We start from the raw sequence: 43,173 nt of genomic DNA, 5'->3' as shown, positions 1-43,173 counted from the left end.
CATGACGTGCGTGGCCATGAGAACGCTCATCTCGGATTCGGCCATCAGGCGCAGGATGATCTCGGTCCAGGCTTTGCGCACCCTTGAATCCATGCCGTTGGTCACTTCATCCAAAAGCACGAGGCGCGGTCTGTGCGCCAGAGCCAGGATAAGGCCGAGCGCCTGCCTTTGCCCGCGCGACAGCGTCGCCACCATGAGCTTCGGATTCAGATCAAAAGCCTCCAGCAGTTCCCGGCCCAGGGCGGCATCCCAGGTCGATCGAAGACCGGCATGAAGCGCAATGTTATCGGCAACGCTCAGACGTTCGTAATGAACCTGGCCGTCAAAGGCGTAACCGATGTGCTCTTTCCAGTCTCCCTTGCGCGGATTCACCTCACGATCCGCGAGCGTCCATGATCCACTCTGAATCTGAAGAAGACCCATGAGACTTTGCATGAACGTGGATTTGCCGGCCCCGTTCGGTCCGACGAGGCAGGAGAAAATCCCTGCCGGCAGCTGCCAGTTCAAAGGGCCAAGACGAAATTCCCCCCTGCGACACACGAGATCATTCACGGTCAGGATAGAGTCCATTATTCCGTCTCCTTTGTTGGCTCTGCGGTCCCGCTGTCCGCGACGATATCCCTGACAATCTGTAGGATCGTTTTCAAATCAAGCCCCTCACTCAAGCTATCGCGCACAGGTTTTTCCAGCGCTTCCCTGCAGTGCAATCGTGCGAGATCCTCTTTGCTGCCCTTGGGCAGGTCAGCCACGAAAAATCCTTTGGCCCGCCGGGACACGATCAAATTCTGTCGGACCAGTTCCTCATACGCTTTCTGGACCGTGATCACGCTGATGCGTTCACGCCGAGCCAGCTCGCGGATCGACGGCAGGGGCTCACCCTCGGGCAAAGCACCCGTTATGATTTGGGCTGAAACCTGCCGGACAATCTGCAGATAGAGCGGTTCGCTTCCATGGTCGTTGATATTGAGTAGCACCGGAACCCTCCCCCGGGGACTGTGTATCCACCGTACATGGTGGGTATGTACAGTAGTATCGGATGGGGAGCAAGTTTTATCAAGGGGGCTTGGTCAAAAAAGCTGCAGAATTCTTGTAAAAGTAAATAAATACAATATGTTGAATGATTGGTCCGCGGATTCTAAAAACGTTCTCAGAAGAGGGTTGGAACAGAGCTGGGATCGTGAATTTCGGGTATACCCAATGGACGTTCTGCGATTCGGCTGTCCCGACCCTTTTTTTGGATGGTTTATGCGCCTTAAGTGTTTTTTATTGCTGAGTTTTCTGAGTATATCCTGCGGACCGCAATCCGTTTCCGACCTGAACATCATGAATGGTGCGACGGGTGACGAGCGTTTTCGGGCAACCCTGGCTCTGACTGTTTTTGGCAATAGCCTTTGCTCGGCTTCGTTAATTTCTCCCTATCATGCCGTGACCGCTCGGCACTGCGTCGCCAGCATCCGGGAAAACCTGTCCGTACATGCCGGCACGGATTCCAGGAAACCTCAGGAATCGGCCGAGGTGAAAGCGGTTTACATTCTGCCTTATCTTGATGAAGCTCCCCAGAGCAGCATCCAGTTGAATGGCGAGTCATGGCAGGCCTATGATGTGGCTCTCCTCGAACTCAAGAGCCCCATCCTTTCGGTGGAACCTTATCAGCTGATAGATCAGGCCTACGACTGGGGCGCGACCCTTCAGGATTTCTCTACGCTCGCGAAAAAATCCGTCTTCATCGCCGGCTTTGGCGCAACTTCTCAAGAGGACGCTGTCCAACGCGAAGGCAATACCTTAAGGCATCACACCGAAGTGGGCATTCATAGATTGGATGAAGGCGTGGTGCAGGTCTCGGGCGATAACACGGGCGCCTGCAGCGGCGATAGTGGAGGCTCACTGGTCTTTCCCCAAAGCGAAAGCGGGGCTTTTCTCCTGGGGGGAGTGTTGAGCACGGGGTCGCCCTGCTTTCCGGGAACGTCCGTCTTCAACACCTATGCGCTGATCTATCCCAATCTATGTTGGATTAAAAAGATCGTGAATCAGAATGCGAATACCCTCGATTTCGCTTCCCATATTCGCTGTGACGACGCGGGGATCGTCGAAACCGTGCAAGCCAGGACTGTATGCTCGGGGCTCACGAAGAGTCCCGATGGCCAAACTCTTCTGGACGCTGTCGCTGGAGCCCTGCATCAGAGCGATTGCAGTCAAATTAAAGAGGCATTGAGTCAGAATCGTGATCTCAATCTCGCTGGTCTGCAGGTTCGCGATCTTAGCCTCCTGCAGGGAGGGCGCTTCCGTAAACTCGATCTGAGTTTCAACAGGATTGATGATCTCAGCGCATGGGAAGGAGCCTCCATCACGGAGGAGATCAATCTTGCCCAGAACAGGGTGAAAGACCTCAGCTGGATAGCCCAGTCCAACTCCCTGCGGAAACTTATCGTGGATAATAATCAGCTGCAGGAAATTCCTGCGAATAATTGGAAAAGCCTGACGACGCTCAGGTTTTGGAATAATCAGGTCAGGCAGATCCCTGATCTGAGTGCGATGAATCAGCTCACCGTTCTTAAAGCGGGACGCAATCGAATCGCAACTGTAGGCGCTCTGCCTTCAGGATTGCAGGAATTACGCCTGGAGCAGAATGAACTGACGAATGCTTCATTCACGCAGGAACTGCCCCAACTCTTAACGCTCTTTCTTTACCAGAACCGCTTGACGAGCTTTGCGCTGTCGGACAAAGCCAATCTCGGCTGGCTTGCCTTGGAAAAGAATCAGCTGACGAGTCTGGTCCTGGACAAGCTGCCCAGGCTCTATAAATTGGACTTCAGTGACAATCCCCTGGAGACGATCAAGCTCGGCGAGATGCCGGCGCTGGAAATCTTGAATGCGGACAATGTCAACTTCAGTTCGGTGCCTGATCTGAGTCATCTCACGTCCCTGCGCAGTCTCTGGCTCAGAAACAACCGCATTGAAACCTTGGATGTCGAAAAGCTTCCAAAGTCCTTGACTCAACTGGAATTGGGTTGGAATCAGATCCGGGATATTTCGACCATCACGGCGCTCCAGAATCTTGAAATCGTCAGTTTGCATGGCAGCCCCCTTGAGAGTCTGGATCCCCTGCTTAAGCTACCCAAGCTTCAGTACGTGGCCGTGGACGATCTCGACAATCGCTTCACCAAGGTGCGTGAGGAACTCAAACGGCGGGGCGTTCTGGTGGACGCAACGGGGTCTTATGGTTACCCTGAGATCGACTTCTTTTACCTGCACCGGGATCTTAAGGCGCAGTTTCCCGAACTCCTGACCCAGGAACTCAGCGATGAGGAGGTCGTCTTCCTGCTGGGTACGACGGCATTTGGGCAAATAACCAGGAATCGAAACTGGGATCTTCCTGACAGTTTCGTCACAGCGCTTTTGAATGAAGTTTTCGAGCCAGTCGGCAATGGGCGATATCATCTGCGAGCTGAAGTAGGGCAGCGCGTGTTTCGCTATGCAAAAGACTTCAATAACTATTTTTAAAGGGTGACCTATGAAACCTGGTCTCAAAATCAGTATACTCTGCGTGCTGGCACTTTCCATTCCAGCGTGTGAGAAGAAAAGTGCGAGGAAAGAAGCCACGACCGAGCTGCCGGGACCAGTCACGCCTCCCGGCGTTCAGCCTGGAACAAATCCCAAGTGCCCACTCTCGGTGGCCTATCATCCGAAAAAGGGCTATCTGACGAACCTTTTCCGGGCCACTTCGTACGATCACCCTGAAATCAAGCGCCTTGGACTGAAGGAACGACTGACCTTGCTCGATCAGTGCAAAGAAGAGCGCAAGCTGATCAAGCAGAATAGTGCCAGCTAGTTATTCTTCGGTTTTTACTCTTCCAAGATTGACAGCGCCCTCAAAGCCATGAATTCTCGGAACAGGAGAGCTTCATGGGAGGGCAAAGTGTCACAGCCAAACCGTCGATTGGGTATTCAGCAGGTCATCGCATCCGGACTTTGTTTTGGCTGTCTGGGGCTTTTTGGAAAACTGCTTTATGAGCACGGAGCCACAGCTGGGGAACTGCTCGCCCTGCGCTTTACTTTTGCGGCGCTTATGCTTTTTGGATGGCATGCCCTGCGGGATCCCCGGCGTTTGATTCTACCCTGGCGCCAGCTTTTATCATGTGCGCTCCTCGGCGTTTTCGGTTATGCGCTCTTTGCCTGGTGCTTTTTTTCGGCCTTGGGTGGGCTGTCGGCGTCTTTGTCGGTGCTTCTTCTCTATACCTATCCTGTAATGGTAACCATCGGCGCGCGATTTCTGTTTCAGGAAAAAATTCCGCGGCAGAAACTTTGGGCCTTGCCGCTGGTTCTGGTCGGGACGGTGGCCTTGGTGTGGGGGGAGATTGCAGTGGAAAAGGCCAGCGCCCTGGTTTTCGCTCTTTGTGCGGCGCTCTTTTATTCCCTCTATATTCTTCTATCGAGTCGGCTTTTGCGGAAGGTGCCTGCGGATATTTCCGTGCCGTACATTCAAACCTTTGCGGCCTTGATTCTCTCCCTCCTCTTCGTGCATGACCTGGAACGCGTGCAGATGCTGTGGACCAACGCCTGGTGGATTATTCTGTCGATTGCCTTCATTGGAACCGTCCTGGCCATGAGTTTATTTCTGGCCGGTCTGCAAAAACTGCAGAACTGGGAGGTCGCGCTCCTCAGCACCACCGAACCCCTTTCGGGCGTTCTGCTCGCTTCGCTTTTTCTAGGAGAACGCTTAACCCCCAGCCAGGTGCTGGGGGGTATTGGTATCCTTCTTGGGCTTTTGCTGATCGCAAGGCCTGTGCCGCGGCCGGCGCTTAGCTGAAGTAACCGGCTTCCAGGTCCCAGTTGACTTCGGGCGTGTGCACGGCCTCGTGATTCAGAGTGTGTTGAAACGCACCCTGAAGATCCTCGATCAGATCCTGCACATGCTCCAGACCGATCGACAGGCGGATCAAGCCATCATCAATGCCGGCCTTCACGCGATCAGCCTTGTCGTAACTTGCATGCGACATGGATGCCGGCTGTTCGATCAAGGATTCGACGGCACCGACGCTCACCGCTCGTTGGAAGAGTCGGGTGGCGCTGATGAAACGTTTGGTGGCCAGGAAGTCGGCTTTGAGTTCGAAGCTTACGACCGCTCCATAAAGTCCGCGCAATTGTTTCTGAGCAATGTCGTATTGAGGATGCGAGGGAAGGCCGGGGTAAAAGACTTTTTTCACGGCGGGATGGTTTTCCAGGAACTGGGCAATCCAAAGTGCGCTTTTACATTGTTCGCGGAAACGCACTTCGAGCGTTTTAATCCCGCGCGCACAGAGGTAACAGTCCAGCGGAGCCATCACGCCCCCGGTGGCATTCTGAATGAAATAAAGTTCTTTCAAAAGTGCCTTGTCCCGAACGACCAGGGCCCCACCCAAAAGATCGGAATGTCCGCCTAAGAACTTGGTCGCGGAATGCATGACGATGTCCGCTCCGAGTTTCAAAGGCTGGGTGGCGACGGGTGTGGCGAAGGTATTATCCACGGCGAGCAAGGCATCATGTCGATGGGCGATTTCGGCCAAGGCTTCAATATCGACCAGGGAAAGAAGGGGATTGCCCGGATTTTCCGCCCAGATCATGCGCGTGGTCGGACGGATCGCGGCTTCCACCGCTTCCAGATCATCGAAGGGCACAAGCGAGGTTTCAATGCCCACGCGGCTCAGGATCTTGTGCAGGATGCGATAGGTCCCGCCGTAAATATCAGTGCCGGCAATCACATGATCGCCGCTTTTCAAAAGCATCAAAGCCCCGTGAATGGCCGCCATGCCCGAGGCATAGGCCAGCGCCCCGACGCCTTCTTCCAGCGCGGCGAGCGTGGTTTCAAGGCCGGCCCGGGTGGGATTGCCGCTTCTGCTGTAATCAAATGCGGCTTCACTGAATTCACCGGGAGGCGCGAAGGTCGCGGCCAGGTATAGCGGTGGAATCACCGCGCCGGTCAGAGGATCTTTTTCATTGCCAATGTGAATCGAACGCGTGGATAAATGCATCGTGCTGTCCCCCTTAGATGCGGCTCAAAGCCTGGTCCAGATCAGTCAAAAGATCCTGGGTATCCTCGATGCCAAGCGAGAGACGCACAAGAGCACTATCGATACCCCAACGCAGGCGATCGGCTTCCGATGCCTTATAGAAACTCATGATCGCCGGTTGCTCGATCAAGGATTCCACTCCGCCGAGGCTGGGACCGATCCGCGGGATGCGGCAGGCATCTATGAAGCGCGCGCAGCCTTCCCGATCGGTTTTGAGTTCGAAGCTGATGAGGCCCCCACAACCCGAGAGGTATTTTTGCGCCTGCTCAAAGCTCGGATGGGTGGGGAGTCCGGGGTAATACACTTTCTTCACGGCTTTGTGCTGATTCAAAAATGCCGCCACGGCAAGGCCGGTTTTATTCTGCTGCTGAACGCGAAGGGGCAGGGTTTTCAAACCTCTTTGCAAAAGCCAGGCGGTATGCGGCGCAGCGATAGCGCCGATGATGCCCTGCAGTTTGCGGAGGGGTTCCAAACGGGCCTTGCTTCCGGCGATCGTGCCCGCGAGAAGATCGTTGTGCCCACCGAGATATTTGGTGGCGGAATGCACGATGTAATCCACACCCCAGCGCGCGGGAAGGTGATTCACAGGGCTGGCCAGGGTTGCATCGATGCAGGTCGCGGCATCATAGGCCTTGGCAATCTGCACGAAGCGTTCAAGGTCGATGACGGTCAGATGCGGGTTGGTCGGCAGCTCGGTGAACAGAAGACGCGTGCGGCCATCCATGGCCTGCTCCAGTGCCTGAAAATCCCCAGTGGGAATCTGCACGCAGTCCACACCGTAGGCCTTCAGATATTCAAAGCAGAACTGCCTTGTGCGGTGATAGCACTGATCGAAGAAGACAAGCTTGTCGCCGGGCTTCAGATCGGCCAGGAAGAGAAGGGCCAGAGCCGACATGCCGGTGGTGCAAAGGATCGCGTCCTCGGTGCCTTCAAGTTCCGCCAGCTTTTTCTCGACGGTGCGGGAGTTGGGGCTGCTGTAGCGGGCGTATTCATCGCGTTCCTCGCTTTCACCTTCAAGCATGGCGATGAGCGAGGCGGTGTTTTCAAATGTATATGTTGATGAACAATGGATCGGATCCACGAGTCCGTAGTCGCTTTTGACTCGAGCCTCCCCTCCATGAACGGAAAGAGTGGAAAGACCTGGTTCACGTTGCAGAGTCATAGCATAAGCTCCCGGAATCAAAGAGTGAATGAGAACCAGGATTTGCTTTGCGCGAAAAAAAAACGCCACGCAAGGGCGTGGCGAGTTTTCTCGAACTCATTTGGCGCTTTAGCAGAGAAAGCTGCAATCGGCCACAAATCCTTTAGACTCACCATAGGAGGTCGCGAGGAAAGGGGCAAGATTTTTTACGGACCCTTCCATAAAAAACCTACAGCGTGGTGGAAATCCATGCAAAGGCCCTGGAACCATTACGCATCTTCATAGAGCCAGGTGGAAAGATAGCGTTCGCCTGTGCTCGGAATCACAGCGACGATCTGTTTCCCTTTGTTTTCGGGCCGACTCGCGAGTTTCAAAGCTGCGGCCAGCGCTGCGCCCGAGGAAATACCGGCGAAGATGCCCTCTTCTTTCGCAAGGCGTCGCGCCCACTCACCGGCCTCATCATTGGTGACCTGAATCACTTCATCAATCAAAGAGGTGTCCACGATGGCTGGAATGAAACCGGCGCCGAGACCCTGAATTTTATGAGGGCCGGGTTGTCCGCCTGACAGAACCGGGGAGTCCTTGGGTTCCACCGCGATGGCTTTGAAAGTGGGTTTCAGTTTTTTGATCACGCTGGCTGTTCCGGTCAGAGTTCCGCCAGTGCCGATGCCCGAGACGAGATAGTCGACCTTGCCGTCGGTATCTTCCCAGATTTCAAGGGCCGTGGTCTTTTTGTGAATCTCGACGTTGGCCGGGTTGTTGAACTGCTGCGGCATGTAGTAGCCAGGATTCTCCGCGATAATTTCCTCGGCTTTGGCGATCGCGCCCTTCATGCCTTTTTCACCCGGGGTGAGCACCAATTGAGCACCGAGGGCTTTGAGGAGTTTGCGCCGCTCGACGCTCATCGTTTCGGGCATCGTCAGAATCAGTTTGTAACCCTTCTGCGCGGCGACGAAGGCCAGAGCGATCCCGGTGTTGCCGCTGGTGGGCTCGACGATGGTGGCGCCGGGCTTCAGCTTGCCGCTTTGTTCCGCGGCTTCGATCATGGCCGCACCGATACGGTCCTTTACGCTCGACAGGGGATTGAAGAATTCCAACTTCAGCAGGATGTCCCCCGGCAGGTCCTTGCCGATCTTGGTCAGGCGGACGAGGGGCGTGTTGCCGATGGTTTCAAGGATGCCGTTGGCGATCTTGGGACGGTGACGACGTTCGGACATGATGAATACTCCTCTAAGTGCATGAATAGTGTTGCGGGAACTAAATGCCATCTCCATCGGTAAAATACGAAGAGAGATAACGTTGCTGGGTCACGCGGCTCTTCGGTGGCACGCTTTCCGTCAGCCAGACATTGCCGCCAATGCTGGACCCGTCGCCGATGGTGATCCGTCCCAGGATCGTGGCACCAGCATAGATGGTCACGCCATCACCGATCACAGGGTGACGGGCGTTGCCCTTGACAACAATTCCTTTGTCATCACGATAGAAACGTTTGGCTCCGAGCGTGACGCCCTGATAGAGCGTTACGTTCTTGCCGATGATGGCCGTTTCTCCGATCACGACGCCGGTGCCGTGATCAATGAAGAAGTTCGCGCCGATCTGGGCCCCGGGATGGATGTCGATGCCCGTCTCCTGATGGGCGAGTTCAGAAATCAAACGCGGCAGAAGAGGAATGCTGTGCCGATAGAAAATATGGGCGAGGCGATGATAACGCGTGGCCTTGAAACCGGGATAGCAGATGATGACCTCAAGGGCATCATCGGTCGCGGGATCATTATTCAAGGCGGCCTCGATATCCGAACGCACCAGATGCTCGATCGCTTGCATTTCCCAAACCAGGGCGGTGGGCGAAAGGTTCGCCACCCGCGGATGCTCGGCTCCATAGGTGTGGCGCAGATAGGCCAGGAGCTTTTCCATGACCGGCGCCACGGATTCTGTGAAAAAGCGTTCTTTCTCTTTTTCGAACAGAAGACCCGCTGTCACAAGCCGCACCAGCTGATGAATATCATCCTGGAACGCACAGAGCACTTTATGCTCCAGCCTGTGCTCACTCAGTCGCTCGTTCAAAGTCCTGGTACTCGCCATCCTCTCACTCCTGCAAAGGGACATCCGCTCTTGGTGTTCCTTTATACCGCTTCTCTGAAAACAGTTCCATCCCCTTTCGTCTGCAAAGTTTCCCCTAGATGCCGAGTCCATCCTCATAAACGCCGATGCCGCGTGTCGCGAGGCGTTTGCGCAGGAACTGCCCTTCACGACCATCCTCGACCACAACGTGCCAGCCGAGTTCAAGCAGAGCCTCCACCGACTGCTGTTGGATTTCCAGGGTGTTTTTCTGCAAAAAGACTTTCGGTAGAAAGAGCCAGCCGGGCTTGCCGCGATTTTCCTGCCAGATCGCATCGTCGGCATGGGCGAGGTGCAGCTGATCCGGACGCAGACCATCCCCGCTCAAAGGCGTATCGATCATCCCGGCCGCGACCGTGCGATAGCTTTTGGGATCGATCAGAATAAAGGCACCCAGCGCCTGTGATGTTTGGTAAGGCGCTGCGTAAAGCGGCCGGGAACTTTCGATCTCGACGGCCGCGATGTCGTTGAGGTGCAGACCCTCGGCCGGCACCGGCAAAAGCTGGGTTAGATCAAAACGATGATGAATCCGGGTGATCTGGGCCCGCGCTGTTTGCGTGCCGAGGCGAATGATATAACGTTCGTCCGGGCGCAGGGCTTCCTCATCGAACCAGACGAGCTGCGACTGGAAATGACGGGTGGGGGAGGGCGCGCTCGCATCGGTGACGAAGATGCTGCCGCGATCGAGGTCGCGTTCATCTTCCAAGGCCACGGCGATGGCTTCCCCGGCCTGGGCTTCCTCGGTTTTTTGACCCGAGCGATAGATTCCCGCCACGCGACTCGTTTGATTGGACGGCAGGATGCGGACGGGATCACCGACCCTGAGCTGACCTTCCGCCAGCGTTCCGGCCGCCAGCCTCGTTCCATTCGGATCCCGCAGGATCAACTGAACGGGAAGGCGCAGATCCTTGACCGCGTCTTCGCGCGAAGGCAGCTCATCCAGGACTTCCAGCAGCGCAGGACCCTTGTACCAGTGCGTGCGATCGCTTCGGCTGCTGATGTTATCGCCGCGCAGAGCGCTGACGGGAATCACGTGCAGCGACTGCTCGGGCCTGATCCATTCCAGTTCGCGGAATTCTTTTTCAATGGCCTGAATGCGCTCCGCATCGTAGTCGATCAGATCGATCTTATTGATCGCCAAAAGAAGGTGCTTGATGCCGAGCAGATGCGAGAGATAAGCATGACGCCGGGTCTGCTCCAGGATTCCATGCCGCGCATCCACCAGGAGCACGGCAACGTCGGCCAGTGACGCCGCGGTCACCATGTTGCGCGTATACTGCACATGACCCGGGGCGTCGGCGAGTATGTATTTCCTGCGACTGCTGGAAAAATACTTATAGGCGACGTCGATCGTGATGCCCTGCTCCCGCTCGGATTTGAGCCCATCCGTTAAAAGCGAGAGATCGAGTTCGCCCTGAATGCGCCTCGCGTTCTCAATCGCGGCCAGCTGATCATCGAAGACGGCCCGGGCTTCATAGAGCAGGCGGCCGATCAGGGTGGATTTGCCATCGTCCACACTGCCTGCTGTGGTAATGCGCAGTAGGGAACGTGTCGCTGCCTGTGTCATCAGAAGTACCCCTCTCTTTTCTTCATTTCCATGGATGCGTCCTGATCATGATCTATGACGCGGGTCGCACGCTCGGAACTTTTCGTTTCGAAGAGTTCGGCGATGATATCATCCAGAGTCGTGGCGTTCGAACGGATGGCTCCGGTGCAGGGGCTGCAGCCCAGGCTGCGGAAACGAACCTGCACGTTTTTCGCGTCGCTGCTGTTCCAGCGTGGATCATCCTCATCCAGCGGAATGAGGCTATTGCCTTTATCGAGGACGCGGCGTTCATGCGCGAAATAAATCGGAACGATGTCGAGATCCTCGCGTTTGATGTAATGCCAGACGTCGTATTCGGTCCAGTTGGAGAGGGGGAAGACCCGCATGTTTTCCCCTTCATGAACCCGAGTATTATAAAGGTTCCACAGTTCGGGGCGCTGATTCTTGGGATCCCATTGCCCATGCCGATCGCGGAAGGAGAAAATCCTTTCCTTGGCGCGCGAGCGTTCTTCATCCCGACGCGCTCCGCCCAGGGCCGCGTCCACGTTATATTTCTTGAGGACCTGCAGGAGCGCTTCGGTTTTTAACAGCGCGCAGCAGGCACGGGTTCCGAGTTTGAATGGATTCGTCCCATCGGCGATCGCCGGCTCGTTGCGATGAACGATGAGTTCCGCACCAATCCTTTTCGCCATCGCATCACGGAAGGCATACATTTCCTTGAACTTGAAACCTGTGTCCACATGGATGAGCGGGAAGGGGATTTTCCCGGGTGCAAAGGCCTTGAGCGCGAGCTGCAGGAGCACCGACGAATCCTTGCCGACGGAATAGAGCATCGCCGGTCTTTCATAGTTCGCGGCGACCTCGCGGATCACCTCGATGGCTTCCGCTTCCAGATCGTTCAGATAGCTATTATCAAAGGGATGCCGTGGCATGCTGATCCTCTCTTTTTGCTGGGGAATGCAGTCCGCATTCCTTGTGACTCTGGTCCTCCCACCACCAGCGGCCCGCGCGCTCCTCTTCATGCGGCTCGATCGCACGCGAGCAGGGCGCGCAGCCGATGCTGGCATAACCCTTGTCATGCAGGGGGCTATAGGGAAGATTATGGGCCTTGACATAGTCCCACACGTCCTGCCTTGACCATGCGATCAAAGGGCTTATTTTCAAGCGATTTCCTTCATCCAGGGCAAAGAGGTCCACGCCCGATCGGGCCGCGGATTGTTCACGCCTGATGCCCGTGAGCCAGGCTTTCTTGCCCTGCAAGGCTCTTTGCAGGGGCTGCACTTTCCTGATATGGCAGCACTGCTTTCGGCGTTCGGCGCTTTCATAGAAAGCGTTCGGCCCGTGTTCCGCAACGAAGGGTTCGAGGGCAGAAGGATCAGGATAATAAAAGCGGAAACTCAGATCGTAGCGAATGCGCCAGCGTTCGATCAAATCATAGGTTTCCGGTGGCAGGCGGCCGGTGTCGAGCACGAAGATCTCGGGCCTTGGATTCAATTGCAGCGCGATGTGCATGAGCACGAGATCCTCGGGACCAAAACTGCTGGCGAGCGTCAGCTGGGGAGAAAACCAGCGCGTGGCGAGCTGCACGATATCGAGAGCCGGCAGCGTCGCATAGCGTTGATTCCATTCCTTGACCTGCTCGTCCGTGATCGCACCCAAAGGGCTCATAGAACCGCTCCCAAACGTTCGGCACCGACTCTTTGGACGAAGTCGCCGAGAAATTCTTCACGGCCGCCTTCGGCTTTCCAATAGCCGATGAGTTTATCGAAGACCACGGGCAGATCATTGGTCTTGACCTTGTCTTTGACTTTGAAGGCCAGACGCTGACCTTCCGGCTCACCGCCGACAAAGATCGCGTAAAGTCCTGGCATCTGGCCGACGATTCCGATCTCGGCCGAATAAGGACGCGCGCAACCATTGGGACAGCCCGTGATGCGGACGATCGGGGCCTTGTCATTCAGCTGATAGCGGTCGAGGATTTCCTGGATCTGACCGAAGACATGGGGACCGACGCGCTCGCTTTCGGCCAGGGCCTTCATGCAGGTGGGAAGAGCCACGCAGGTCAGGGCGCGGTCATAGAGTTTTCTGGGGCTCAAGGGATTAAGACCCTGCGTGTCGAGATAGGTTTCGATCTCGCGCTTATGCTCGGGTTTGATGCCATGAAGGATCAAATCCTGCTCGGCGGTGAGCTGCACAGCGAGCTGATAGGTTTCAATCACATGCCGAAGGGCGGATTTCAAAGGACGCTCGGCATCGATCAGACGGCCCGAGAGAGTATGAAATCCAAGGGCGAGGGTGCCGTCACGCGTTTCAATCCAGCCGAGGTGCTGCGGGGTTTTCCACGCGGGCAAAGGCCGATCTTCGAATTTAAGCTGCGCGCGTTCTTCCACCTGGTTTTTGAACCAGTCGAGGCCGCGGGTATCCAGGAGATACTTGAGGCGTGCAAAGGTGCGGTTTTCCCGGTTGCCGTAATCGCGCTGGGTGAAGACCACGCCTTCGGCCACAGCTACCAGGGCCTCCTTAGGAATCCAGCCCAAAAGATCGGCCAGACGCGGGTGCGTTTCGGTATCATTGTGCGACATGCCCATGCCGCCGCCGACGAAGACGAAGTAGCCGTCGAGCTTGTCATGATGATCGAAGGTCGCAGCCAGGCCGAGGTCCTGGGTATAGATATCTATTGAGTTGTTGCCGGCCGCAGTCAGACCGATTTTGAATTTACGCGGCAGATAGGTCTTGCCGTAGATGCGGTCCTCTTTTTCCTCGACCACGGGTTCGCCATCGAGGAAGATTTCAAAGTAGGCGTTCGAGCCCACTTCAAAGTGCTTGGAAAGACGGGTGGCGGGCTCATCGAGTTGAGCGAGGCGCGGATCACCCCAGGGGTTCACCGACTGGGTCACGTTCCGCACGACATCCCCGCAGGCGCCGGTCGTGCTCATCAGAGCTTCATGAACTTCCTTCAGAACGGGTTTCACGTCGCCTTTCAAAACGCCGTGAAGCTGAAGCGATTGCCTTGTGGTGATGCGCAGGCCCGCCGTCGCATAGCGCGAGGCGATATCATCCCAGGCCACCCACTGCTGCCAGGTGAGGCGGCCACCGGGGATGCGGCCCCGCACCATCATCGTAAAGGGTTTCGGACCTGCCGACTCGTCGCCTGGCTTTTTCTTGTCACGATCCTTGTATTGATACATGCCGTGAAATTTCAAAAGGTTCTCGGCGCTGCCGGTGAATCGGGTGGCGTCGCTGTTGATTTCCTCGGGGAGCGTGCCGCGCAGTCCTCGGGATTCCTCTTTCAAAACTTCCATTTTGCTTTTTTCCTGACTCATCGCGTGACCTCTCCTGCTTGTGCATAATGCGTGTGTTCATTCCGCCAACTGTTTTGCCAGATCTGCAGCTGCTCCTTGAGCTTTCGCATGCGCTGCGTGGGATCGGGAATCAGTTGACGAACATTTTTTCGAAGGACAGCAAGCTGCCCGAGTTCATCCGTAAGATCGTGCGGCAGGGCCTCTTCGAGCCAGAGTCGAAAGGCGCGCGCCACACCCGGGAAAAGGCCCTGGGTGGAAATGGCGATCTGAAGAGGGCCGCGCTCCACCTGCGCTCCAAAGAAGAAATCCGCCGAGGCCGGTTCATCGACCGCGTTCACGAGGATGCCGCGGGCCCTGGAGGCGGCGGCGACGCGGGCGTGGGTGGCGGGATCGTTCACCGCTGAAATCACCAGGACGTGGCCTGCGACGTCGTTGGCAAAGAAGGGACGGATTTCGTAAGCGAGCTGATGTTTATCCAGCAGCTCCCGCGTTTCCTCGGCGATATGCCGGGCAATGACGCGAACCTTGGCTTCGGCCTGGATCAGTTTTTCGAGTTTTTCCCGAGCGACAGCACCGCCACCAACCAGGAGCACGGGCTTGTCCTTGAGATCAATGAAAATGGGCAGCAAGGACATGAGGCGCCTCCTGAAAAAGATTGTGGAAGGTTTGGGCTTTCGTATCCATAAAGCGAACATTGTCACCCAGGTAAACAATCACCGGTCCGTGGCCGACGCGCTGGTAGCCCAGAGTTAAAATCGTTTGAATGGTCGTGGCATGAGCATGGCTCGAGCCATCATCGGAGCTTTCAATCAGAGCCAGCGGCGTGGCCGGATCGCGGCCGTGAGCGAGAAGTTTTTCCAAAGTGCTCGCCAGTTTTTCAAGGCCCATGAAGATTGCTACAGTACCTTTATAACGAGCGAGGTCCTGCCACCACTGGGAATCTTCAGGAAGATGATGCCCTTGGATCGCGCGGAATTCATTCCCACCCGTGCGTAGGGTGAGCGGCAGCGTGAAGCTTGCAGCGATGCCGTTCAACGCGCTCACACCAGGGATTACGCGGTAGTCGATGCCGGCTTCGCGCAGAGCTTCGACTTCCTCGGCGCCGCGACCGAAGATGAAGGGATCCCCACCTTTCAGTCGAACGACGAACTTGCCTTTTTGTGCATGGGAAACAATGAGGGCATTGATCTGCTGCTGCGCGAGCGCGTGACGGCCGCAGCGTTTTCCCACATAAATGGCTTTTGAGCGTTTGGGAAAGAGTCCCCGAAATTCCGCGGACAATAGCGCATCATAGAGAACGACATCGGCTTTCTGCAGAGCTTTCAAACCGGCAAGAGTCAGATAATCGACGTGACCGGGCCCAGCCCCAACGAGGGCGACAAAACCTGAACGCATACTTGCACTCCCAAGTGTTGGTCAAAACCAAAGCCGCAAGGATTCAAGGCTTTGGATCAAAGACCAGCGCGTTTTATTGAATTTTTAAGAATGGATTTAAAAAAAACGGCGCTGTTCTTTAACAACAGCAACAGAGGCAACAAAGACAGGATGCAAGGCGGGAGGAAGCGAGGTTGGTATGAGCAAGCATGGAGCTTGTCGGCCTTGTTCGTAAGTCTTGTGTTATGGTGCGCATAATATACCTCTGTGGGAAACAGATGTCAGGATGTGAAGATGCCTGAGGTCAATTTTGAAGTCAATCATGAATGCCGCACAATTGAGAAGGGTGTTCTCCATAAAACTACGTTTTCGGTGGGAACCTGTGGTTGAGCTTAAGGATACCCGTCGACGCTGTGATCCCGGGCTCTTTGTGTTGGAAATCATTTCAATGTCTTAAGAGGGGGACGGCTCGACCTTGGCGCCAGGACCACGAAACGGAAGGAACGGCCGGACGGCCTCCCGCCGCGTCCCGGGATGGGAGGCCGGTGGTGCCTGTCCAGGTTTGCGACAGGAGTCGCGCCGGCTGCGCTCGCCTGCAGTTTATCGTGATTTATCTTCGATACTTACAATTGGGTGCGCTTTTGCAAAAGGTGGCCGCGGTCCCTGTGGGTGCTGTTCTTCCCGTAGAAGGTCTTTCGGAGTTATAGGCTTATGTGGCGTTTCCTGGCTGTTCTTTTCGGTTTGAGTCTGAGTTCTCTTTCCATGGCGGATGAACGTTCAAAGCCTGTGATTGAAAATTTTTTTCACGACCCGGTCCCGCTTCTGGGTGTCGGTGAGGATTCCGTTTCCGTCCGCTTCCATTGGCGGGCGAACGTCAAAAGCTGTCAGCTGGTGATGCAGGAGCAGCTGATTGATGTGAGCAGCGTGACCACGGCGACGGTCAATATTCCGGAAAGCATGGAGGTCCGCCTTCGCTGTGGAACGGCCGAAGCCCTCACGCATATTCCACTGCGGAAAAAAGTGTCGATCATGTCTCTGACTGTGGAGGCGTCGGGCACCGAAAAAATCATCCGCTGGGACGCTTTTGGTGCTGTGAGCTGCCGCATTCAGGACCAGGCGAAGCAGCTTGATGTCAGTGATCAGCCCGCTCAGGGGCAGTACCTTCTGAAAGACGCCGTACCTTCGATTTCCATTCAGCTGAGCTGTGAAGACGCGCAGGGTCGTTGGGCTTCGGCACGTGCAAGCGGGTTCAGTCAGGTGAATCGCGGGCAGAACCTATGGGCCAAAGCCTCCCAGCCTAAAAAGAAATAAATCCAATCGTTTGAGGATGGGCTGCGCTTAAAGCCACAAAAGCGAAGCCCGTAAAGCCTGCGGCCCCTGCCAGCTACGCTAAGAGCGACGGGCCTCCATCGAACACGATTCTTCATCATTCCTAACAACCCCTTAATTTTAAAGAGCGGCACCTACAGGTTCACACCTATCGACAAGTTGGTGGGCCAGTGCTAGATCAAACCCAGGGTATAAAACCCCATATCCCATGAAGGACAGTTTCATGCGCAACCTATTTCTTGTGAGTTGGATCTTCGTCTTCGCCTCGGCCCCTTCCTACGCCGAGACCACGCGGCCCGCGGGTTTCGTCCATGCGGAAGGTGCCGCGTTGCAGGTGGACGGCGAGCCTTATGTTTTTTCAGCCGCCAATAGCTATAACATGCTCGATTCGAAGGCTGCCGCCGATCAGCAGTTTGCGTCGCTGCAAAAACTGCAGGTGAATGCGCTGCGCATCTTCGCCTTTTCGAACTGCGAGAAGCCGGCTGATCCCAAACGATGCCTTGTGTATAACCGCAGTCCGGGACGCGTGCCGGCGCAGCTGGAATTTCCCGAGGAAGCCTGGCAGCAGCTCGACTATGTCCTGATGCGGGCGCGGGAGCTGCAGATTCGTCTGATCATGCCGCTCGCCAACTATTGGGATGAGTACGGCGGCATCAATAAACTCGGAGAATGGGCCGGCCTTCCCGTGGAAGTGAAGCCCTATTATGATCGCGAGGATTTTTATAGATCGGAAGCCGCGCGGGCGGTTTACGAAGCGATCGTGAAGCACATGGTCGAGCGTGTGAATCACAGAACCGGCGTCGCCTATAAGGATGATCCCACGATCCTGATGTGGGAACCCATCAACGAAGCCCGCGGCCGCTCCGATATCAGTGGCCTGACCGTGAGCCAGTGGATCAACTGGGCCGCAGGCATCATTAAAAAATACGATGCCCATCATCTCGTGGGAAGCGGTAGCGAAGGCTTTTTGCAGGATTATGTGCCGTCCGCCGCAAGCGTCCCCGGTTTCAATTACAACCAGTATCCCTTCCAGGCCTCGCGCTTTCATAGCGGGCGGCGGACCAATCCCGTCACCCAGGTCGTCGAAAATGAAACGCTCGTGCCCGAAGGGAGCTACTTTTTGGGGGACTGCAGCCAGCCCCTGGTCGACGTGTGCTCCTTCCACGCCTGGCCTTACAACTGGTTCGCCGTTGACCAGCAGGACGGTGGCACGTTTATTGAAGCTTGGGTCCGAGCGCATACGGAACTCATGCGCAAGGCCGGACTCAATAAACCCCTTTATTTAGGGGAATTTGGTCGGCAGATCGTCCGGGGTTCACCTGAAGGCTGGGATGCCCGCAACAGCTTCTACACCGCCACTTACGCGGTGGCGCAGCGGGAAAATTTGGCTGGCCTGGGCTTTTGGAATCTTTCGACGGCCTCGCCTGCCTCCCTGGATGGTCAGCTGAGTTTCGATGTGATCTGTTCGGATGATCAAGGTTGGGATTCGACCTGTCCTTTGATCCGCGACTTCAGCAGCGCCTTCAGCGAACGGAAGGCCTTTTAAAAAGGAACCGGGATGCAGATCGAAAGCTTCTTTCAAAATGCCAAGGCCGATACGATTGCGACGCTCGTTCCGCAGTTCTACCGCGAGGATTTCCAGTTTCGGGATCCCCTGGTGGCGCTGCAGGGACGCGACGAGCTGATCGCCTATTATCAAAAGCTCTTTGAAGGAGCCGACGACGTGCGCTTTGTCTTTGGAGAGCATCTGCAAGACGGTGATTCCCACATGCTGGCCTGGACCATGACGGTCGAGGCTCCGCATCTCAACCAGGGGAAACCTTTTCCCGTCGATGGCGTTTCTCATGTGAAATATGCGGATGGAATGGTCTATTACCATCGCGACTATTTCGATCTGAGCGCCATGTTCTATGAAAAAATTCCGGTGGTCGGCGGGCTGGTGGGTTGGCTCAAACGAAGGGCAGGTGAAGCCCTTCACGCCTGAATCCGGCGAGTCTGACGAACAGGAATGAATTTTTTGCTCTTTTGGGTTAAGCCACGCACAATTTTTCTGGCCTCGCGTGCAGTCTCCATGCGAGCGCGCTGTCTTAGGGCGCCGCCAGGCGGCGATAGATGGAAACAGGCTGCGGCGGAGACGGTGCGGGAGCGTTCTTGCTGGTGTTCTCGCTGACCGTCAGGAGATCAAGGCCTTTGGCATCGAAGGTGACCGCTTCCCCGTTGAATTCCGTTCCCAGCGTCAAAGTCACTGCGATGGTCCCCAGGGCCTCTTCCACTTTTTGTCCTGGGCTTCGGCGAAAGAGCCAGGCTGTTGTTTCATTTCTCAGAACGATTTCATCACCGCTCGGACTCATATTGCCCGATGAAGGTTCGATAGCCCAGGCTCCGCTGCTGCGGACGAGGCTCAAGGGCACAGAGCCCCCGTTAGGCGCCGCATCAAGCAGGGCCTTCGGGGCCTTGTAGACGTTATATCCAGCTTTTTGAACGAGGAAGAGGTCGCCATCGACCGGATCGATGAAGAGCGTTTCGAAATCCTGCAGTTTTCCACCATAAGTTAAAGTCACAGCCACCACATCCTGGGCTGTCAGATTATTGCCTTTCTGCGCGGGATCGAGCGTCGGCTCCGGCATGCGCAGCACGCGGACTGATCCAGGGGTATTGGCGCTATCGCCGATATCACCAAGATAAAGATAGGAAACGCCAGCCTTCGGGCCCGGCCCGAGGGTGATGTCCTCGCTATCGAGAAACGTGATTCCGGGCAGCGTGAGTCGGCTTACGATCTCGCCGCGCAGGTTGATCGCATAAAGGATGCCGGGACCTTCATCATTGTGAACCCAGAAGAGATTTCCAGGCTGAGGACTGGCGACGATGCCGGACATTTCAATCAGACTCGCATCCACCACATAGCAGGCGTTGGTTGCGGGATTTTTCTCGCAGGTCTGCGGACCGAAGGTGAGGGTTTTGGGTTTGCTCGGTGCTGGACTGGGTGTGGGTGAGGGAGCAGGCGTTGGTTCCGCTTCCATCGCCGTGCCTTCGGAGGATTTTGGAGACTGCGCATCCTGCGTGCTGCCGCTTTCCTGGACGACTCCCAGGCGATGCCGGGCGGGAGGTGTACATGCGTAAAGGCAGACGACGATCAATGCCATGCGATGCATCATGGATGGTGGGACCTCGCGCTGTGAATGCTTATGTTTAAAAATACTTCGGAAATGCGAAGGGGTCAATCAAGGGAGGAGTGGGGGAGAGAAACCCCCTCGTGAACGAGGGGGTTATTCAGGATCATTGGCGATTGAAGTTGCCATCCGCGCGGGACAGTCGGCTGCTACAGGCCGTCACCGTCTGGAATTCCCGGTTGCCGCTCGACGTGCGCAGAGCGGATTCCCAGATCACGGTGTTGCCGTTCTTTTTAATGTACTTGTACTGCACAGCTGCACGAGCCGGCAGATCCACAGTACCGATCCACGAAGCCTGCGCGCTGGCGGCTTGAATTTTCAGCGGTACAGCGCGTGCAGGATTCCAGGCGCCGAGTTCAGGAAGGTTACCGACCACATAGACGTTTTCACCCCAACTGGTATTGGCGCGAGCGATCTGGAAGGTCACCTTGTTTTTACAAGCGCCCGGTGCAGGCGTTGGGGTCGGAGCAGGGGTCGGAGCAGGGGTCGGGTTCGGCTGAGGCGCAGGCGCGGGTTCGGCCTTCGCTCCCTGAGTCCACACCGCATATTCGTTGCCGTAGCTGGCAAGATTCCAGCCTGCACCGGGGCTCCAATCATTCGGTCCCATTTTCATGGCCACGCGGCCGTTGCTGCCTTCGATGATGGCTGCGTAAAGACCATTCTCGGCTCTTTGAATCGAAACGCGCGAGGTGGACGTGATGCCCACCGAACGACGGGCGTTCACAAGGTTTTTCAGATCCTTCTGCAGGTTCCATTCAAAAACGTGGGTTGAATAGATCGTGGGAATACCGGGATGGGTCAGGTTATAGGCATAGGCGGTGAGCACCTTGTCACAGGGCGTGGGCCAATAGTTTTGACCGCTGCCGCAGGACCCGGACGGGCCCGTATCATGGTTATCGACGAAGGTCACCATCTTCTGCGGCCACCAGCCGATCGCACCCGCAGGACGACCCGAGGCATCGCGCAGACGACCGTAATCGCCGTCACGCAGAACCTTGTTCAATAGGCCTTTGGTGGTAAAGTCAAAGGCTGCGCAGATGCCGCCGGTGTTATTCACGTAGTCCACCATCTGCTGACGGTGATCATCGACGCGATCGTAATTCAGATCGGGCCAGATTTCACCGACGCAGAAGTTGGGACGGCTCGCTTCCACATACATCTTCGTATATCCGGGCGAGTAACCCTTGGCAAAATCGAAGCGCCAGCCGGTGAAACCCACACCGCGCAGACGCTCGTTCATCCAGGCTTTGATATCGTTCTGCACATAGGCCTTGGAATGGTCGATGTCACGGGCAGCCGTATAGTTATCACCCGAATCGTTCCCACCGCATTTGCCATTCCACTCGTCATTGTTGGTCACCGCATCGCAGCCCCAGCTCGGATTCGAGAAGTCAGCATAATCGCGCGTCCCGACCCGGTGGTTGATGACGATATCGGCAATGGATTCGATTCCGACCCGGCGCAGGCTGCGGATAGCCTCGGTCAACTGCGATTCTGTTCCATAGGCCGAATTCAAATTATTCAGCTGACGCGGCAGATACCCTTCCTTGGCCGCGGAATCGGACGGAGGAGGAAACCACACATGGGTCACGCCCAGATCTTTGATGGTGGCAGCCCGGTTCTGCAAGGTCTCGTAGTAGCGACCGTTGGCAGAATTCCAATCAAAGCCCTGGAACAGGATGGCGCTGGAACTTCGATTCTGCTCCACCACCTCGGCAAAACTGTTGCCAGACAGAAACAGCGACAGGACCAAAAGAGAACGATTCAGCTGGGAAGGCGGAGTCCACCCGGAGCGCGGTGTTTTCAGTGTGTGATTCATGTTCCGTCCTTTAGTGTGAAAATTTACCAAACGTGCCGACAGTTTTCTCATTAACAGAATGCGCTTACCGAACCCATCAAAATTCGCAGCCTCATTGAAATATTTAACCGCCCTGAAAAATGATTTCTGCAAATCCGTATGTACGCGATGCCGCTTGCCTCAAGGGGTGTAGCGATTAGGTTGCACATCCACGCTCGCCTGCACTCTCCAGACTGCATACCAAAGCAGCATCCGATGCCGAGTTTATAAGGGTTTACGATTTTTCGCTGAATTGATCGGGCGCCTTCCTGGTAAAATGTTGGCATCAATCGACACAAAACCGCATCAACCCTCGGGGAGGCACCATGGGGCTTAACGGCCGTTATGGTTTTTTAAGCGATTTTTCCAGCATGAGCGAAACGGAAGCACGGCGGCGCATTCAGCGGCTTTACGAAAACTTCGGTATACAGGACTTTCAGTTCTATGACTGGGCCTACAGCTATTCCGAAGCCACGCAAGGCGATCATTGGACGGATGCGTTTCTGCGAAGCCGCCCGATCAGCCGCGCCACGATCCTGGCCTACATCGACGAGATTCACCGATGCGGTGGTCGCGCCTGGGCCTATGTGCAGGCCGTCGGCGCGGAAGAACACGACCTTGATTATCTGAAGCCCCATGCCTTTCGCCTCGTCGATCGCAACGGTCGACCTTATGTCCACGCCGCTCGCTTCCCTTGCTATTTCGCCAATGCTGCCTGGGCTCGATTTATGGTGAATAGATGGGCGCCGGACATTATGGAACTCGGTTTCGATGGCATTCATTGGGATACGCTCGGAGCCATCGCCGGAAACTATGATGCGGAGAAAAGTGGTGTTCTGGAATTCATACAGCAGAGCGCGGAGCTTCTGCCCATCTTCGGACTGCAGCAGACGATGAACTTCGTAAGCCTTGCCTGGTGGGATCCTGCGGTGGTCGAAAGATTTTTAAGCTTCCCTTATGTCGAAGTCTGGAGCGCCGAGGAGGAACAAAGATACTACGAGCAATTCCATGGTGGTCCGCTCGCGGGTCGCCGGGCCGTGATCGCCTATTACCCGTCTCAGGACATCCCGGACGGATGGGATGAATCCCAGACCATGCTGGTCCGCTGGAGAGCCGCCGAGAATCGCGGATTAAGTTACCTTTTGGTGGGTGATGACTTGCGGCGTCTCCATAACGAATATTTCCCGAACAACCGCGACCTCCAAAGCCAGGAAATACGCGCCCTTCAGCGCTCTGTCTAAGTTTACGTGTAGGAAAATTACTCCATCCCAACCCGGACGCAGTCCTTGGAATTCGGGTTGGCCCGCCTCTTTATGATATCTTCAAACTGCCTCGCAGCAAGCAACACAGCCTCATGTGAAAGCGTCTTCTTTTGGGAACAGCTCACCTTTGTGTTTTGTAATTTGTAGTTTTATTTCATCTCGTCATTGACGGCTTAGAGATTTTTCAGATAGAAACTTCGCTAGTGGGGAACCTGAACTCGCTCCATTTCGAAACTGATTCATGGCCGCGCATTCCTTGTCCATCAAGAACGCCATCACACTTCGATGATGGTGGGTTGCTCTATATTGGTCTAAACCCGAGGTGCTTTATGAATGCAGTATCAAAAAAACTTGTGAGTGTTTTTCTGATCGGCCAGCTGCTCGCCAGTTGTTCGGACAAGAAAGACGACGGCGATTCCCCCGAGCCCCAGCCTCCGTCCGAGGAGCCCGGACAACCGGGCCAGCCTGAGCCTCAGCCGGAGCCGGCGAAACCGGACACATCCTGTGCTGCGGATAATAGCTGCATCGACGTCAGCAAGGCCTTCATGCTGGGCGAAACCGTGCCGGTCAGCCGGGCGAAACGCACCAGCATCGGCCGCAAGGATGATATCAGTCCATCCGGAGAAATCGTCGCCCGGGGCGTGGACGAGATCAAAACAATCTACGGCGCCGATCGCGTCCTCGGTTGGGATGCGCTTGACTTCGTGAACAAGCAGTCCACAACGCTGAAAGTTGATCGTCCGGACATCATTCTCCAGGCCTTTAACATGACCTACGGGTACATCGAAAAGCAGCTGCCGCAGCTGGAAAGCGCCGGTTACAAGATCATTCAGATTTCGCCGCCGCAAAAGACCCTGGAGCGTTACGGCATCTGGTGGGAAAGCTATCAGCCGACCGATAACCGGGTCTTCCAGAACAAGCTCGGAAGCGAAGCCGAGCTGCGGTCGATGATCAAGGCTGCCCATGCCCGCGGTATCAAAATCGTAGCCGACACGGTCCTGAACCACATGGCCGATCCCCTGCGTTATAATCCTGATGAGCCCCTCCGCTATTCGGATCTTTATAAACCGTCTGACTTCGCCAACTACGATCTTTATCTGGATCTGATGAGCTATAAGCTTCAGGTTCTGAACGGGACCGTGAATGAACTGGCCTATTTCTATGCTCCGGAACGCTCGCTTTATAAGCGTTTCCAAAGCTTCCTCCAGGAACGCGGCAAGACCATCAGCGAGGTCCTGCGCACCAATACCGAGCGCACCCGTTATGAAATCTCTTTCATCAAAGAGCAGATGCCCTGGATGTATTCCGACCTGAAGCGCCTGTCGGGTGATGCGGGCGTGACCATCAGCTGGAATGGTGATGAGGCGAACTGCTCGCAGTTCGGCCGCACGACGTCCTGCCTGCAGAGTGATGGCTTCATGAAGCACTGGCGCGCGATCTTTGGTAACGGCGCCCTTATTGTGCGCGGCTATTACTTTGAATTGACGGCTGACAAGTATCCTATCTATGAAAATGAGTGGGATAACCTTGAGAAAGTAGCCGTGAAGTGGTACCCAGGCCTGCCGTCTTTGGACAAGAAGAGCGCTTATGTGAAGAAAACTCACGTCGATCTTCTGGAAAAAATGGTGCGCCTCGGCATCGACGGGTTCCGTCTGGATGCTGTGAAGCACATACCGAAGGATTACTTTGCTGACCTGATGGTGGACCTCAAGCAACGCCTGGCCGACAACACCGAGGAGGTGGACGGCGAGCTGCTGCAGGATAAATCGCTCTATGTTTACGGTGAAATGGCGACCAGCAAGGTGGACATTGCCAACCACTATCGCGACGGCATGGATGTCACCGACTTCTTCCTGCTCGATACCTATATGTATTCCACGGTGTTCAAGGAATCCTTCGATCTTTATGGCCGCGGGGAAGAGAACTGGCAGAAGCTCCGTCGCAAGAATCTGGTCGCGTCCCTGGAGGCGGGCAACAATCGCGACTGGCAGATGATGCTCTATCCGATCCCACGCGCCACGGAAAAGTCCTGGTTCTCGCTCAAGGACTTCAATAAAGACGAGTATATGAAGGCCCTCAAGGCTCCGATCTACTTCGCCCGTATTCACGATTCGGTCGTCGGCGATATGTTCATCCTGAAGAACTATCAGCAGGCGATGCTCGGTCACGCTTATATGCTGACCGCGACCGATGGCCGTGCCCTGGTTTATGGTTCGGATGAAGACGTGGCTATCAATGCCGGTGCGGACTATAAGGAGAAAGTGGTCCTCGGTGGTCTGAAGTTCCGCCAATTGGCAGGCAACCTGCCTTACACCGACCGTTTCGAAAACAAGGAATACTGCCGCGAGTGTGAAAGAAAAGATCTGATGTTCGTCGATCGCGGTGATGCCGCTGTTGCGATCCTCTACTCGGGTGTGCAAGAACTGAAAATCGAGAGCATGAAGTTCCCTGGTCTGAAACAGGGCTGCTACGTGGAGCTTATGAGTGGTCGCCGTATGACGGTGGATGCAGGTCACGTGGCTTCCCGGAGTGGAACTACGGCGGTTGCTCTTCCTCCCCGTTCCGCGGCTTACATCGTCGCCACCCAGTGTGATGTGAAAGAAGTGAACGCTGACGTCAGCGTAGATCAAGCCGGCGAAGAGCCCGCGCCTCCGGCCTCGGTTGACTTCGCGATCTATCTGCGCGGTTCCGTGAACAGCTGGAATGCCGATGCTTCCTATGCTTTGACTCCAGCCGGCGAAGGCTGCTTCGCGGTCACCACCAAACTGCCCCAGGGCGTCACCGAATTCAAATTCGCGGACGAAACCTGGGCCCAGCTTGATATCGGTGGCGGTTCGCAGGCGGACCTCACCCTGGATCAGACCGTGAAACTGGTCAACCGCTTCGGTGAAGCCAGCACGGAACCCAAAAACCTGACTCTTAAACTCAGTCGTGCCGAGACGGTTCAATTCCGGCTCTGCAAGCCTGATCAGAGCTTTCCGACTCTGAGCGTGAAAAAAATCTGAACCCCTATCGAGGGACGTCCGACTTCGGTCGGAGGTCCCTTATTGCGTGAGCGAAAAAACGCCCTGCTGACGGGGAAAATGATACTCCGCAAAGGCATGAAATCCGCCCTGCGTTTCCAGCCGAAAACTTTCCAGATGCAGTCCCGTGGCGGATCCTTCGAGCACATGAAAATGATTCCGTGAGGCCTCGTCCCCGCGTCCGCGACTCGACGTCGTCGTTCCACAGCTGACAAGGACCAAAGGCGACGAGCAGGGCGTGGGTTTCACCGGAACAACAGCCGCCTGATGCACATGGCCGGTCAGAATCAGATCGAGACGCACACCACCACAGACATCCTGCCAATCCGCTTCCAGAGAGGGATGATGAAAGCCTTGATCCATCATTCCAATCGGATGATGCAGGGCGAGAATGTGAAAGTCCGCGGGGTCGGCCTTGGCAAACGCATCGCGGCACATTTCAAGCTGGGAGCGGCTCAGACGGCCCTGCACGAGTCGTGAGTAGGGCTTTACGCTGTTGAGCGCCACCACGGTGGCCCCAGGCAGTTGCGCGACTGTATCGAGCTGCTTCTGAATATGTTCCTTGTAGCGGGCAAAGGGCATCAGCAGCCGTTCCCAGAAGCGATACAAGGGAACATCATGATTGCCAGGACAGACCACAACGTGCGCGGTCAGCGTGCGGGCCTTTTCCAGAAACTCAGCAGCCGCCACAAATTCGCTGTGCTTGGCTCTCTGTGTCAAATCGCCTGTAATAATCACTCCATCTGGCCTGAGGCTTGCAATGGCATCCAGAAGTTGCCCCCCAATGGAATCTGAATAATGGGGCCCAAAATGGAGATCAGAAACATGAATCAGCCGCATGAAGTCTCCTACGATCCGTTCGCTCAACCGTCAGCCGCTCAGAAGCTGCAGACTCAGGAGGCGGAATGCAACTCCCGGTCCGAACTGGTGGAGGAAGGTTTGCCCTTTCGGCATTATTTCTTTGTGATCAACCCGGCTTCCGGGAGCGCCAACGTTGAAAAACTTCAAAGTTATGCGGAAGAAAAGGCGCAAAAACTAGGGAAAAAAGTCGGCTTTCACTTCCTCAAGCCAAAGGATGATCTGCCGCGGATCATGCAGGACGCTGCCCGCAATGGGGCTGAAGTCTTCGTCGCCGCAGGCGGAGATGGAACGCTGGCCTCGGTCGCGACCGAAGCCTATCGCCTGGGTCGGGCCTTTGGTGTGATCCCCTCGGGCACCGCGAATGTCTTCGCAGCCGAGCATCTGATTCCCAAAAGCATCGAGGACGCGGTTGACATTGTGTTTGACGAAGGTTCGGTGGAACCCGTGGACCTTGTGCTGGTCGATGGGAAAGCCTTTCTTTGCCACATCAGTGTGGGCACCTACTCCTGGATCACGACCGCGACGCCGCAGGCCGCCAAGAAAAGATTCGGCCGGATCGCTTATATCTGGAACGCCGCGAAGCTTTTATTCAAGGAAAGGATCTGGACGTTTGAACTGGACGTGGATGGCAGGCGCATGATGCGCAGAGCGTCCACCATCATGGTGACCAACGCCGGGTCCATGGGCGCCACAGGGCTGCGCTGGGGCGAGAATATCAGCACGCATGATGGCGTTATGGAGATTTGCATCATTCGCGCGCGGAATTTCCGGCATTATCTCTCGCTTTTCTGGTCGTTTCTGACCAAGAAACCGCATCATCCTTTGCGGGAGTATGTTTACGTCAAACGCCAGGCTTCCATCAAAGGCCCGCGGCATCTGCCCATCCGCGCCGACGGCGAGGAGATCGGCAAGGGCATGTTTGCCCTGACGGTCGAGAAACATGGGCTGGGTGTGCTGATGCCACCCAACGCCCGCGAAAACCTGCATTAAAGTGCTTCATCAATCGGCAGCCAGCCGATGACCCTGACCTTCAGGCGTTGCCAAAGGCTGCTGTCCGGTTCCTCTTCGAAGATCACCTCCGCATTGCGCCGGAGTCCCTGCCAGCGGATTTTCTCGGATGGATCTTCGCAATTCGGTTTACATTCCAGGCTCACCTGCCAGCTGTTATTCGGCTGCATGCCCTGCTCGATCATGGTGACGAGCTGATCCGCGAATTCCCGGCTTTTGATGAGGATTCCGCATTCGGTGTTGAGGTCTGCGGACCTTGGATCGAGGTTATAGCTGCCGACAAAGGAAAACTCGCGATCGATCACATAGGCTTTGGTGTGAAGATTCGCGCGGCTCGCAAGCACACCTTTTTTGCCTTTGGAACGGGCCGGCTGATTATCGCTCCGCCATTCATAAAGTTCCGCGCCGGCTTCCAGCACCTGATCTCGGTATTTGGCGTAGCCGGCATGCGCGGCGAGGACATCGTTCGATCGCATGGAGTTGGTCAGCACCCTGGTTTTTACGCCTTTTTTCCGCCATTCGCGTATTTTCCGCACAAAGGCGCGTGAGGGGATGAAATAGGCCGTTTCCACCAGCAGTTCCTGCGTGGGTTCCGGCAGTTTCAAAAGCTGATCCCCGAGGGTTTCCGCCTCGTCGTCGTAGACGATGTCGGGTGAAGTCGCCAGAATACGAAAAGGCGCCCAAATCATACGGTTCAAACGACTGACAAGCCAGGGATAGGATTTTTCAGCCTCCAGAACCGGGAGATCCATCTGATTTTCAGGCGCAGCGTCAAATTGTTTGCGCAAAGCCATCCAATCCGGCGAATCGTGATCCTTCAGATTTTCTCCGGGATCATTGACCGGCACCGAGGCCTCGGCGTTCCAGTACTGATCGAATACCTTTCCAAAGCGTCGGGCAGCGGGCCCGGCGGCCAGGACATCAAGATCACGGAAGTTTTTCTGACCATTCAGATCGAAATATTCATTGCCGATATTCCGGCCACCGACAACGACCAGACTGCCATCGACCAGAAACAGCTTGTTGTGCATGCGATGAGTCATTCGATCATAGTCAAGGACCATCTCCAGGCCGCGGGTGATGGCACCCAGGCCTTGGCTGCCTGTGCTTGCGGGATTGAAGAGCCGAATCTCGACCAGAGGGTGCCGATCCAGGGCTTTGAGCAGCGAACGATCCTCGCCTTTATGAATGTCATCGATCAGGATGCGCACCCGCACACCCCGTTCAGCCGCATCCAAAAGTCGCGAGAGTATCAGCCGACCCGTGCGGTCATTCCGCCAAATATAATACTGAATATCCAAGGAACTCCGGGCCATGTCGGCGAGTGAGGTTCGAGTCCGCAGGGCTGTTTCACCGTCAATCAGGGGATAGAACCCGGATTGCTTCGGATACAGTTTCATTTTTTCCTGGATGAGTTTCACAAGCGGCGCATCATCGGGAGGCGGCAGGGCCGAGGAATGGGGAGCATGCTGCCGTGAACCCAATGCATGCGACGCGCAGCCTGACAGAATGAAAGGGGCGATCAGCATGGTAAGCAGGAGATAGACGAGCATGGTGGTGTTCCCGTTGAAAATCGGCATTCATTGCCAAACACCGACTTTGCAAAGACCGGGCCGGGAATCACCGGAGCTTACACCGCGTCGGGAACCGTCACGATAATCGGCGAACCCTTGGTAATCACCATGGTATGTTCGAATTGTGCGGTCACGAAACGAGGATCGGTCAGGAGCGTCCAGCCGTCCTTGCCATCCTCGGCGAGATGCGCGCCGTTGGACAGAAAGGGTTCGATGGTGATCACCATGTTTTCTTTCAAAAGCCTTTTGTCTTTCGGATCGTGAAAGGGCGCGATGAATTCCGGCTCTTCATGCAGGGCGCGGCCCACACCATGACTGCCGAGGTTGCGAATGATGGTGAGACGCCGACGTTTGGCGGTGGCTTCGACAGCGGCGCCGATGGCCCGAATCGGTTGACCCGCGCGGGCGACCTTCATGGCTTCCTGCAGAGCTTCGCGAGTCGCATCACACAGCTGACGCTTGGTCTTGGTTTCCGGGGGTATCATGAAACTACCGCCGGTATCCGCGAACAGCCCATCCAGCTCGGCCGATACATCAATATTCACAAGGTCGCGGGCCTCCAGGACGCGATCGCCTGGAATGCCGTGCGCGATTTCATGGTTCACCGAAATGCAGGTGCTGCCCGGGAATTTATAGAGAAGCTGCGGAGCCGAACGCGCGCCATGAGCCGCGAGGAAATCGCGACCGATGCTGTCCAGTTCGCGCGTGGTCATGCCCGGCTCCATACTGCGAGCCATATGCTGCAGGCAATTGGCAACGATCTTGCCGATGCGTTTCAAACCTTCCAATTCTTCCATGGTTTCGATGGTCATGCTTTTGCCGTCCTCTTTTGCGCACAGGTTCGAATTCACGCCGCTGATCATAACTGATTTTGGGAGGGCCTGCATCTCAAAGGGTGACGGAGGGCCAAGCTTCAGGATACACTGGTATTTTTAGATGATAAAAAGGCAGGTGCATGGGTCAGGACTGGGATCTTATCATCATCGGCGGGGGCATCGGAGGGCTCAGCGCGGCCCGGTTTATGCGTAAGAGCGGACTTAAAACCCTGGTTCTGGAGCGCAGTCCCGGCCTGAATGAAGTCGGGGCCGGACTGCAATTGGCGCCGAATGCCCAGGCTGCGCTGCGGGCTCTTGATCTGTGGCATGAGCTGGCCCCGCGCGGCTGGACCCTGAATCAGGTGCAGCTGCGATCCACGCGAAGTGGTGAGCTGACGCGCATGGATGCGAAACCGGACGGACTTGTGGCCATGCATCGGGCGCAGCTGCAAAAAGGTTTGGCGCAGGGTTTCACTGAGGCGGGCATTCGTTTCGCAGTGACGATTCAGGGCATCACGCAGGACAGGGATGGGGTTCGGGTCACGCTGGCGAATGGCGAAACGCTCGACTGCAAATTATTAATCGGAGCGGATGGACTTCGTTCCCAGGTGCGCTCGCTTCTGTTTCCGCCGGTCACGCATCGTTACTCGGGGACCAGCAGCTATCGCGGTATCGTGTCCGCACCCGGTTTTTTAAAGGATCCGCACATGGGCGCGGAAATTTGGGGACCGGGGTGCCGCCTCGGCTATTCACAGATCAATAGCGAGGATATTTACTGGTACCTCACCTTCGATGCCCCGGCTCATGAAACCAAAACGCCTTCGGAACGGAGGACGCATGCGCTGGAGCTGATGAAACACTTTCCCGATGAATCGCCGATCATCGCCCGCACGCCGCCCGAGCGGATTATTCACACGGATATCGGGGATATCAAGCCGACCGATCATTGGGTCGAAGGACGCGTGGCCTTGCTGGGCGATGCCGCCCATGCCACGACTCCGAATCTGGGGCAGGGTGCGGCTCAGGCTTTGGAAGATGCTTGGGCCTTGGGTTTGGCGCTGCAAAAAGCGGGACCTGAACCGTCGGCTTTGGCAGCTTACCGGGATGTCAGGCGCAAAAAAGCTCTTTGGATCGTGCAGCAATCCTGGTCGTTTCAATCGGTGTGTCATCTGAAAAGCGCATGGCAGCAAAGCCTGCGTGATTTTGCAGTCAAACATACACCTGCAGCTATTCGGAAGTCTGGTTTGAATCGTATCTACACGCCTGCCGTAGGTTTGGAAGGGGATGCCCATGCTTAAGAAAATTGGTCTGGTCCTGGTCGCCGTGGCCTTTGCGATCCTCGCTTTTCCCAATGTTTTGCCGCATGCGGTGGAAATGGAGAGACGCATCACCATTCAGAGTCCACCCGCGGCGGTCTATGCGGTGCTCGCGGACTTTCATCAGTATCGCAGTTGGGATCCTTTCAGCGCCAATGATCCTGAGTCCACTTCACGCGTGGAAGGGCAAGGCCTCGGTTCCATTTATGCCTGGGAAGGCGAGAAGATCGGCCGCGGGAAAATGGTGATGAAGGATCTGCAGGAGAATGCGCGCGTGGATGTGCTGCTGACCTTCGAAAAACCCTTCCCCTCGCAGGCCCACAGTGCCTGGATCGTGAATGCGCTGGATAATGGGGACACGGAAGTCGTCTGGCAGCTTCAGCAGGATCTCTCTTATTTTCAGCGCTATATGGGATTGATCATGGATGGTGTGGTCGGCGGTAATTTTGAAACAGGACTGGCGCGACTGAAGGCGAAAGTGGAAGTGAAGCCCCTTTAAGGGGTTGATTGCGTGGCAGCCGCGGGCTCGGGATCAGGCGTCAAAGCCTTGGGCCTTGCAGCGGCTTTGGGTGCAGGCTGCAGCAGCTTCATCCAGTTATTATTTTGTCCCAGGAGTATCTTCGATCCTTTGTTCACCGCGAGCGTTTCACCCTTGGCCAGAAGGACTTCAAAGACCGCGAGGGAACCGCTGGTTTTCAGCATCTGCAGAAGGGCTTCCCCGCGCGTGTTCGATTCCTTGATCAGCCACCTTTTGGAGCTGTCCTTGACGAGCAGGCCCTGACCGAGTTCGCTGGTGCTTTTCAGAAGTCCCGCCAGAATCAATCCATCCCGCGCATCAATCACCACCGCATCATAACCCAGGTTACGCGACAGCCAATTCAATACGCTCGGAGCCGTCTTTCGGTCAGCGGCCGTGATAGGCCAGGTGGCAAGCGTTTTAAAAGTCCTTTTGTGGCTGCCCTGGATCGTGACCTTGCTGCCGCGATCCAAAAGGATGAGCTGAAGCAGAGCAGGGTCCAGTAAAGCCTCTGGGGGCAGATCGCTGATATCCTCGACCGGGTTGAGTCGTTTGATGAAATCTGCCGTTTCACTCGGCACGTACTGCATGAAACCCAGTTCAGAAAATTCCTGCATGGTCCGGTCCCAGCGTTTGGCTTTGGCTGCTGTACTGGAGCGGATAGTCAGATGCCGAATCAAAGTGGGCTGATCCTGCCAGGCGGAATCGCTGAGATCCTGCCACCAGGCCATGGGATCGGGAATATCATCCGCCGAGGCGGTGAGGCTGAAACAGAGGGCGAAGGAGGCGATAAGGTGTTTTACCATGAGACTGTCACACCTCCGCCGAGAAAGAGGAGATTAAAGCCGAACTGACGAATCGCAAGATCACTGTTGCTCTCGCTGATGGCTTTGGTATCCCGCTGCAGAAGAAGCCTTTCGCCAAAACCAAAGGCGAGGGCCTTCAGTTCCCAATTTTCCTCTTTCATAAGGTCCATATAAACATCAAAACCGATACGGGCACTGGTCACCGATACGCCATTGGACTTGACGAGACTGGCCTGGGCTGAACTGTAGGATCCCCAGAGTCGGGTGCGCCAGCCGAGGGATTCCTTTTCAATGCCAAGCTCCGCGTTCAGATTCAAGACCCGCCGCGCTTCGAAACTGGTCAGCTGATAGTCACCCAGATTATCCTGGACGGCCAGCTTCGATTCAAAACTGAGGATCCCGAATTTCGGCTGCAGGTCGATCCGCGAAATAAGGCCCTGCAAGGATTCGGGCGGAATGATTTCCCAGGCCCAGCCCAGCGATGTGCGGCTCATCTCGAAGTGTTCGGTCAGGCCAAAGCGTTCTTTTTCGACACGAGGCGTCAGATCATAATAGAAACGCAGACCCGAAAGCGGACCACTGCGAATTTCGAGAAGGGCGGAGATGAGGGCGGTCTCCGTGATCACCGATTCCCCCTGAACAAAAGAGCGGCCATACCGAAGGCCGGCATAGTTCGAGCTGAAGCTTTCAAACAGCATGCGGTCCAGAAGATTCAGCAGCGAAAAGCCCTGGGTTTCCCCGTTGATTCTCTTTTCGTATTCAGCCTGCCGCTGATTGCGGCCTTTGCTGTTCTGAATCCAATAGCGTTCGCCCTCGATGAGCCTGCCATAGGTCCTTTGCCATTCAAAGGTCTCGGCGCGACCCTGCTCCAGATTGCGAAAGGACTGCCTTCTGGCGAGCGAGGCTTTGATTTCAGGAACCCAGAGTTTTTTGCTGGGTTGATAGCTGAGCTGATAGATCAAAAGTTCTTCCGGGAGGAAGGGCATATCGGGATGCATGATGAGTTCGAGGGTTTTTCCGCCACTTTTATGCGTATAAATCCAGCCGGTCGGCAGGCTTTCCACGATCATGCGGGCGAGAAAGCGGAGAACCGTGGCCTTCTGCATGTCCTCCAGGAATTCACCCTGCAGATGAAAGCTGAAGGTCTGCACGGGTATCCACTTTTCCTTGCTATGGAATTCCACGGTGATGTCGATGAATTTGGGTCGAGGCACAAACGAAATGCGCCAGGGCGTGGAGTCAGCGATTTCGGGTTCCTTCACCTCGCGCTGGCATATGTATTCCGCCAGGAAACCCGGGGAGGCCGCATTCGCCAGAAGGTTCTGGCCCAGCCCCTGGCACAGCCGCAGCCATTGACCCTGGCTGACTTCGCCGCCGAGGATTTTTTCGCCATCCTGCAGGCGGATGTAAGCCTTTTGAAGTTTCGGATCAATAGGGATAAGATCCTCGGCCGCATAGCCGGGCAGCGAAAGTAGAAATGCCATGAGCCACAGTACCCTCATGCCGCCATTATCTCTTCCTGCTTGAACTCGATGATGAGAAGGGTCAGATCATCATCGAAGACCTTGGCATTTTTATTAAAGCTGATCGCATCCTGCATCAGCGATTTGCAAAGAGTGAAGGGGTCTTCCTGCGCATGCGCCTGCAGAAAGAGTTTCATGGGCCTTGCGCCCCACTGTTTGCCTTCGGCATTCTCCAGTTCGGTAAGGCCGTCGGTATGAAGAATGATCTTGTCACCAGGGACCAGGTTGACTGTTTCGTTATAGAAGACCGAGTCCTTTTCCAGGCCTAGAATACAGGAGGATTTTCGCTTCTGTAAAAGATAGCGATAGGGAACTTTGGGCTTGGGGCCAAGGCGCGGGTCGCTGGCATTGGCGGGAATCAGGACGGGATAGGGGTGCCCCGCATTGGAAAAGGTCAGCGTGCGTTTTTCGCTATCGATCAGAAGAGCCAGAAAACTCATGCAGAGTTTGCCGCGCAGCGTTTGATAGAGCAGGGTATTGAGCGAGCGGAGGATCTCGGCCGGATCATTGGCCGGGAAGGCTCCCGCCATGATCTGCTCCGCGAGAATATGAGTGGACGCATAGGCTATGGCTGTTACCAAAGCCGCGGGCACGCCGTGGCCTGTGGCGTCACCGATCACGATCAGTTCGCGATTCGATCCCAAAGGATAATGACCCCACCAGTCGCCGCCGCATTCGGAGGCCGGCTGATAGAAGCTGGTCATGAGCAGGTGTCGATTGCGGAAGGTGTTTTCCTTGAAGAAGGTGTTCTGCACGGACTGGGCAACCGAGAGTTCCTGATCGAGTCGGGCTTTTTCATGTTCGGCGGCGAGCAGGTTGACGATTTTTCGCGTCATCAGGTTAAATGCAGCCGACAGCTGACCCAGTTCGTCCTGTGAACGAACGCTCACCGTATGCTGAAAATCACCGCTGCCGAGACGCTGGGTGGCGGCATAGAGTTCGCGCAGGTTGCTCAGAAGGTTTCGCAGGATCGTCGACGCGAAGAAGATGGCGATCAGTACGAAAAGGATGGTCCAGCGGACCATGTCCCAGAGGAATTTACGGATGGCCTCGTCGATCGCGGAGCTGTCCTGATGGGTGACGAGCTGCAGCGGATAACCGGGAATGTGATGGTAAGCTACAAAATAAGTCCCCTGAGAGGTTTTCAGCTCTCCCAGGTAGCCGGCGCCCAGATCACCCTGCATCAGCTTTTGGGCTTTATTGACGAAACTTTTCACAAGCACCAGCGAACGATAGGTTTTACGCGTGATCAGATCACGGAAACTTTCATCGAGAAGGAAACTTTGCACCTTGCGATCTTCGGATGTCGCCAGGGGAAGAACGCGCAGTTCAAAGCCGAGGACCACCAGAACCATGTCCTGGGTGCCGCGGATCGCAAGACGACGGATCATGACGGCCTGCTCGGTGATTTGAGGATGCGACATGATGCGGACTTCATTGCCGCCCAGGGCCTTTTTCCAGTTCGCACCAGGTATGGGCTGATGTTCGGGGCTCACTCGTTCCACCAGAGTGGTCATCTCATTATTTTGGTTAAGACGGAAAATTTGCAGACTTTGTGCACCTTCTTCGCTGACCAGGAAGGCGTCGATCAGATCGGACCGATTTTTTTCCGGAGCGTTCTGCACGGCCTGGACCAGAAAGCTCAGTCGGTTGTCCCAGCGGGTCAGAAGGCTGAAGATTTTCTCGCCTAAAAGCTGCGTACCATCAATCAGGCTGCTTTGGTACTGCCGATCCAGGTTTTCCCGCAGGGCCTGGCTGTTTTTAAACGTGATCGAGCCCACCACCATCAGAACCAGCACGATGGTGAAGAGGAAAATTTTTGCGCCGAAGCTTTGTCGCATTCCGAAAGTCATAATAATCCTGATGTTCCTTTCAACTTCATCGGAACTGGAAAGAAAATCCTGAGTCCCTATAGGGGGAGCAATTCTTACCGATACAGGGAGGGGAGGCTTACACATGCCGCGTCGCATGCTGCTGCTCTGGTTACTCGCCATTGGCCTTTCGATTGCCTGGATCGCCTGGCCTGATCAGCTGGAGCGAAAAGAAGGGGCTTTGGCCAATATCGCCAGCATCCAGGGCAATGTTTCCATTCGACCGGCAGGCAGCTTCAGCTGGTCCTCGGCCCGGGTGGGAAGCCATTTGCTGGCGCTGGATGCGATCGCCACCGGCGCCCAGAGCCGCGCCGAACTTTTATTGGAAAATGGGGCGACCATCGTCCTGCCTGAAGATACGCAGATCAAACTGCAGGCGCAGACCATTATTCCGGGCATGACCATCTCGCTGATCAAAGGGGGACTCGAAGTTCAGGCGGACGGTATCATCGCGGAAGAAGTCTCGGCATCCGACAAAAAAGGCAAACGTCCCAAAGCCGCGCCCACGGTGGCAGCGGCCAAGCCCATCACGATTCAAACCAAACGCTACAGCGTGGATCTCTCGCGCCTTGAGGGGCAGTTCCGCCTGCAGGCCAATGCCGGTGCCGAAGCTTCGAAACCGGAAACGATCCGCGTGCAAAATTCCAAGGGTGCTGTGAGCCTCGCGCAGCTCGATGACAGTGCCGCGCCGAATCTGGATGAACAGCTCGACGAGTCGATTCCGGAAACGCAGGCAGCTCCAATCATGGAAGTCAAACCCCAGCTTCCACCTCCGCCGCCACCACCACCTCCGGTGGTGAAGAAGGTCGAAGCCGTGAAAGTCCCGGAGCCTACGCCGGCACCAACAACGGATGCAGAGCTGGAGCTGATGGATGAGACGCCGGCACCGGAAACCTTGCCTCTGGTCGAGGAGACACCCGAAGAGCTGGTTCTGCCGAAGCTGAAGGATTCCCAGGTCACATTCTGGAGTGTGGATGCCATCGAAGAATCCTATGAGATTCCCTTGGTGCTGCCCCTGACCGGCCCCAAGCCCGTATTCAATTCGAATCGCTGGCAGAGCATACTCAGGATCAGCCTTCGCGGTGCGGGCAAGCCCATCATTGTCAAACGCGAACCCGGCGCTTTGGGGATGTTCTTTTATTTGCGCGAACTGCAGAGCCTTCTTCCCCAAAAAAATCTTGAGGGCCTGCAGCTGATTGTCGAGAGCGGCCTGATGCGGAAGGACGACGACGAGAGCGAAGTGCGCGTGACGAATCTGAAGACTCAGGTCACATTGCGGAGCCTGAAAACACCTCAGGCTTTGACGCTGCAGATCGATGGCTGGCGTTTTGTGGAACCGACCGATCAATGGATCCGTTCCCCGCTTCTTACCCAGCCGGATGCGATGCTGCATCTTTGGGAACCTATGATGCTGCCCGAACTTGAAGGTTATCTGCGAGGAGCGAAAGCCTTCGCTGTGCTGCCGCTGCAGGCGGTTTCGAGTCTTTCAGCGGTGCAATTCGTTCGCGGCAAAAGCATCGTGGCATCGACCGATAGCACGGATGAAAAATTCATCAAGAGTCTGATCAAGCGCCTGCGTCCCGATCTTGTTTATCGAGGATCACCGCAGGCCTTCCTGGGCGGCAAAGGATCCTTCGATCTGAACAAGGAAGGGAGTCGGTCCGGGGATCTTTATTATGTGCGGCGCATGAGTCTTTTGAAAATGGACCGAAACCTCTTCAAAACGCACTCGGCGGCCCGTGCGTTCATCCGAAACTTCGATCCTTATTTTATGAGCCTTCCCGTTACCATCATTTACAATAAAGACTGATCAGGGACGTACGCAGATCACGGAGTTGGGATAACTCGGATCAAAGTTCGCTGTACCCAGTTTGGTCGTTGAGCCTGACTTCGCACCATAGGTTGAGCTTGTACCATCGGTTAGGAATACAGACCAGGCGTTGGTTGTATCCGCCGAGGCCGAGGTCGAAGCCCAGAACATCGTGTAGTCGACATCCGGCGCGAAGTCGTCGTTATTGGATGCGGTGCCAGCTGTCCCGCCCTTATACCAAAGGTCCCGAATACCATGCATAGCGGATGTTTGAAGGTCATGCTCGGTGGGCAAGCGCCAGTCTGTGAAACCACCGAAGGTCAGGTTGTTGCATTTCGCCACAGCATTCGGCCAGGTCGAAGCTGTCGCCGTGGGAGCGGCACCCGTTGTTGGGTTTGTTTCCGACCAGTAAAGCTGGGTAATGCGATCGTAGAAGACGCAGTCATCGCCGGGCGCGTTACAGGTTCCGTCGGCTGTAACGTCCGACCAGACCGTGGCCGCGTCGCAGACACTTTCCGCGCCGAAGCCGCTGATGTTACCCTGGGGCAGAGACGTGGAGTTATTGTTCCAGTTATCAACAGTATCCCACCAGTCATTGCTGGTACCAGCTGTGGAACCAGATGCTGTGACGGTACCATCAAAGTTATAGATGCTGTTTGTAATCCGGTTCTGACAGGTCGTTCGGATCTGACCAGTCAGGCCACCCGCAGACTTTCCGTAACGAAGGTCCCAGGCCGTGAGACTGGCTGTATCCACCGATTTATAGCGGCTGGTCGTCACACATCCTGTCAGGCCATCGGCGCCGCAGCTGGCAATCGTGCCTGTGGTGCCGAAGATGGTGACTGTATCGATGATGTTTCCGGCCGCAATGTCCGTGTCGCCTGCACCTGTTTGCAGGGAGCCTGTGGAATCGAACCATTCAAACGCCGCCGATGATTTGACTTTGGCGTCAAAGGTTGCGGCTGTGAGGTCCGCGGTCGCTGTATTACCCGACAGAGGGTAGGTGCTCGAAGGATAGTCTCCGGTGACACCGCCTGCGACCACGCCGGCTTTAATATTGGCTGCTGTGATGTTGGTGAAGTCCGCTGATTTATAGGTTGCGGTGGTCACGCAGCCGCTGACGTTATTCGCCGAACAATCAGCCAGAGACGGTGTGCTGCCTGTGCCGCTGATACCGAAGGTTCCGTTGCTGACGCGAACGTTGGCTGCCGTGGGGAGAGTCAAGGTCCCTGTGCTGCCTGTGCCGCTTACGCCGAACGTTGTGCCGCTCAGGACGTTGCCGACTGTGGGAAGGGTCACGTTACCTGCAGCTCCCGCTACAGTTTGGCCTGTTAAAACTTTGCTGGCGAGGCCGGTGACATTCGCGGCGCGATACGAAACGGTCGCGATACAACCCGTGGCACCATCGGCTGCACAGTTGCTGTGAGATTCTGCAGTGGCGGAACCGGGGATACCGGCCACCGTATTGCCGCTGACAATTTTAGGGGCGAGGCCGCTGGTGGCGGCTGCAGTGAAGGAGCTGGTGGCTACGCAGCCTGTTGCGCCATCGGCGGAACAATCGCTGTGCGATTCCGAAGCGGTTGAACCGGCCACGCCAGCGACTGTATTTCCGGTGACGATTTTTGCAGCGAGGCCTGTCGTCAGAGCTGCTGTGTAAGTGTTCGTAGCCACACAGCCGGTGGCTCCATCCGCGGCGCAGTTCGTATGCGATTCTGCTGTTGCAGAACCGAGGATACCAGCCACGGTATTGCCGCTGACAATTTTCGGTGCGAGGCCACTCGTTGCAGCGGCTGTATAGGACGAGGTCGCGACACAGCCGGTCGCGCCGTCGGCGGAACAGTCGCTATGGGCTTCCGCGATGGCCGAACCTGCGATACCCGCCACGGTTTGACCTGTGACGACTTTTGTAGCAAGGCCTGTGGTCACAGCCGCGGCCATCAAAGGACCAACAGCCACACAGCCTGCAGCACCATCGGCGGCACAATCGGCAAGAGAGGGTGTGATGGCATTGCCACCGATACCATAGGCACCGGCAGAGGTACGAACCTGAGCGGCGGCTGGTATGGTGAGTGTTCCTGTGCTGCCGTTGCCGCCGATGCCGTAGCTTGTGCCTGTATAAACAAGGCTTGCAGAGGGAAGTGTGATATTACCGGCAGTGCCGGCTACGGTTTGACCGGATAGGACTTTGCTCGCAAGGCCCGAGGTTGCAGCGGCTGTGTAAGACGCTGTGGCGACGCAACCTGTTGCGCCGTCGGCTCCGCAGTTGCTGTGAGATTCGGCGATCGCAGAACCGGCGATGCCTGCCACGGTTTGACCCGTGACAACCTTTGCGGCAAGGCTTGTGGTTAAGGCTGCTGTATAAGTCGCAGTCGCTACGCAGCCTGTCGAACCATCTGCAGCACAGCTGCTGTGTGACTCTGCATCCGTGGTGCCAGCGATGCCAGCGACTGTGTTGCCGGCTACGATTTTTGCCGCCAAACCTGATGTAGATGCAGCGGTGTACGAAGCGGTCGCAACACAACCTATGGCGCCGTCCGTTAAACAGTTGTTATGAGACTCGGCGCTTGTTGTTCCTGCGACGCCAGCGACCGTATTGCCAGTGACGATCTTGGGAGCAAGCCCAGTGGTCAAGGCGGCTTTGTATGTGGTGGTTGCCACGCAACCTATGGCGCCGTCGGTCGCGCAGGCGCTATGTGATTCTGCAGTCGCAGTACCGGATATGCCTGCAACTGTGTTGCCTGAAACAATTTTGGGTGCAAGTGCAGACGTGGCTGCGGCTGCATAAGTGGTCGTCGCCACGCATCCGGTGCCACCATCCGTTGTACAAGCGCTATGTGATTCTTCAATCGCGGAACCGGCTATGCCAGCGACGGTATTACCCGTCACAATCTTAGGAGCAAGGCCTGTCGTTAAAGCTGCAGCATAGGTGCTGGTTGCGACGCAAGCAGTTGCTCCGTCTGTGGTACAGGCGCTATGAGATTCTGCGGTAGCGGATCCGGGAATGCCGGCTACTGTATTTCCAGATACAACCCTTGGTGCAAGACCCGAGGTTGCCGCCGCTGCATAGGAAGCTGTTGCCACGCAGCCTATGGCGCCATCGGTCGCGCAGGCGCTATGTGATTCTGCAGTCGCAGTACCGGATATGCCTGCAACTGTGTTGCCTGAGACAATTTTAGGTGCAAGTGCAGACGTGGCTGCGGCTGCATAAGCGGGCGTCGCCACGCATCCGGTGCCACCATCCGTTGTACAAGAGCTGTGTGATTCCGCAGTCGCAGAACCAGGAACGCCTGCAACAGTATTTCCCGACACAATCTTCGCCGCAAGACCCGAAGTATCCGCCGCAGTAAACGCCGCCGTCGCCACACAGCCAGTGGTACCATCAGCAGCACAATTCAAATGCGATTCCGCCGCCGTGGTTCCTGCAACGCCAGCGACGGTGTTACCTGCTACGATTTTAACGGCAAGACCCGTGGTCAAGGCCGCCGTGTAAGTCGTCGTTGCAATACAACCCGTGGCTCCATCCGCACTACAATTGCTATGAGACTCGGCCGCTGCGGAACCGGAAATTCCCGCCACCGTTTGCCCAGTAACGACTTTCGTGGCGAGCCCCGTTGTTAAAGCTGCAGCAAAGTTAGGACCCACGGCTACACAGCCCACGCCTCCATCGGTGGAGCAGTTGGCCAGAGTTGGTGTGACGCTTGAACCATTCACACCGAAGGTCCCATTGCTGCTGCGGACATTCGCAGCGGAAGGAAGCGTCAAGGTTCCAGTCACGCTTGTTCCGTTGATTCCATAGTTACTACCCGCAAAAACAAGTCCCGCTGCGGGAAGAGTCACATTCCCGGAAACGCCTGCCACGCTCTGGCCAGCGATCACTTTATCACCCAATGCCGTCGTCAGCGCCGCGCGATAAGGGGCACTCACCACGCACGCCGTCGCGCCGTCGGCAGCACAAAGTGCATGGGCTTCAACAGGTGCGGTACCGGTAATGCCCGCAACGACAACGCCAGCTGCCACCTTATTGGCAAGTCCACTGGCATCCGCCGCAGGAAAGGACGCGGTGGCGATGCAGGCTGTGCTGCCGTCCACCGTACAATTTGGAACCGCCTGTGCGGTGGCAGTACCCTGCACACCGGCTACCGTCTCTCCCGCCATCACTTTGGCCGCAAGATTTTGCGTAGAGACAGCCGGAAGATCCGCTGTGGTCACGCAATCGGTTTCACCATCACGAGTACATTTGGTATCCGCAGGAACCATAACCCCAGTGATGCCACTGATGGTGACGCCCGCTCGGATGTTTTGCGGCAGGAGATTCATGCTGCTCACTTCGCATTCCCGCTCGCCTGCAGTCAGCACGCCGTCTTTATTATAATACTCAATACCGCGGCACACGTCCGAAGGATCGAGCATGACCAAGGGATAGTCCTTGGCTCCTGGCTGGGAATCACGGGTATTGTCGACAACGACCTTGCTACCGGGTTTGTAGGCGGTTGTTTGCGTGTTGGCGCGATCCACGACGTCGACTGTGACGCCGTCGCTACACGCGCTGAGCGTCAAGAAAGTGAGAATGGCAAATAGCTTCATCATCGTGTACGGCCCCCTCTGGCTTGCGAGTCGGGTGTCCTTTTCCTCTAAGGGCAATGGCCCAAAGTAGCCAGGGCGTAAGATTCAAAGTTTCAAACAAAATGTCGCAATTCCTTTTCGAGAGTTTTGCCTTGAATCTTAAATGAGGGTGTTTTCTCAAATACTTTTAATTCATTAGAGACACAGGGGTTTTGGGTGGAGATCCCAACTTCGCAAGTCGAAGTTCCTAGGATCCCTGATCTTTTCTTAGAAAGCGGTCGGAACTTCCACAAAGCGAAGCTGCAGGAGTTTCAAACCCTGGTTGTCGAAGCCCCAGAAATAGTCCTGAAGTCGCGAGTC

General features: G+C 56.0%; 34 protein-coding genes (1 of these 34 cut by a window edge). 12 read left to right on the top strand and 22 right to left on the bottom strand.

Annotation, left to right across the window (positions count from 1 at the left end):
• The coding region (locus tag VFO10_RS31270) for an ABC transporter ATP-binding protein (RefSeq protein WP_325145970.1) at positions 1-570 on the bottom strand (570 nt) is incomplete at its 3' end.
• Positions 570-974, bottom strand: a complete 405-nt coding sequence (locus tag VFO10_RS31265; protein ID WP_325145969.1) for a GntR family transcriptional regulator — start codon at positions 972-974, stop codon at positions 570-572. The genes VFO10_RS31270 and VFO10_RS31265, both read right to left, overlap by 1 nt.
• 271 nt (positions 975-1,245) lie before the next feature.
• On the opposite strand from VFO10_RS31265, the gene VFO10_RS31260 reads away from it, so the two are divergent.
• The 3 genes from VFO10_RS31260 (at position 1,246) to VFO10_RS31250 (ending at position 4,807) form a co-directional block, all read left to right on the top strand.
• Positions 1,246-3,501 (top strand): trypsin-like serine protease, encoded by a 2,256-nt coding sequence (locus VFO10_RS31260; RefSeq protein ID WP_325145968.1) that lies wholly within the window; start codon positions 1,246-1,248, stop codon positions 3,499-3,501.
• A 10-nt stretch (positions 3,502-3,511) separates the two neighbouring features.
• Entirely contained in the window at positions 3,512-3,829 is a 318-nt protein-coding gene (locus VFO10_RS31255; protein WP_325145967.1) for a hypothetical protein, read from the top strand.
• 87 nt (positions 3,830-3,916) lie between these two features.
• On the top strand, positions 3,917-4,807 hold the full coding sequence (locus VFO10_RS31250; protein ID WP_325145966.1) for a DMT family transporter: 891 nt from the start codon (positions 3,917-3,919) through the stop codon (positions 4,805-4,807).
• On the opposite strand, the gene VFO10_RS31245 is transcribed toward VFO10_RS31250, so the two are convergent.
• From VFO10_RS31245 to cobA, 10 genes are all read right to left on the bottom strand, one after another.
• Entirely contained in the window at positions 4,800-6,008 is a 1,209-nt protein-coding gene (locus VFO10_RS31245; RefSeq protein WP_325145965.1) for a PLP-dependent aspartate aminotransferase family protein, read from the bottom strand. The genes VFO10_RS31250 and VFO10_RS31245 overlap by 8 nt on opposite strands.
• Positions 6,009-6,021: 13 nt before the next feature.
• Entirely contained in the window at positions 6,022-7,209 is a 1,188-nt protein-coding gene (locus VFO10_RS31240; RefSeq protein WP_325145964.1) for an aminotransferase class I/II-fold pyridoxal phosphate-dependent enzyme, read from the bottom strand.
• A 248-nt stretch (positions 7,210-7,457) separates the two neighbouring features.
• Positions 7,458-8,405, bottom strand: a complete 948-nt coding sequence (cysK, locus tag VFO10_RS31235; RefSeq protein ID WP_325145963.1) for a cysteine synthase A — start codon at positions 8,403-8,405, stop codon at positions 7,458-7,460.
• A gap of 40 nt (positions 8,406-8,445) precedes the next feature.
• Positions 8,446-9,270, bottom strand: coding sequence for a serine O-acetyltransferase EpsC (epsC, locus tag VFO10_RS31230; protein WP_325145962.1), 825 nt, complete (start codon positions 9,268-9,270; stop codon positions 8,446-8,448).
• A 94-nt stretch (positions 9,271-9,364) separates the two neighbouring features.
• On the bottom strand, positions 9,365-10,873 hold the full coding sequence (locus tag VFO10_RS31225; protein ID WP_325145961.1) for a sulfate adenylyltransferase subunit 1: 1,509 nt from the start codon (positions 10,871-10,873) through the stop codon (positions 9,365-9,367).
• Positions 10,873-11,784 (bottom strand): sulfate adenylyltransferase subunit CysD, encoded by a 912-nt coding sequence (gene cysD, locus VFO10_RS31220; RefSeq protein WP_325145960.1) that lies wholly within the window; start codon positions 11,782-11,784, stop codon positions 10,873-10,875. The genes VFO10_RS31225 and cysD overlap by 1 nt, the downstream gene beginning before the upstream one ends.
• Positions 11,765-12,520 (bottom strand): phosphoadenylyl-sulfate reductase, encoded by a 756-nt coding sequence (locus VFO10_RS31215; RefSeq protein WP_325145959.1) that lies wholly within the window; start codon positions 12,518-12,520, stop codon positions 11,765-11,767. The genes cysD and VFO10_RS31215 overlap by 20 nt, the downstream gene beginning before the upstream one ends.
• A complete protein-coding gene (locus VFO10_RS31210) occupies positions 12,517-14,175 on the bottom strand; it encodes an NADPH-dependent assimilatory sulfite reductase hemoprotein subunit (RefSeq protein WP_325145958.1) in 1,659 nt (552 codons plus the stop codon). Before VFO10_RS31210 ends, VFO10_RS31215 begins: the two co-directional genes overlap by 4 nt.
• A complete protein-coding gene (locus VFO10_RS31205; RefSeq protein ID WP_325145957.1) occupies positions 14,172-14,789 on the bottom strand; it encodes a bifunctional precorrin-2 dehydrogenase/sirohydrochlorin ferrochelatase in 618 nt (205 codons plus the stop codon). Before VFO10_RS31205 ends, VFO10_RS31210 begins: the two co-directional genes overlap by 4 nt.
• On the bottom strand, positions 14,764-15,549 hold the full coding sequence (cobA, locus tag VFO10_RS31200) for a uroporphyrinogen-III C-methyltransferase (RefSeq protein ID WP_325145956.1): 786 nt from the start codon (positions 15,547-15,549) through the stop codon (positions 14,764-14,766). The genes VFO10_RS31205 and cobA overlap by 26 nt, the downstream gene beginning before the upstream one ends.
• A 690-nt stretch (positions 15,550-16,239) precedes the next feature.
• On the opposite strand from cobA, the gene VFO10_RS31195 reads away from it, so the two are divergent.
• The 3 genes from VFO10_RS31195 to VFO10_RS31185 all read left to right on the top strand — a co-directional run bounded on the left by VFO10_RS31195 (position 16,240) and on the right by VFO10_RS31185 (position 18,841).
• Positions 16,240-16,839, top strand: a complete 600-nt coding sequence (locus VFO10_RS31195) for a hypothetical protein (protein ID WP_325145955.1) — start codon at positions 16,240-16,242, stop codon at positions 16,837-16,839.
• A gap of 241 nt (positions 16,840-17,080) precedes the next feature.
• Positions 17,081-18,403: a hypothetical protein gene (locus tag VFO10_RS31190; protein ID WP_325145954.1), complete on the top strand. Its 1,323-nt coding sequence runs from the start codon at positions 17,081-17,083 to the stop codon at positions 18,401-18,403.
• 12 nt (positions 18,404-18,415) lie between these two features.
• Positions 18,416-18,841 carry a nuclear transport factor 2 family protein gene (locus VFO10_RS31185; protein ID WP_325145953.1) on the top strand — a complete coding sequence of 142 codons (426 nt, stop codon included), beginning with the start codon at positions 18,416-18,418 and terminating at the stop codon, positions 18,839-18,841.
• A 103-nt stretch (positions 18,842-18,944) separates the two neighbouring features.
• Here VFO10_RS31185 and VFO10_RS31180 read toward each other — a convergent pair whose 3' ends face one another.
• Both VFO10_RS31180 and VFO10_RS31175 read right to left on the bottom strand, forming a co-directional pair.
• Complete coding sequence (locus VFO10_RS31180; protein WP_325145952.1) at positions 18,945-20,012, bottom strand: hypothetical protein; 1,068 nt, start codon at positions 20,010-20,012, stop codon at positions 18,945-18,947.
• Between the two features lie 121 nt (positions 20,013-20,133).
• Entirely contained in the window at positions 20,134-21,846 is a 1,713-nt protein-coding gene (locus VFO10_RS31175; protein ID WP_325145951.1) for a carbohydrate-binding module family 20 domain-containing protein, read from the bottom strand.
• A gap of 344 nt (positions 21,847-22,190) precedes the next feature.
• Between VFO10_RS31175 and VFO10_RS31170 the strand changes: the two genes are divergently transcribed.
• Both VFO10_RS31170 and VFO10_RS31165 read left to right on the top strand, forming a co-directional pair.
• Positions 22,191-23,105: a glycoside hydrolase family 66 protein gene (locus tag VFO10_RS31170; protein ID WP_325145950.1), complete on the top strand. Its 915-nt coding sequence runs from the start codon at positions 22,191-22,193 to the stop codon at positions 23,103-23,105.
• Positions 23,106-23,455: 350 nt separating this feature from the next.
• Positions 23,456-26,131, top strand: a complete 2,676-nt coding sequence (locus tag VFO10_RS31165; protein WP_325145949.1) for an alpha-amylase family glycosyl hydrolase — start codon at positions 23,456-23,458, stop codon at positions 26,129-26,131.
• A gap of 39 nt (positions 26,132-26,170) precedes the next feature.
• Here VFO10_RS31165 and VFO10_RS31160 read toward each other — a convergent pair whose 3' ends face one another.
• On the bottom strand, positions 26,171-26,989 hold the full coding sequence (locus VFO10_RS31160; protein ID WP_325145948.1) for a metallophosphoesterase: 819 nt from the start codon (positions 26,987-26,989) through the stop codon (positions 26,171-26,173).
• Here VFO10_RS31160 and VFO10_RS31155 point away from each other — a divergent pair.
• Positions 26,975-28,000 (top strand): diacylglycerol/lipid kinase family protein, encoded by a 1,026-nt coding sequence (locus VFO10_RS31155; RefSeq protein ID WP_325145947.1) that lies wholly within the window; start codon positions 26,975-26,977, stop codon positions 27,998-28,000. The genes VFO10_RS31160 and VFO10_RS31155 overlap by 15 nt on opposite strands.
• Here VFO10_RS31155 and VFO10_RS31150 read toward each other — a convergent pair.
• Positions 27,997-29,571 carry a phospholipase D family protein gene (locus VFO10_RS31150; protein WP_325145946.1) on the bottom strand — a complete coding sequence of 525 codons (1,575 nt, stop codon included), beginning with the start codon at positions 29,569-29,571 and terminating at the stop codon, positions 27,997-27,999. The genes VFO10_RS31155 and VFO10_RS31150 overlap by 4 nt on opposite strands.
• Positions 29,572-29,648: 77 nt before the next feature.
• Complete coding sequence (map, locus tag VFO10_RS31145) at positions 29,649-30,404, bottom strand: type I methionyl aminopeptidase (protein WP_325145945.1); 756 nt, start codon at positions 30,402-30,404, stop codon at positions 29,649-29,651.
• A 143-nt stretch (positions 30,405-30,547) separates the two neighbouring features.
• Between map and VFO10_RS31140 the strand changes: the two genes are divergently transcribed.
• Together VFO10_RS31140 and VFO10_RS31135 are read left to right on the top strand one after the other, a co-directional pair.
• Positions 30,548-31,705, top strand: a complete 1,158-nt coding sequence (locus VFO10_RS31140) for an FAD-dependent monooxygenase (protein WP_325145944.1) — start codon at positions 30,548-30,550, stop codon at positions 31,703-31,705.
• Positions 31,698-32,222 carry an SRPBCC family protein gene (locus VFO10_RS31135; RefSeq protein WP_325145943.1) on the top strand — a complete coding sequence of 175 codons (525 nt, stop codon included), beginning with the start codon at positions 31,698-31,700 and terminating at the stop codon, positions 32,220-32,222. The genes VFO10_RS31140 and VFO10_RS31135 overlap by 8 nt, the downstream gene beginning before the upstream one ends.
• Here VFO10_RS31135 and VFO10_RS31130 read toward each other — a convergent pair.
• Genes VFO10_RS31130 through VFO10_RS31120 form a run of 3 tightly spaced genes read right to left on the bottom strand, consistent with a single transcriptional unit; the run spans position 32,219 to position 36,410 of the window.
• Positions 32,219-33,046: a hypothetical protein gene (locus VFO10_RS31130; RefSeq protein WP_325145942.1), complete on the bottom strand. Its 828-nt coding sequence runs from the start codon at positions 33,044-33,046 to the stop codon at positions 32,219-32,221. The two genes, VFO10_RS31135 and VFO10_RS31130, sit on opposite strands and share 4 nt — an antisense overlap.
• The gene (locus VFO10_RS31125) at positions 33,040-34,530 is read right to left on the bottom strand and encodes a hypothetical protein (RefSeq protein ID WP_325145941.1); all 1,491 of its coding nucleotides are present in this window, start codon (positions 34,528-34,530) and stop codon (positions 33,040-33,042) included. The genes VFO10_RS31130 and VFO10_RS31125 overlap by 7 nt, the downstream gene beginning before the upstream one ends.
• A gap of 14 nt (positions 34,531-34,544) precedes the next feature.
• Positions 34,545-36,410, bottom strand: coding sequence for a PP2C family protein-serine/threonine phosphatase (locus VFO10_RS31120; RefSeq protein ID WP_325145940.1), 1,866 nt, complete (start codon positions 36,408-36,410; stop codon positions 34,545-34,547).
• 115 nt (positions 36,411-36,525) lie between these two features.
• Between VFO10_RS31120 and VFO10_RS31115 the strand changes: the two genes are divergently transcribed.
• Positions 36,526-38,250 carry a hypothetical protein gene (locus tag VFO10_RS31115; protein WP_325145939.1) on the top strand — a complete coding sequence of 575 codons (1,725 nt, stop codon included), beginning with the start codon at positions 36,526-36,528 and terminating at the stop codon, positions 38,248-38,250.
• Here the strand turns inward: VFO10_RS31115 and VFO10_RS31110 are convergent, their stop codons facing one another.
• Together VFO10_RS31110 and VFO10_RS31105 are read right to left on the bottom strand one after the other, a co-directional pair.
• Positions 38,251-42,837 carry a DUF1566 domain-containing protein gene (locus VFO10_RS31110; RefSeq protein ID WP_325145938.1) on the bottom strand — a complete coding sequence of 1,529 codons (4,587 nt, stop codon included), beginning with the start codon at positions 42,835-42,837 and terminating at the stop codon, positions 38,251-38,253.
• Positions 42,838-43,080: 243 nt separating this feature from the next.
• Positions 43,081-43,173 carry the end of a hypothetical protein gene (locus VFO10_RS31105; protein WP_325145937.1) on the bottom strand. 609 nt of this gene lie beyond the right edge of the window, so 93 of the gene's 702 nt are visible here — the last part of the coding sequence; the start codon falls outside the window, past its right edge — the gene reads right to left on this strand; the stop codon is at positions 43,081-43,083.

The organism is Oligoflexus sp., assembly GCF_035712445.1.
Lineage (GTDB): Bacteria > Bdellovibrionota_B > Oligoflexia > Oligoflexales > Oligoflexaceae > Oligoflexus.
Note: the sequence above shows the minus strand (reverse complement) of the source record. Positions and strands in the feature narration are given on the sequence as shown.

Bases quoted from the DNA above. Each gene is read 5' to 3' on its own strand.
- VFO10_RS31155 (WP_325145947.1), top strand. From the start codon at position 26,975: ATGAATCAGCCGCATGAAGTCTCCTACGATCCGTTCGCTCAACCGTCA.
- VFO10_RS31185 (WP_325145953.1), top strand. From the start codon at position 18,416: ATGCAGATCGAAAGCTTCTTTCAAAATGCCAAGGCCGATACGATTGCG.
- VFO10_RS31110 (WP_325145938.1), bottom strand. From the start codon at position 42,837: ATGATGAAGCTATTTGCCATTCTCACTTTCTTGACGCTCAGCGCGTGT.
- map (WP_325145945.1), bottom strand. From the start codon at position 30,404: ATGACCATCGAAACCATGGAAGAATTGGAAGGTTTGAAACGCATCGGC.
- VFO10_RS31115 (WP_325145939.1), top strand. From the start codon at position 36,526: ATGCCGCGTCGCATGCTGCTGCTCTGGTTACTCGCCATTGGCCTTTCG.
- VFO10_RS31225 (WP_325145961.1), bottom strand. From the start codon at position 10,873: ATGACACAGGCAGCGACACGTTCCCTACTGCGCATTACCACAGCAGGC.
- VFO10_RS31170 (WP_325145950.1), top strand. From the start codon at position 22,191: ATGGGGCTTAACGGCCGTTATGGTTTTTTAAGCGATTTTTCCAGCATG.
- VFO10_RS31240 (WP_325145964.1), bottom strand. From the start codon at position 7,209: ATGACTCTGCAACGTGAACCAGGTCTTTCCACTCTTTCCGTTCATGGA.
- epsC (WP_325145962.1), bottom strand. From the start codon at position 9,270: ATGGCGAGTACCAGGACTTTGAACGAGCGACTGAGTGAGCACAGGCTG.
- VFO10_RS31260 (WP_325145968.1), top strand. From the start codon at position 1,246: ATGCGCCTTAAGTGTTTTTTATTGCTGAGTTTTCTGAGTATATCCTGC.
- VFO10_RS31190 (WP_325145954.1), top strand. From the start codon at position 17,081: ATGCGCAACCTATTTCTTGTGAGTTGGATCTTCGTCTTCGCCTCGGCC.
- VFO10_RS31215 (WP_325145959.1), bottom strand. From the start codon at position 12,520: ATGAGCCCTTTGGGTGCGATCACGGACGAGCAGGTCAAGGAATGGAAT.
- VFO10_RS31165 (WP_325145949.1), top strand. From the start codon at position 23,456: ATGAATGCAGTATCAAAAAAACTTGTGAGTGTTTTTCTGATCGGCCAG.
- cobA (WP_325145956.1), bottom strand. From the start codon at position 15,549: ATGCGTTCAGGTTTTGTCGCCCTCGTTGGGGCTGGGCCCGGTCACGTC.
- VFO10_RS31175 (WP_325145951.1), bottom strand. From the start codon at position 21,846: ATGAATCACACACTGAAAACACCGCGCTCCGGGTGGACTCCGCCTTCC.
- VFO10_RS31255 (WP_325145967.1), top strand. From the start codon at position 3,512: ATGAAACCTGGTCTCAAAATCAGTATACTCTGCGTGCTGGCACTTTCC.
- VFO10_RS31150 (WP_325145946.1), bottom strand. From the start codon at position 29,571: ATGCTCGTCTATCTCCTGCTTACCATGCTGATCGCCCCTTTCATTCTG.
- VFO10_RS31140 (WP_325145944.1), top strand. From the start codon at position 30,548: ATGGGTCAGGACTGGGATCTTATCATCATCGGCGGGGGCATCGGAGGG.
- VFO10_RS31160 (WP_325145948.1), bottom strand. From the start codon at position 26,989: ATGCGGCTGATTCATGTTTCTGATCTCCATTTTGGGCCCCATTATTCA.
- cysK (WP_325145963.1), bottom strand. From the start codon at position 8,405: ATGTCCGAACGTCGTCACCGTCCCAAGATCGCCAACGGCATCCTTGAA.
- VFO10_RS31205 (WP_325145957.1), bottom strand. From the start codon at position 14,789: ATGTCCTTGCTGCCCATTTTCATTGATCTCAAGGACAAGCCCGTGCTC.
- VFO10_RS31135 (WP_325145943.1), top strand. From the start codon at position 31,698: ATGCTTAAGAAAATTGGTCTGGTCCTGGTCGCCGTGGCCTTTGCGATC.
- VFO10_RS31125 (WP_325145941.1), bottom strand. From the start codon at position 34,530: ATGGCATTTCTACTTTCGCTGCCCGGCTATGCGGCCGAGGATCTTATC.
- VFO10_RS31130 (WP_325145942.1), bottom strand. From the start codon at position 33,046: ATGGTAAAACACCTTATCGCCTCCTTCGCCCTCTGTTTCAGCCTCACC.
- VFO10_RS31180 (WP_325145952.1), bottom strand. From the start codon at position 20,012: ATGATGCATCGCATGGCATTGATCGTCGTCTGCCTTTACGCATGTACA.
- VFO10_RS31210 (WP_325145958.1), bottom strand. From the start codon at position 14,175: ATGAGTCAGGAAAAAAGCAAAATGGAAGTTTTGAAAGAGGAATCCCGA.
- VFO10_RS31195 (WP_325145955.1), top strand. From the start codon at position 16,240: ATGTGGCGTTTCCTGGCTGTTCTTTTCGGTTTGAGTCTGAGTTCTCTT.
- cysD (WP_325145960.1), bottom strand. From the start codon at position 11,784: ATGCCACGGCATCCCTTTGATAATAGCTATCTGAACGATCTGGAAGCG.
- VFO10_RS31245 (WP_325145965.1), bottom strand. From the start codon at position 6,008: ATGCATTTATCCACGCGTTCGATTCACATTGGCAATGAAAAAGATCCT.
- VFO10_RS31120 (WP_325145940.1), bottom strand. From the start codon at position 36,410: ATGCGACAAAGCTTCGGCGCAAAAATTTTCCTCTTCACCATCGTGCTG.